Origin of the sequence: Enterococcus devriesei (assembly GCF_001885905.1) — a bacterium.
GTDB classification, from domain to species: Bacteria; Bacillota; Bacilli; order Lactobacillales; family Enterococcaceae; genus Enterococcus_A; species Enterococcus_A devriesei.
This window is the reverse complement of the sequence record NZ_JXKM01000007.1, coordinates 115343-173013: the sequence shown is the minus strand read 5'-3', so window position 1 is coordinate 173013 and position 57671 is coordinate 115343. Positions and strand designations below refer to the sequence as shown.

The following is a 57671-nucleotide window of genomic DNA, read 5'->3' as shown; positions in this document are numbered from 1 at the left end:
TTCAGCTGCACCGTTTGCGATAGCATTCGTCGCCTCAAAGGCTTTTGTTTCTGTTGTGTTCGCACCTAACGGAAATCCGATTACAGTACATACTGCAACTGGTTCGCCTTGTAATTCTTTAGCAGCTAATGCCACCCAAGTTGGATTGATACAAACAGAATAGAAACGATATTTTTTCGCTTCTTCGATAATTTTCATTACATCTGCTTTTGTTGCATCGGCTTTTAAGATCGTGTGGTCGATCATGCGATTGATTTCCATTATTATTCCCCACTTCTTTTTATTATAATATATTCTTTCTTGTTATAAAAAAGTTTTAAATACTTATTCAGTAATGACATCATGAATCAAAATCGGTTCTTCCGGTGTATCACCAATCGAAATATTTTGATAAAGTAAATTTTCAACCTCAGAGATTTCTTTTGAATTGGCATAAATAGTCAATAACGACTCTCCTTCAGCCACTTTATCCCCAATTTTTTTATGCAGTTTGATTCCTACTGCATGGTCGATGTCATCGTCTTTCGTTTTGCGTCCTGCGCCTAAAAGCATTGCTGCAATTCCGATTTCATTCGCCACTAGCTTGGTGACATAGCCAGAGGCCTTGGCTGGCAATTCAATTTCATACTTAGCCGTCAAAATTTTCTCAGTTTGATCAATGACTGACACATCGCCGCCTTGATCCTTAACCATTTCACGGAATTTTTCTAATGCTTTTCCTGAATGCAAAGCTTCTTCCAGCATTTTACGAGCATCCTCGAGTGTTTCTGCTTTTCCTGCTAGAACAACCATTTGACTTCCTAGGACATAACACATCTCGGTTAAATCCTTTGGTCCGTTGCCTTTTAGCGTATCGATTGCTTCGACGATTTCTAAACTGTTTCCGATTGCTTCGCCTAAAGGCTCGGACATATCTGAGATGACCGCCATCGTTTGGCGACCTGCTAATTTACCGATCCGTACCATCGTTTTGGCTAAACGTTTGGCATCCTCCAGATTTTTCATGAAGGCTCCTTCGCCAGTCGTCACATCTAAGACGATTGCATCTGCTCCCGCGGCAATTTTCTTACTCATGATCGAGCTGGCGATCAATGGGATTGAATCAACTGTCGCTGTCACATCCCGCAAGGCGTAAAGCTTCTTGTCAGCTGGCGCTAGATTGCCCGATTGACCAATCACCGCAACTTTGCTTTTGTTTACAATATCAATAAATTCTTGTTCAGATAATTCAATCTTAAACCCTGGGATCGATTCGAATTTGTCTAAGGTTCCACCAGTGAAACCTAAACCGCGACCAGACATTTTAGCTACCGGAACACCCACGCTGGCAACTAAGGGTGCTAAAACCAAAGTAGTCGTATCACCGACACCGCCGGTTGAATGCTTGTCAACTTTGATTCCCTCGATGGAAGACAAATCAATAATTTCACCTGAATTCGCCATCGCTAGCGTCAAATAAGAAATTTCCTCGTCGGTCATGTCTTGATAAAAAATTGCCATCAATAATGCGCTCATCTGATAATCAGGAATACTGTTATCTGTGTAGCCTTCAATAATGAACTCAATTTCTGCTTTTGACAGAGACTTGCCATCTCTCTTTTGCTCTATCAAATCTACCATTCTCATAGGTTTTCCTCCAAGCTTCAAAGTCATTATACAATAAAATAGCGAAAGGTAAACCACTTTAGTAAAACAGTTTACTTAACGAAGAAGCGCTTTCTGTTAGCGCTACCATTGTTACTATAACGGGTGACAAACTACTTGTCAACCCTGACCTAAAGTTTTTACACTCTCACGAATAATTAATTTGGTTTGGAAAATTTTATTCGGGATTCGCTGAGAAGGAAAATTGATTGCGTCAACTAAAAATTTTGCTGCGGAAAAACCAATTTCTGTACTAGGCTGAAAAACCGTCGTTAACGGTGGCACCATGTACTTGCTAACCTCTAGTCCATCAAAGCCAACTACGGAGATATCTTCAGGAATTCTCAAGCCCGCTTCATAGATCGCCTGATAACAGCCCAGCGCCATTTCATCTGTCCCGCAAAAAATCGCCGTGATTTTTTCATTTTTCAGCATTTCTTTCGTTGCGTGATACCCACCAGCCAATGTTAACTCGCCTGAGCAAATATAACTTTCATCAAAAGGCAAACCAGATTCAAAAATAACTTGACGGTACGCTTTAACCCGCTCCGTCAATTGATAATAGCCTTGACTTTCCTTCAACATGCCGATATGACGATGCCCTTGTTTCACCAACATCCGCAATACCTCTTGTGCACCCGCATATTCTTCCACCAATAATTGCCCCCAGTCGCGGTCATTCAAGCCGCGGTCGATTAAGACCATCGGATGTCGCCGATAAAAATCACTGCCTAGCTTGTGTTCATCTTCCAACTGGTAAGGTGTTGCTAATAAAATACCATCCACTGAGCGATGAGACAGTTCATTCAAATAACGTTTTTCCTGCTCTTGATCATGGCGGGAATTACATAAAATAATCATGTAACCTAACGGATTCAAATAACTTTCCACGCCTTCAATAACTTTCGAAAAGAAAAAATCGGTGACATCAGGAACAATCATACCAATCGTTTTGGAATGACGATTGATCAAATTTGCCGCAAAAAAATCTGGTTTGTATTGATGCTCTTCTACGATTGCCAAAACTTTCTTGCGAGTCTGTTCACTGAAACGGCTCCCCTTATTATTCAAAATCTGTGACACTGTCGTTACTGAAACACCGGCCATTTCAGCGATCTCTCTGATGGTGATCTTCATGGTGGACCTTCTCTCACTATTTTTTTTAAGTGTAGCAAAGGAAAAAATAGAAAGAAAGACTTTTTCATTAAAAGCCGAGACGACTTACTTGATTCATGAAAAAAAGAGCGTAGATTTAAGTCATAAGAGATGAAAAGGCAGGTGAGAAAAATGCTTGATGTTTTAGGCGCGCTTAATAATTTAGCTTGGACGACAGAACACCATTTTCTGCACATTAAGAACCAACATGATTTTCTCCGCATCTGGGCAATCCAATTTGAACTGGCCTACACGGATTTCCGTGTGATTCAAATGGCCTTGCAACTAGACGCGCAAACCGACTTGTTGCAACGTTTTACCAAAGCCTATGATGCGGTCTATCAATACGAGTATGCCTTTGTCAAAGATGGCTTGACTGGTTTTAATCAAGCGTTTGGTGATCAAATCGATCAATACGAGTTGGCTCAACAAAAGCTGTTAGCCATTTTGGCCGAATTAAAGCAGCAACAGCCTCAGTCAACGAAAGAAAATGATTTGATCTAAAAAGGAGCGAAGCAAGATGATCAATGATGTTGTGTATGATGAAAAAAATCAATTGACCTTAGATATTTATGAACCGGAGACGATCGAGGTGGCCATTATTTTAATTCACGGTGGCGGCTGGTTTCGCGGAGACAAGGCGAAAGAGCAGGCTTTAGCGGAACGTTTGACCACCGACGGCTTTCTGGTGGTGGCACCGAATTATCGTTTAGCTCCCGATCATCTTTTTCCAGCAGCCATGGAAGATTTATTAACGGTCTACGACTGGTTAGTTGCTAGTGACTATCCTGTAAAAGATAAAATCACCGCACTTGGCTCTTCTGCTGGCGGGAATTTAGCCATTGAATTGGCGCTGCAAAAAGGCATTCCTGCCGCTTCGTGGTCAGGGATCATCGACCTTTATCCCTGGGTCCAAGAACATCCCGAGGTTGTCGCCGCTATGAATCAAAAGCCCGATTTTGACAAACAAGCGAGTGGCAAAATCGATCAAGATGGTGCCAATGACGCCTTTTATAAATGGTTTATTTTAAATTACGTGAACCAAGACATGGATTTGCTAAAACAAGCCGATCCTTTGCAACGTGTTTCAAGTAAAAGTGGCCCACTTTTTATTGCCAACTCTTTGCATGAATTAGTGCCTTTATCCGGTGTCTATCATTTGCAAGCAGCCTTGGCCGAAGCGGGTGTTCCTAGTGAGAATAAATTGATCACTGGTACGGTGCATGGTGAAGGCTACGCAGATGTTGCCTATCAACCGACCCTTCAATTTTTGAAAAGTAATCTATCAGAAAGGCTTTCGCGAACTCGCTCAGCTTTTGAGCAATAAGACCAAACTATTTCTAAATTGCTTCTCAAATTTCGAAATAGTTTTGCTTATTGCCGATAAAGCTAGTTCGTGAAGCCGGACATGAATATGCCTGCTGTAAAGCGATTTTTTCATTTGAAAATTTTATACTTCTTCATAGTTTAAAAAACATCGTGGAGCTGATGCACTCCACGATGCTTTTTAAATTTCAGGATAATTTTTCAATACATAATTTTCAGCAGCTTGACTCCAAATCCCGTCTGTTTCTGCTAAGATTTTTCCAAGTTCTGAGTCTGCAGAAACGTCGGAAAGTTTGGTTAAGTCTGCTTGTTTGTGCGTATAAACTAATTTTTTCCCGCCGCCGATTTCTGGTTGGTTCAAGGTCGTTTCGGCAACTGCGTCAAGTCCTAAGACATGCGTCACCGCATTGGCGACTTTGACTTGTTTTTCTTCAATCAATTTAACTGCCTTACGCATATCTTCCGTATTCCCACCAGAAGTTCCGACAAAATGCGTAAAGGAATAATGCACATCATAGAAATTTACGTTTGCAGAGAATTCTTTGTCTTGCGGACCAGCGAAAAAGTTCAAACAGCCATCTGGATTCAGCATGTCTGCCGCATCGGTTACGACTGAAGCGACTGGGATCATCACAAAGATATCATCAAATCCGCCACCAACCGTTTCTTTCAATAGGCTAACTTGATCCTTTACACCGTCTACATTAACATAAGAAACTTCAATCCCGTTCTGACTTGGATATAATTTTTCAGCACGAGCTAATTTTTCAGCGTCACGATCGGTGATGACTAATTTTTTCGGTTTAATTGGACCGTGCAGTGCGTAATCGATCGCCAATAAACCCATCGGCCCCGTTCCGCCCATAATCAATAAATTGCCATCCGCTTTGATTCCCATTTTATGTTCATAGGAACCTTCTTTTAAATGATAATTCGCTTCAAACGCGCCAATCACACAAGAGAGTGGTTCAATCAGCGAACCTTCAAAATAGGTTTCACCCTTATAAGGAATCAAACAATCCTGATTCATGACATCCTCTGAGATCACAATATAGGTGGCATCTCCGCCTGTATACGGATAAGAATAACCGGGGCAGTCCGGACGATCTGGCAATTGCAGGTTGGCTTGCAACACGTAATGCTCGCCCTTTTTATATTTATGCGCCCATTTTCCGCCAACTTCTAAGATCTCGCCACAAAATTCATGGCCGATAATAATGGGATTGTCCGCTAAATCATTGGGCGCTTTTTTATGGTCCGCTCCTTGATTCGCCAACTTCCACGTTGACATACAAATACTGTCGGTGACTACCGAAGCCAAAATCTCATTTTCTTTAATTTCTGGCAATTCAAATTCCTCTAAGCGCAAATCTTTCTTACCATATAAACGCACTGCCTTTGTCTTCATTACAGTTCCCCCTAAAATTATTACTACTTTTTATGCAAGAATGCCTAACCAATAACCAACGATCCCAACCGCGAATAATACAAAGATCAAAACGATTGGACTTACTTTTTTCTTCAATAAATACATCATCAATAGCGTTAACCCTAATGCTGGCAAGCCTGGCACTAAATCATCTAAAACATTTTGGACAGTCGTAACAACTGTATTGCCATCTGTCCCCGGTGTTCTCGAAACGACTAGTGGAATATTGACCGTTGTCCATTTCGTTACTAGAACCCCCATGATGAACAAGCCTAGAATCGTCGCGCCTTCCGTCAGCTTTTGCAATAAGTTGCCTGACAGATCTTTGACGATATCCATCCCTTTGCTGAAGCCATAGGTCAAACCAAACCATTTCATCGCCAAACGAATCGCATTGAAAGCTACGAAGAATAAAATTGGTCCCATCACATTGCCCGATAAAGCCAGCGAAGCACCTAATGCTGCCGTAATCGGACGCAATGTTCCCCAAACTAAGGGGTCGCCGACACCAGCTAAAGGCCCCATCAAGCCGACCTTCAAGCTGTTAATCGTGCCATCATCAATGTCTGCACCACTTGCTCGCGCTTCTTCCATCGCCATCGTCACACCAATCACCGGACCACAAACAGCCGGAGTCGTATTGAAGAAGGTCAGATGACGCTTCAAGGCTTCAGCCTGTTCTTCTTTTGTTTTATACACACGACGGATTGTTGGAATCATATCCACACAGAAAGCTAAGGCATGAATCCGTTCATAGTTAAAGGACGCTTGTTGAAAATTCGAAAAAACAAAGGTCGTCATTAAATCTTTTTTCGTTAATTGTGATTGGGTATAAATATTTTTTTTCGTTTCGATCGTTGAAGTATTTTCCATTATTCCGCCCCCTAATCTTCTAGTTCATCATCAGCCAGCTCACCAGCTACGACTGCCGCCACGTGATTGCCTTGAGTTTCGTTTTTCTTCAAGAAATTTGGATTCAACTGTACGTAGATCAAAGCTGTAATCAGACCAATGATCCCGAAAGCCAACAAACTAAACTCTAAATAACCGCCCATCACAAAGCCTAGATAGAAGAATGGCATCAAGTACGCCACACTCATCATGTTCAAGACCATCGCGTACCCGACAACGACGATAAAGCCGCCTGCTACCGCTAACCCACCAGTAATCACATCTGGAATCATATCCAGCATCCGTGTCACCATCTCGGCACTGACGAAAGCCGCTACGACCGTCGCCGGAATCGCTACCCGCAAGGCTTGAATAAATAAAGCACTAAAATGCAGAAGGATAATTTTATTGAAGTTAGCTTTTTCCGCTTCTTTGTCTGCCGCATGCTGGAAGGCCACAGTGATCGTCCGTGCAATAACCGTCAAGACTTGTCCGGCTGCCGCAACGGGCAAAGCAATCGCGATCCCTGATTGAATATCCTGTTGACCAACCACAACTAAAATAGTTGAAATCACACTGGCTAAGGCCGAGTCCGGCGATTGGGCCGCACCGATATTCATCCAACCTAAAGCGATCAATTCCAAAGTTCCGCCTAAAATAATTCCCGTTTGCACATCGCCTAGAATCAAGCCTACCATCGTACAGGCGATCAACGGTCGATGGGTTTGAAATTCGTCCAACACACTGCCCATCCCACATACACATGAAAAAAGAAAAATAAGTACAATCTGTAATGCTGATAGTTCCATTTTTGTATCCTCCTACTATTTCTTATTCTGCAACGCTTATTCGTCCGTTTCTGATCGAAGCCCCACGACTCCTTTTTAGAATCCCGCTTCTTTTAGCTTTTCTTCAAAGTTTCCTTTCGGATCGGTTGCGATTACCCGTAGGTCCAGCTCCACTCCCGCCGCTTCTAGCTTACGGAACGCGTCAGCTTCGGTCTGATCAACTGAGACAGCTTTTGTGATTTGCGTACGACCAGTTTTGAATTGCATCCCACCAATATTGATTGAAGTGATTGGCACGTCCATTTGCACCATTTCTAACACTTCCATCGGATTCGTAAATAGATAGAAAACTGTTTCATCCGCATATTTCGGATTGTTGTAAACCTTCACGGCTTTTTCCGGATCAACGATATTGACTTTGATTCCCGGCGGCGCCGCCTGTTTCACTAATGTCTTACGAATCTCATCATTGGCGACCTCTTTGCTGACGACGATGATTCGTTTCGCTCCGGCTTCTTTGGCCCAAACGGTTGCGACTTGTCCATGGATTAAGCGATCATCCACCCGTGCTAAATTGATTTTCATCTTAAAAATCCTCCTCTTCTTCAATTACCGCTTGATTAAACGCTTTCACTGTATCGCAAGGAATGCTTGTAACATGATTCACAATATCTTCCAGACGACTGCCTTGTAACATGCTTGCTACCTCTAGGACGATTGGCAAGGACATGCCAGAAACAATTCCAATCTCACGTTCGGGATTTTTCATCGCCACCGCGCAGCTAGCATTATATGGTGTCCCGCAAAACAAATCCGTCAGCACCAAGTAAGAAGCATCTTCCTTCATCGCACCAAAAACTTTTTCTTGAATCGTATCCAAGCCTTCTTCTTTTAAAAATTCCACTGATTCAAAATCTGGCAACGCACCAAAGATCATTTCTGCGGAGTTTTTCATCTCGTGAGCCAGCTTTCCATGTGCTACTAAAATTACTTTGTTCATAAGTCCCTCCTTGTTTTCCTAGCGTTTCTTCCCGTACTATTTATATCTCTGCTGCTGGCTGATCTAAGCAACCAACAGCAGTAAAAATCTATCCTCGTGTTTTCCCGCCAGCTACATTCAACGTCACGCCATCAACATAGCTCGAACGATTGGAAACAAAGTACGCCACTAAATCTGCCACTTCACTTAATTTACCGTCACGACCCAATGGAATCGTCTTAGTATTTGTATAGCCTGCTCGCAGCTGTTCAACTGAGATCCCACGGGTATATGCCAACGCTTTTTCATATTCAGGTGTCCGCAATCCAGTTTCTTCCATGATCCCCGGTGCGATTCCTACGACCCGAACACCTTTTTTACCAAGTTCTTTCGCCCATGAACGCGTGAAGCTGTTAACCGCCGCTTTGGTCGCTGCATAAACACTTTGCCCTTCTGATCCTTCCAAGCCGCATTCTGAAGACATATTGATAATCACGCCGTAGCCTTGTTCCACCATGACACGTCCAACTGCTTGCCCCATCAGATAAACACCCTTTTGATTAATCGCGATCATCTTATTGAAAATCTGTTCATTGATTTGGAATTTGCCGCCTTCTGCCATTTCCTCATCTACTAATAACGCTGGGATATTCACCCCCGCATTATTTACGACTGCATCGATCGTTTGAAATTTTTCTACCGTCGCCGCGACTGTTTGTTCAACAGATTCGGGAGAAGTCACATCTGTTTGACTAAAAAATAAATTTTGATGGGTGAATGCTCCTTCACGTAAATCAGCATTTACGACATTGATCCCTAATTCACATAATTCTTGTACAATCGCCGCGCCGATCCCTGACGAACCTCCTGTGACAATGACTGTCTTACCTTCTACTTCTAACCAATTCATCGTTAACGCCCCTTTTAACATTTGTGATTTGTTTTTAACATTTGTTGTAACTTTATATTAACCGCGGAAGAAAACGTTGTCAATAACTTTTTGCAACTTTTTTAAAATCGAATCACAAAAGTGCAGAGCGCAAAAAAAAGAAGACAAGCACGATACTTGTCTTCAGATACCTATTTACTTAATAAATCTCTTTTTTAAACAAATTAAACCGAACGCTTCAACACTTCTTCTGCTGTTTCTTCAGTTGTGACTAAGACATTGATGTAGCGGCCCTTCAAAGCACTAGCAATAGCATCCGCTTTATCCACCGCTTCCGCCACACCGATCCGGTACGGCGTCCGTTTCAAATCAGCGATATCGATCCCGATCAAACGGTCATCCAACGTATTGTCGATATGCTCACCCTCGATATTATAAAAACGTGAGACCACGTCGCCGACAACTTTTTTCCCTTCTAAATAAGCCAACACGTCTTCGCCATAGAATTGCTTCCAACTCTCGCTAGCTTTCAAAGTTGGTGAGCCGATCCCTAAAATCGCAATATCGATCTTCCGCCAATAGTCAATCAGCTCTTGATTGAACTCATTTTCCATCAAGGCTTTTTTTAGCGCAACCGTTTCTGGGAAAGCCGGCGAATCGATCAATAAAGCCCGGCCATTTAATTTCTTCGATGCCTCATAGGTAATCGTATTGACGTGATAATCACTGATTAAACGACCAGATGGCCCACCGATCATCGGGACACATAAAATATTCTTCACATCATAATCAGTCAAGCCTTCAGGAATCGCCGACATGGTCTCTCCCCACGAAAAGCCAAAGATCATATTGTCCTTGATGATCTCGGTTAAATATTCACCGACTCCTTGAGCCAATAGCTTGTCCTTTTGGGTGCGGCTTAAATCAGCCCCAGCCTGAACAATGATCGCTTTTTTTAAATTAAATTTTTCCTGTAGCTCTTTTTCAATGCTGTAGGTTCCGGCTTTGTCATAATTGATAGAGATATTGACGATTCCTTCATTTCGCGAACGTTTCAACAATCTGCTGATGGTACTGCGGTGGATATTTAATTCCTTTGAAATCTGACTTTGATTCTTATCCTCTTGATAATACATTTCTGCAATTCGTACCAATAATTTATCTTCTTCTTTTTGCATACGTTTACTCCTTCATATCACATTTGTGAAAAACATGAGTCAATGTGATTATAGCTTGTCTCTGATCATTTCTGCAAGCCTTTTCCATTTTTTACTAACGACAATTGTATGATGAAAAAACTGCTCATCAGCCAAGCTTTCTTTTACAGTAAGCAGCCTGCTAAACGTTCATTTCGTAAAAAAATCCTGTAAGCACACTATAGCTGCTTACAGGATTTAGTTATTCCTTCACACTACGAATGATATAGTAACCTTTGTCTTTTGCCACGATCTCGGCATTGCCAAAGACTTCTTCCATTTTGCTTTTCGCGCTAGGAGCGCCTTGTTTCTTTTGGATCACAATGGTCAAGCTGCCACCAACTTTTAATAAGGGTTCCGCATCGCTTAAAATTTGATGGACAACTTTTTTTCCAGCTCGAATCGGTGGGTTGCTGATGATTGCCGCGTACTCTTTTTGATGCAAGGTCTCGTAAATATTCGACTGGTGGATATCCGCCTCGATGCCATTATGCTTCGCGTTTTTCTGTGCCAACTCCACCGCACGATTGTTCACATCGATCATTTCTACAGGACGCTGCGTTTGGTAAGCTAGCGCTAAACCGATTGGACCATACCCACAGCCAACATCTAACAAGGTGCCTGCTGGTAGATCAGCCGCTGTAAAATGCTCAATCAAGACGCGGGAACCATAGTCTACCGTATCACGAGAAAAGACGCCGCTATCGGTCACAAAGTGAAAATTCTTTCCGGCTAATTCAAACGACCATTGGTGTAAATCGTGGGCCGTCTCCGGATTTTCTGAATAATAATGATTTGCCATGCTCTTACCCTTCTGCTAATAATTTTTCTTTGATATCACGGGCGATCAACGCGCCTAAGAAATGATAGCCTTCCTCGGAAGGATGGATGCCATCAAATTTTTGGACGAATTCATTGGGTTTTGGATAAACGGTCATATGATGGTAGAGATCAATCACATTTACTCCAACTTTTTCAGCGATTTGTTTCGCTTTTTCAGCATAAAGCTGCTGCCGTTCATTATTCCCTGCGGTCATGATTTCGGTATTGATGTAGCCAGTAGTCAGTAAGATCACTTTTGACGCATCAAAAGATTCTAGCATTTCTTCGATATTGTCTCCGAAAACATCAACGGGATTTTTTTGTTTCAAGGAATCATTGGTTCCAAAAGAAATAACCACAAAGTCGCCTTCTGCTTCCACGGCTTCATTGATACGAGCTAAGCCATCCGACGAAGATTCACCGCGTTTGCCTAATTTTACTAACCTATAGCCGGGGAAATCCATCTCTGTTAATTCATCAATGATGTACGTAGCTAAAATATCGCTGGTCTCGCCATTCATCACACCAGTCAACAAGCTGTCGCCAAATAAAACGATTTTTTTCATAGTTCGCACTCCTTTTGTTTTTAATGTAAGTTAAAACAACTATTCTTTGATAAAACTTCTTCCTTATCATAGCATGAAACGATGAAATTAATCTGATAAATAGCGTGAAACAAATTCGTTCTCCATTGGTTGACTGGTGGTGTCTGTTTTCAAATCTAAGAAACAAATGAAACTCCTATCATTCCGATAGCTTTTAACTGTTTTTTTCGGCTAAAATGACGTATAACCTTTCTTATAGCTGAAATTATTCGGATTTATTCGTTAAGGAGCGCTATCTATCGCGTTTTTATGTTAGAATAAGCCCAGCTATTAACGGATGTCAGCGATCCATTCTATCCTGCAATTTTTTTGGGAATTCTTTCCTTTAAAAGCGTTTTGCTTGTAGGATCAGCTAGAATAAAAAGCTGAGCTGCGGCATCCATACCTTAAGATAAATAAGGAGACCGTTATGAACGAAAGAGGGAACTATTATCGGATCGCCCGGGATGATTGGCAAGATTTTTATACACCTGGGAATACGCCACTAACCCAAGCTGAGTTAGACAGTATCAAAAGTTTGAATGACCGTATCTCCATGAAAGACGTGGAGGACGTTTATGTACCTTTGTGTCACCTGATCCATTTGTATATGAAGGATTTTGAATCGCTGACACTAAGCAAAGGCCTATTTTTACATCGCTATGTAAAAATGCCGCCCTTTATTATCGGCATCGCCGGTAGTGTGGCGGTTGGCAAAAGCACCACTGCCCGTTTATTGCAGACCTTGTTGGACCGCTTGTTCAAACACCAAACCGTTCAACTGATCACCACCGATGGTTTCTTGTACCCTAACGCCGTGTTAGAAAAACGCGGCATTATGGACCGCAAAGGTTTTCCAGAAAGTTATGATATGGAAAAATTGATCGACGTCTTAAATGAAGTCAAATCTGGTAAAGAAAATATTCCCATCCCAAAATATTCCCATGATGTGTATGACATCGTTGACGGTGAATTCGAGACGATCGATTCTCCTGATATTTTAATTGTGGAAGGGATCAATACTTTGCAGTTGCCAGCCAACCAGCAAATCTACGTCAGCGACTTTTTCGATTTATCGATCTTTGTTGACGCGGAGCCTAAAATGATCGAACGCTGGTACTTGGAACGCTTCGAGTCCTTGCTGGATACAGCCTTTAAAAAACCAGAAAACTATTACTATCAATATGCCATTGGTGATCGCCAAACAGCACTAACGATGGCAGAAGATGTTTGGAAAAATGTCAACTTGAAGAATTTGGAAGAGTACATCTTGCCAACTCGTGGCCGAGCTGATATTATCTTGCACAAGGCAAAACATCACATCATTGATGAGATCTATTTGCGTAAATACTAGCTTATAAAGAAAGCTTGCTTTCTTTTATAATAAAACTTGAAAAGGGGTAATAATTGTGACCAACGTTTCTACCGAAATGACCAACGTAGAAAAAATTATCGTACTTGATTATGGTAGTCAGTATAACCAATTAATCACTCGTCGTATTCGTGAATTCGGTGTTTTTTCAGAGCTTATGAGCCACCGAATCACTGCTGAAGAAGTCAAAGCCATCAATCCTAAAGGAATCATCCTTTCCGGCGGACCAAACAGTGTGTATGATGAAGGAGCCTTCTCCATTGATCCTAAAATCTTTGAACTAGGTATTCCAATCTTAGGTATCTGTTATGGAATGCAGCTAATTACGTATAACTTAGGCGGAAAAGTTGAACCAGCTAAAAACCGTGAATACGGACAAGCAACCTTAGAAATCGTTTCTGATGATGCCGTGCTATTTGCCGGTACACCAAAAGAACAAACCGTTTTGATGAGCCACGGTGATTTAGTCACACAAGTGCCTGAAGGCTTCGAAAAAGTCGGCACCAGCAAAGATTGCCCAATCGCAGCGATCCAAAACAAAAACAGCAACATCTATGGTATCCAATTCCACGCAGAAGTTCGCCATTCAGAATACGGCAACGAATTGCTACGTCACTTTGCCATTGACGTTTGTCAATGTAAAGGCGACTGGACGATGGATAACTTCATCGATATGCAAGTCGCAAGAATCCGTGAACAAGTCGGCGACAAAAAAGTCTTACTTGGCCTATCCGGCGGTGTGGATTCATCAGTCGTAGGTGTGCTTTTACAAAAAGCCATTGGTGACCAATTAACTTCGATCTTCGTGGACCATGGCCTATTACGTAAAGACGAAGGCCAACAAGTAATGGACGCATTAGGCGGAAAATTTGGCCTAAACATCATCAAAGTCGACGCTCGCGACCGTTTCTTAACTAAATTAGCCGGCGTTTCTGACCCAGAGAAAAAACGCAAAATCATCGGAAACGAATTCGTTTACTTATTCGATGACGAAGCAACCAAACTGGCTGGTAAAGAAGGCATTTCTTTCTTAGCCCAAGGTACCTTATATACTGACGTAATCGAGTCAGGAACTGAAACTGCTCAAACCATCAAATCTCACCATAACGTGGGTGGCTTACCGGAAGATATGCAGTTCGAATTAATCGAACCACTAAATACCTTATTCAAAGACGAAGTTCGCGAGCTAGGAACACAACTTGGCATGCCTGACTCTATCGTCTGGCGCCAACCATTCCCAGGACCAGGTCTAGGAATTCGTGTCATTGGTGAAATCACTGAAGAAAAACTAGAGATCGTCCGTGAATCAGACGCGATCTTGCGCGAAGAAATCGCCAACGCCGGTCTTGACCGCGACATCTGGCAATACTTCACTGTCCTACCCGGCATTCGTTCCGTCGGCGTGATGGGCGATGGCCGTACTTACGACTACACAGTCGGTATTCGTGCCGTTACCTCAATCGATGGCATGACTGCTGACTTTGCTCGTATCCCGTGGGATGTCTTGCAAAAGATCTCCGTTCGGATCGTCAATGAGGTCGCTCATGTCAATCGGATCGTGTATGATATTACATCTAAGCCACCAGCAACAGTGGAGTGGGAGTAGTTGTAGGAGAGCCAGAAATCCTTGTTTATCAAGGGTTTCTGGCTCTTCTTATTTTTTTACTGCACTTTTATTGCACTTTTTTCATTTCTTTGTTTCGCAAGTAGTCTACAGTAAATTGATTCTTTGGTGAAGTATCATAATTTTGTTTTGCTTCTTTAAAGGAAATGGCTCCATTTAATTTGTTAGCTACCTCAAAATTACTGTTAGGATAAAGATGTCCATACGTTCCTAAAGTCGTCTCAATATCTTCATGTCCTAAACGGTCTTTAATGATGAGTGGGTTTTCTCCCATACTGATTAACAAGGAAGCATGCGAATGCCGTAAACCATGAATTCTGATTCGATGAATACTAGCCAGCTTAGCATAGCGTTCAATAGCATGTGCTAGCGTATGTTTTTGGGTAGGAATACCGTTATAGCTCATTACAAAGTCTGTCTGAATTAGATTTTGTTGTGCTTTCTTCCATTCGGATAGATAATTTAGAGTACATTCATCTAATACAATATGACGAACACTCGCCTTTGTTTTTGGTTCAACAAATCTATAATCCGATTGATTCTTGTAATAAAGTGTTTTGTTGATGGTTAGTACTCCAGAGTCAAAATCAATATCTTCCCATTGAATGGCAGTAGCTTCACCAATTCGCATTCCAGTCATAAATAAAAACCACAGAGAGATAAATAAAAAGTGTTGATAGTAATCTTCTTTATAAATTAGAGAGATTACTTTTTCAAATTCTTCTTTTGTCCAAAATTCAATTTTAGACTTTTGCTTTTTCACATTGCCAATAATCTTAGATGGATTTGTGGTGGTTATCCCAAGGACAATTGCTCGATCCATAGCAACTGAAAATAGTCCTTGAACAGCTCTCACATAAGAAGACTTACATTTCTTTGATAATTTTAGTTGCCAATTTTGCACATCAATAGGCTCAATATCGGAAACAGCCATTTTATCAAAATAAGAGAAATGTTTCTTAATAGTTGGTAAGCGATTTTCATATGTTCTGAGCTTTACCTGTGTCTTATACCATGGAAGAAAAATTTCAAAGATATAATGATTAAACGTCATTTTATCCTTATTCTCACTTAATTCTTCTGGTTTCATCAGTAGTAGTTTTGAATATTCTTCTCTTGCTTCTTTTTTAGTAGTGAATCCACTACGATATTTTTGAATTTTTTTTCCTTTAGAATCATAACCTAGATTTGCACGAAAATAATAGGTTCCATTCTTTGCTTTTTTTATTGGGTCTTTAACCATAGTTTTTACTCCTTACTGTGCAAAAACTACTCAGACCTGTTTTCATTTGAAAACCGAATTCCTAGAATTTCTTCAACAGCTTCACGAGGGACTCTATCTAACTTTCGAGATTGATAGTAGGTATGCCCTTTTGTAATCATCAATTCTTTTGCTTTTTTTATGATGTCTGCTGAAAAAGAAGTTCCATATCCTAGCTCAACTAAATCTTTTTTTGTGACCGTTATCATTATTACTCCTTTCCCATTATAGGCTAGGAAAACTCCAATATTCACCTATAATTATATCAAATATTTTTATGATAATACATTGACAAGAGAAGAATATCCCAGCAATCGAACAGCTCTAGCAAAGCTCACGGGCATTTCACCCCTGCATGATTTTCATGTAGCCGTACCCATTGTCTGCGACGCTACTAACGCTCGGACTGTGGCTATACGGGAGTATCATTATCACGATAAGAAAGTCATGGCAACAATCCTGCTAAAGATTGTTTACGAAGTTTTAACATGAATCGCTCGCTATCTTCATAGATCATGGCGTGTTAGTTCGTTGGCTCTTTTCTTATCGAAACGTATTCGATTGGCTTTATTCAATTGTCAAAGAACGTTTGGCTTGTTAGCCTATCAAAACATACTGAACATACAGTAGGCTTTGATGGAATAACAAACCTCCCAAATCGGGAAGCGTGGAACGGTTCAACACGCTTCCACGAAAAAATGAGATTATTTAATTTCGAACGCTAAAATCTTGGTGATGAGTTTTGTTTCCATTCTGCCACGTAGGGTTTCATCAATAACCATATGAGAATTGCCATATTCGTCTGTCATGCGACGCAAAGAACGTTTTGAGGTATACCCTCGATAATGTTTAACAATCTGATTAATTGCTTCCACGTCGCCATCTGTCGCCTTTACAATGAGGGGGAAGGGAACCCTTGGATAGGCTGTTTTCATTCTTTACACTCCTTCATGAATTCTTTAATCATGGCTAGTCCACTTATTCGATGACGATAAACTGTTGAACGATTTACATTTAGTAATTCTGCAATTTCCACATCACTCATATCCATAAAATAATGAAGTAAAATGATGTTCCGCTTGTTCTCTGGAAGGTGGCGTAAGGCTTCGCTTAACAAATCACTTTCAACATTGATTCTTAATCCATACAATGTGAATAGTTGAAAATCAGTGACATACGTATCAACCGTAGAAAAAGAGGTGACAAGGTAGTTATCTATTTCAGAAAATGAAACTTCTTTTTTGGACAGTCTGCTTAGATGTTTGAAATAATCTTTCCGTTCATCTTCAATGGCTTGTTTGCAGATATAGTCAAACTGATTTTCTATGGTTTCTTGAAAAGAAGATGGTTTCATGTTTTTCACCCCCTTTCTGTCGTGAAAGGGAGTGGCATGTACTTCTTTATCTCCCTTCATACTAAGTCCCGACACGAAAGGGGGATTTGTTGCATAAGTGAAGAAAAATCTTAAAAGATATTCACGAAGTAGCCAAAAAAACACATAAACAGATTGTTTTCTCTGTTCATGTGCTTCAATTGTTCTGTCTATACGATTTGTAAAACCACATTGATGGTCATATTTATCTAGTGTAGGTGGGTAAGTTTTTTTGATAAGAACCTAATTAAGAGAATTAGATAGTGACGTATCTTTTTCATGGCGACTGTGACCTCCATTCAGTCGCCAATTTTATCTACTTTTTAGCAGCATAACTAAATTTTATATAGTTGTATGGGTAAATAAAATCAGCGACCTTTCTATTTGAGATTGGATTTATCACATTCATAAGCATAATAGCGCTCTTAAAAGAACTCACAAACTACATAACACGTTTTTCTATACCTGTTTCCACTTGGATAGGAACAGTAAAATGTATAGAGGTGGTTTATTATGCGTAAAAAAGAAGATAAATACGATTTTAGAGCCGTTGGTCTAGCGATTAAAGAGGCTCGAATAAAACGTGGTCTCACCCGTGAACAAGTAGGAACAATCATTGAAATTGACCCACGTTATTTAACAAATATAGAAAATAAAGGGCAACACCCAAGTACACAGGTGCTTTATGATCTTGTATCATTACTCCATGTGTCTATTGATGAATTTTTCTTACCTACAGATAATTTGATAAAAAGCACTCGAAGGCTACAGATAGAAAAATACATGGATAGCTTTACAGACAAAGAACTATCCTTAATGGAAGCACTAGCAAAAGGTATCAATGAAGCAAGAAATATTGAAGGCTAGTCAGTAAAATTCAGATAAACAAAAAGAGCCGATAAGATGAGAGTTTCATTTCTCAAATTATCGGCTCTGCGTCTTGGCGTCTGGCTCTTTGATTGTTATTATATTCATTTTTTGAACATTAATTAAAGTTTCGTTCTTACATTTGGGGCAGTATAAAGGGAAATTTTTAAGTATAGTATCCACTCGTATTCGTAGTCTTGTTTTATTTCCACAAATAGGACACAATATCCACTTGTAGTTTATAATAACAATCTCCTCCTTTCCACTTTAATTCAAATCTATATTAAAGAATATTTCATCTTATTTAATAAGAAACCATATTTATATAACAACATAAAACGCACTAAGTTATTTTATTGAACATATATCTTACTTTATCTATCCGACTATTTAGACGACGGGTCTGGCAAACAGGTTCGCCAGTGGTAACCTGATATCCTTTTAGCTCTGCTAAACAAACACTAAGCCCATTTGTAAAAAAAGTTAAATCATTGCGATAATCTTGAATACATCGAGCAGGAATTTCTCCAATAATAATGACCTCATTATTTTTCAGTTGAGTATTTACGATATTTGCACAATATTTGGGAGCATCGTTATATGCCCGTGAAAGATATTCCTGTGGTGCATAAACTTTAAAACTAAGATATGGCTCTAACAATTCTGTTCCAGCTTTTCTAAAGGCTTGCTCCAGTACAATAGGAGTAAGCATCCGAAAATCTGCTGGAGTACTAACAGGGCTATAGTATAAACCGTACTTAAAACAGATTTTACAATCCGTCACATTCCAACCATATAATCCTTGTTCGCAACCATAGCGTATCCCTTCCATAACTGCATTTTGAAATGATTGATTTAAGTATCCAAGAGAAACCGAGCTCTCATACTGCATTCCACTTCCCAACGGAAGCGGTGATACAGATAAACCAATGGAAGCCCAGAAAGGATTTGGCGGCACTTCGATGTGAATGGTATATTCTGCATTTTTTAACGGTCTCTCCATATAAATGACTGTAGGCTCTTTTAGTTCTATCTCCACATGATACTTTTCTTGCAACAGTGCACTAATCACTTCCATTTGTACTTTCCCTAAGAAAGAAAGTATAATTTCATGTGTCGTAGAATCCACGTAATATCGTAGAAGCGGATCACTATCTGAGATTTCCAAAAGGGCATCAAGCAACATTTCTCTCTGTTCAGGTTTACTCGGTTCAACAGTTGTTTGTAGTAGAGGGTGCGGATTTTCAATCTTTTTTCTCTGTGGCAATAGTTTTGTATCTCCAAGAACACTATTTAACTTCAAAAACTCATTTTGCAAAATAACAATTTCTCCAGAATAAGCTCTATCAATCTTACATAATTCACCATTTATTGAAGTATACATTTCTGTAACTTTTATTTTTTCTTTTTCTGATACTCTAACCGAATCTCGTAAATGTAGTACTCCACTATAAAGGCGTATATATGCAAGACGTTGTCTTTTTTTTGTATATTCAATTTTGAAAACATTTCCGCAAAGTTCAGACGGACCTCGATGTGTTGATGAATAAAATTTATTAGTAATAACTTCTATAAGGTTATCAATCCCTATATTACTTTTTGCACTTCCATGATAAAGAGGGAACAGAGAACAATTCTGAAATCTTATGCTTTCCTCTTGTTCGAGTTCCAATGCTTCTAATGATTTACCGGACATATATTTCTCTAAAAGGTCATCGTTTCCCTCTATTACCGTATCCCATTGTTCAGATTCGGTAAAGTTCGTCACACACATATTAGGATACAGTTCTACCTTCTGTTTGATTACAATTTCGGCAGAAAGTTTCTCTTTAATATCCTGATAAACCGTTGATAAATCAATTCCATTTTGGTCAATCTTATTGATAAAAAAGATTGTGGGAATCCCCATTTTCCTAAGTGCATGAAATAATATACGAGTTTGTGCTTGTACGCCATCTTTTGCAGAAATCAGTAGAATTGCCCCATCTAAAACTGATAATGAACGATATACTTCTGCTAAGAAATCCATATGTCCTGGCGTGTCTATGATGTTCACCTTCGTATTTTCCCACTGAAAAGAGGTTATTCCTGTCTGAATTGTAATTCCTCTCTGACGTTCTAAAAGCGTATTATCCGTCCTCGTTGTACCTTTGTCCACGCTTCCTAATTCTGTAATCGCTCCACTGTTATATAATAAGCTTTCTGTTAAGGTAGTTTTTCCTGCATCAACATGAGCTAAAACTCCAATATTAATAATTTTCATGTGATTTTCCTCCATTCAAAAACCCAAAAGGGCATAAAAATCCCAGTGATAAATACTTTTATCACTGGGATTTTTATGCATAACCATAGGTATACAAAGCATACAGATATTCTCTGGATACTTTAGAATCACATGATAAAGGTATTCTTAAACTGGGTACAAAAAACTAAGCCCTCCTAAAAAAGGACATCTAATTATTTGTTCCCGCTATCAAATTGACAGTTTATTTAAGAATACCTTGCCGCATATTTATTAACTCCTTTTAAATAGTCACTTAAATAATAGCACGTAAGAGCATATTTGTAAAGGAATCTCCAATTTTTTATCAAAAAGAGTACATGATTACAAAGTATCTGTAATCATGTACCAATATTTGTTATTTTACAATCTTCCAATTATCTTGTTTTTCTAATATCAACTCAAATTGCGAGATTTGGGTTGCCTTTGTTTCTTGATCTAAATATTTCACAGCGACATTCACGATTACTTGGTTATCTTTTCTGGTAAAGATAGGATTCACCAATTCCTCGAAAACATATTCCTTGTTAATCATAGGTAACACATGATTACTTACATAGTAAGTCAATTCTTTTTCTGTGGCGGTAGGATAGAGCTGGAAGAACGTTTCTAAAAAGCTAGTGATTTCGTCCATCGTTTCTGTATCTACTGTATGGTCACTTTCTAGCTGTTTGGGTTGGTAGTCCGATTTTTGAGGTTTCTTACTCATTGTCGGATTTTTGATAATAACCATATTATCTGATTCATCTATATGGACAACCACATGAAAGCTAGACGATATAGTTTCCTTGTCTTTGTCTTCGGTAATAACTTGTTCAACAGAAAACAGTACCTCAAAGGTGTTCTCATTCACTTGAGAAACCTGCCACACCTGTATATCGTTCACACTAGAACTAGTAGGAATATCCTTACGAATCATTTCTTCATTTAATACCTGCAATTCTTCCGTCAAATAATGGGTCAATTTTTCATTTCGTTTATCAATGGCTTCTTGGGATTGTTGCCACGAAAAGTAGTCTTTCGCAAAGGATTTCACAAAACTTTCTACTTGGTTGGTATCGACAATCTGCTGTTTAATGATTTCTGTTTCACGGACAGTATGAGTGTCAATGGCAGTAAAATTTTTATAGATTCCAAATCCGACACTACCAATCAATAAAACCCATAAAACAAAGGTTAATTTCTTATGCGTGCCAACTTTAATCATCGGAACTTTTCTTTGCTTGCTCGGTTTTTTAGATTTCTTTGGTTTCTCCTTCTTTTCTTTTCGCTCGATTTTTATAATCATTTGATTCATTCCTTTCTTAGTTATGAATAACACGTCTAGCCCCAATCAGATGGTCTTGCCAATAACGACTGCTTAAGTCGCCATAACCGATTGGGTCGCCTGCATGATAAAAGCGATTTCCCTCTAAATATATCGCCACATGAGTCACATATGTGCCTGCATTATAGGTTGAATGAAAGAAGATAAGGTCGCCTGCTTGGGCTTCTTCCATAGAGATTTCTTGCGTAGCGTCATACTGATCTTGGGCGACACGAGGGAGAGAAATGCCAGCTTTGTCATACACCCATTGTATTAAGCCACTACAATCAAAAGAGGTGGTAGGCGACGCCCCTCCAAAGACATAGGGAAACCCTTCGTATTTCAAGGCTTCGTCCATAATGACTTGCACGGTTTCATCATCAAATTCTGTTGGGGAAGTGTCGGTTAGGTATTGTGAAACCAACTGAACATAAAACTGATTTCCATAGTTATATCGCCAACCACCATTCACAGGTATGGCTATGGGATTGGGATAGTCTGCTTTTTGACCACCCGACTTCTCTTTAGAAAACTGTTCGGCTAATTCATAGGTATATTTTTTCCCATGACTCCTCACATAATTTAAAAAGCCACCGCCATAATTATAAGATTGGATAACAGAATCTATATCCACTCCTTGTTGTTCTGCACTGGTTAATAATTCACTGAAATATTTAACCCCTTGTTTGATGGACTCTTCGGTACTCAAACTGTTGGGCGGTAAACCCAAAGATTCGGAACTTTGCATAACATCTTCTGCTGTACCGCCCGATTCCACTTGCATAATGGCTAAGATATAAGAAACATAGTCTTCAATCCCATATTCCTTACCATATTTTTCAATCAACGGACGGTGTGCCAACACTTCTGGTGAAACGGTCACACCGCCTTGTGAAATAGAAGAATCCTTGTTGTTTTCGCCACTGTCCGTATCATCTGCAAAGAAAATGACTAGGAATAATAAGAGAAAAAAGAAGAGAGAGAAGACCACACTACAAATCACTGTTATTTTTAGCTTCATGTTTGTTGTCCTCGCTTATCCGTTCTTTTATTTAGCTTCCTCTGATTGAATTGCTTCGGTGGTGTCTTTTGTTTTTGCTCTTTTTTCAATGGTCGCTGATGATTTTCACGTTTAGTGTTTTGTGACAAAACAGGCGTGACGGTTTGCTGACGCTTGCGAACATGCTGCTGGTTATTCTGAACAGGAGATGATGGGTTTTCTTTTCGTCTTTTTTCTTTTGCTTTATCCAGCTCCAAACGCTTTTGAGCAATGTTCTTTCGTTTTTGCTCCTGCTGGTTCATACGCTGTTGTTTGCGTTGAGCTTTGGTATCTGCCATAGATTGTTTAAAGTCTGTTACATTATGAGTGACATTCTCTTTTCCTTGATGAAGGGCATATTTGACATGGGTTGGTGTCGCCTGTATCTGTTGTTTAGCCTGCTTTCTTTTATTGACTAGACGATTTTTCGTGTCCAATACATGGGCTGTCTTTTCACCTAATCGTTGCCCGATACCGCCTTGTTGCTTTTTCACATTGGAAAGTGCTGTTTCTTTCTTTGGTGTAGTCCGTTCATTTTGACGAGTATGGTTAGCTTTATTGGTTTGATTCTGCTTTGTTGTCATTGTCTTTTGCTTCGTTGACCCTGCTTTTCCACGAAAAATCTTACTCATACTGCGTTGAAATCTTCTGGTTTGTCGATTCATCATTTGACGAGGTCTGCGAAACACTTGTCTGCCCATGTTTTGAGAGTCGTTGCTTTGTAAAGAGAATAGGCTCATTAAATCGCCCAGTTTAAAATAAATCCCTGCAAAGGTCACAATTTGTAAAAACATAATCATGAAAAAGGGAGAACTTGCTGACAGCGAATAAAGCATAGTGGAAATACTAAAGGCAACGGTAATAATCAAGGTAATACCAGCCCTTGTCATAATCACATTAAATAACTTGGTAATGGCATGCCTGCCCATGCCATCAAAACTCGGCAACATACTTAATAGGAAACTGATTGGCAAAAACATAGCGAAAATAATAAATAGCACTTGCGAAAAAATCATGATTCCTGTTAGAAGGAAAACAAAAATCGAGATACCAATATTGAATACAAACAAAAAGAAGACCGTTCCTAATCGGGAAATGGTCTTCGGGAGTGTTAAATAGGTATTGTCATGATCTTCAATTTCTTCAATCACTACATTTTCTCTATCTTCACCATTGTTTGTATCTGGACTGGTAGCCAATAACTTTTCCACACGGTCTTCACCTAAGGTTTCTATATCGGTTGAGCCATATTGAAGTAATAACCACGGTTGCTTGACTTGAACAGAAAATAGGCTATCACGTATCATATCCACACTGTCTTTGCCTTGACTATCCGTATCGGGAAGGACAATCTTTGTCCCAATATCTAAACTGGCAGTGCTCACATCTTTGGAAAAATCATTGATTTTCGCAATATAATCGGGAGCATACGCAATAAAGGAAGCTGATAGAATAAACACCACCACAAAATTTAACACAGCTCGTATAGCTTTGGTCGTTTCTCGTTTCACCAGTCCTGTATAGGCAACGTAGATTCCAACAATCAGAATAAAAAGAAGAAGGAAGCCGACATAAAAACCCGAACTGGAAAAGCCATTCGGTGTAATCCCTGCAATGGTCTGCATGTTCTCACCAATCGCTTGAGACGTTTGACTAATGAAATCCAAGGCGTAGGCTTCTTTGACCAAATAGCCTGTGGCGTTGGAAAGATAAAGAGAAATCGTCCAAATGAAATTGGTAATGGCATACAGTCCATACATCACTGATTGCCCTATGCCGTCACTCCAATTCCACGGCAGCCAGCCCCAGCTATTGTCCACATAATAATCAAGCTGATAATGATTTAAACCATACTTGGAATACTCGTTGCTTGTATCAATGGTTTCATCAACTAAGCCTGTTGCTTGTACTGCATTGCCCAGCGTGCCTAATAAAAGTAAAATAACGCCCACACAAAGGAGCGTTATCCAACTATAGTGAAGAAATTTCTTTTGTTTTTGTGTCATTTTTCCCCCTCATTTCGCACAGGCGGTCTGGTATCAAAGGCATGAAGCAACTCTTCAAAAATCGGGTGAAACTGCATAACCCCTACACGACCATAGATGTCTGAAACTAAACATTGTCCATTTTCTAATTCACGTAAGCGTTTCTGATTGTTTTCATCTTCCTTGTCCACGCCAAAAAATTCTAAGGTCTTTTTGATTTCCACTAGGTCAGTGGAACGAAAGGCGAATTTCAAGCCAATATTATTCTTCATCTTTTCATCTAGTAAATCGTCGGCGTTTTGAGTAACGAAATAGACCCCTGCATTCATGGCACGCCCTGCCCGAACTAAACGCATAGATAGAGCTTTTCCTTGTGCCACTTGTAAAAAACTCCAAGCTTCATCAAGGTCAACAATTTTAAAAATGGAACGGTCAGAGTGGATAAAGTCTAAAGCAAAGGTACTAATGACAATCAGCATTGCCACACTTAATAATTCCATGGTGGTGTATTCTTCAAAAGAGCTATTGGAATCGGGTAAGACCAAATCTGCCACTTGAATAATATTGAGTTGTTTTTCCAAGCTAATGGATTGGGTGACATTGCCATCACTGAATAACAGATGGGCAAAATCATAATCGACAAAGCTTTCGATATGGTCAGCAATACTATTGCTGATGGGTGTATCTTCTTTTCGCAATTCATCAATCACCAATAACAACCCTCGTTGTTCGCTTTGAGTGACACTCCGAATCGCTTTACGCAGGACAGGAAACTTCTCGCTATCTCGGCTGGAAATGCCTGTTAAGAACGTGAGAATATCAATGGCTAGGCTTTCTGAATCTTTCGGGAGTTTTAAGATCACATAAGGGTCAAGTAACCCTTTATTGTCGTTCTCACTCGTGAGATTAACGATATTGATTTCATGGGCAATATCAGGTAAGGTTTCTTTCCATTTGCCACGTTCAGCTTTTGGGTCTACAATGATTGCCTGTCCGCCAAAGAGTACCGAATAATAGACCAGCATATTGTTAGAGAATGATTTTCCGCCACCTAATGAACCAATAAAAGCAGACGCTAACGCATTCGTCACAGAGCCTTTAATTCCTTGACTTGCAAGGCTGGGTTGGAGATAAATATTTCTGCCTGTATCGAGATTGTAACCGACGTAAATACCAGAATTTTCACCAAGCATTTGTGTAGCTCCGAAACCAAGACCAGCCAAAAAATCCGACGTGACATATTGAATATAGTCATTGATATATCGCTTGCTTGAGGGAATAAATTCATTATGCAAGCCTAGCATATCGCCAAAAGGTCGTACTAATTTGATAGACAAATCATCATAAAAATCTTTTACTTCATCACAACGTTGTTTCAACTCGTCCAGATTTTTTGCCGATACCCGTACCACATAGCTTAGTTTGTACATGGATTCTTTGGTTTGGTCTAGGTTGGTTTCTAATTCGTCGACAGATTCTAAAGCGTCCACCACATTGGTACTGGTTTCATTGTCGCTTTCCCATGCGTGACTATCCAAGTCTTTCAATTCTTTCTTTTTGTTGCGAACGGTAGACAGAGCTTTTTTATTAGCAACAATTTCAACATTCATGCTGGTATCAATCGGGAAAGTGAACTGTTGTTGCTGGTAATAAAAAATCTCACTATTGGGGAAATCCAATTCGCCGACGATACTGTTAATCGTAAAATACGCCACATAAGTGGTAGTATCTTCCTGTTCCATCCGTAAGTAGCGTTGCTTTTCTTCGATTAAACAGCGAGTGGGTTTAATAATATCGTATTTCTTTACCAACACTTTTTTATCTTCATATCGTTTGGGTAAATGGTAGTCGTAGTCATCAAAAGGAATCCCTGTTTGACCGTAAAGGTGGGCAATGATATACCCAAAATCATCTTTCCCCAATGGGCGAATGTGAAAGCGTCTGGATAATTTACTTTCTAATAACTGTTCCATTTTAGAAAAGCGTTCGATTTCTGACATAGGCATAGAAACAAAATCGCCCATCAACTTGTGATTCACGCCATGAAAGAATTCCGCAAATGCTTTTTGAATGTCTTTGCCAATATTTTTGACCGATACTTCCTGTTCATTCAGCAAGAGTTTAAAACCAATAAAAAAGCGATAGTCCACTTGATTGTCACCAATCATAGAAACTAACGCTTCGGTCTGTTCATCTATTTTTTCGTAAGCTATCTCTTTTAATCGTCCAGTGATTTCTTTTTTCGATTGTTCCTGTGTCGCTCGAATACTTGATTCGGTTGCTAGTTGCAGGGCATGAATCTTACCATCACGATTTTGGGCAATCAATTGACGGAAATTATCATGAACTTGAACTTTTTCATCGGAACTTAAAAAACTGTAATTATAGGGAATTAATTCATAATAAGCAAATACTTCGCCATCATGATTAAATACGAGATTATCTTCGATATATTTAATGGGGTGTGCCATTTAATTGTTCACTCCTTACAATCGTGATTGATTCATTCATTTTTTCTTTATTTAATCGTATTTGTTTGCCAGCATAGGTTATTTTAGGGCGTAGAGCATAGGTAATAATAGATTTTAAAAATCCATAGGGTTTCTTCCCGTCAAAGGTTTTTTGACACATGAACCAAGTGAGGACAACGGGAATCCCTAAGTATTTGAGTAGTGCTCCGTCAATCAAGGAAAGTGGTGGTAAACTGCCAAAGATTATAACGACAAACAAAGAAACGATAAACCATGTCATTTGTGTAAAGGTTATGGGAAAAGGGAGTTGTAAATCATTAATTGCATAAATCACTTTTTCTACTGACCAAATACTGGTGTAACTTCTTATTTTTTTCATGTCTTCACGTCCTTTCCGTAAAAATAGAAAAAGAGCAATCAAAATAGGTGATTGCTCTATAAAATAATAATTATTTTGTGACTTTTAATTGTTGAAAAATAGTTATTCTGAGTAAATCATCTAAAAGACAGCAGGTATGAAGTAATACCCAATTTAATCTACTGTATTCTGTATAGTCAAAATGAAAGTGTTTCATAAATTTTTGAGCGAATTTTTCTGCTTTTTCGTTAAAACCTTTGAAATCACCATGTCCGATTTTATTTCTCATTTGTCTTAATAATTTTGCTACTTCACTCGAAACCTCTCCATATTTCTTATCAAGATAAGGTATTAGTAATTTGTCAATTTCATTTGTATTCTGATTTGGTTTTAATAATACAAGTTCTAACAAAGTAAAAGTCTTTAAATAATGATTTTGATTATAACTATTATCACTATATATCCCGTTCATAATATAATCTAATTTGTAATAATCGTTTTCCGATTTTAGTATAGAATCAATTCGGTTGCCCATTTTTTTAAGTTCCGTAATGTAGTCGTCTGTAGTCCTGCACCCTTTAAAGTTTGAATCAATTCTAAAACTTAGATTTGATAATATCCTAGTATGCTCTTTAGGATTCATATTACTTGTATAAATGCAGTTCATATGAATACCATTTTGTATATCATGATTTACAAAGTTACTAAAATACATCACTTTTTCAGCGTAATCCTCTTCACAAAAACGACCATCAAAGCAATTGCTTGTCCAATCAAAAAAAGGCATATCCTGATATTCATAGTCAAAGAATAGACATATCATATTATCAACAAGGCATTGAAGACATGACTCAATAGAATCTAAATTATATTTTGTATAGTCTTCAACATTGGCGTGAACGATTTCTTTCAAATAAGATATAGAATATTCTGTTTGAAATGTTTTACCATACCTTTTCAAATTATCTGCCATGTCAACTTTTTGTTGTCGAATTTCTTGTAACATGTCTTCTATAATGCTTTCCTTCCAGTCATCAGAAACATTAGATATATATAGTTTCAATTTATCTGACAATTTTATTTTTGTTATTTTCCCATAAACATCTATTATTACCAATTGAACAATCCTCCTTAATTCAGAACGTATAAAATTATTATAGCAGTATTGCTAGTTTAGAGTAATCCATGTTAATTAGAATACTCAAATACTCCATGAGAGGTGATAAGATAATTTCCCTCTATTTCCATATCACGTCCCAAAGCTTGATAATCAATATAATTTTGTAAATTAGAAGGTACTTCACCAAGTTGTCCTGTTTCTTCCACATAATAACGGGCGACATCTTCCATAGAATCACATTCACTATAACAATGAATATTCTCTTTGTTTTCCAGTAATTCTTCCAAGCTACTAAACCACATGCCTTGAATTTCTTTGAGTTCATTATAAATAGGTGTACCTTCGATTTCTTGAATGGCTTCACATAGACGGTTGATTTCACTAATTGGCGTGTATTCGTCCACATCAAAAGGAAGCTCAAAATCATGTATGGCGTATTCTTCGTAGTTCTCATTTAAACCGATTCTTTCTGCCATTTCTTCCTCATCAATTGGTGGAGTAAACCATGATCCAACTAATTCACCTTCATTATACCGTCCCAAATTTGCCACATAGACTTTCAATTCCAATTCTTATCACATCCTTTTTATAAAATATAGTCAAAAAAAAAGTAGCAATCAGTTAATGACGCTACTTATCAAGGTATCCGCTAATATAATCTGTAACTGTACTTGAAATACCTATTATTAGTTTTGCTTCTCTCTTTCCAATAATATTTGTATTAGGATGTGCAAGTGAATGCCTATTTCTTGCTTCATTAAGAGAGCTAATCATTCCATTTGATGACCTTATCGTTGTCTTCACTATATCAGCAAGTTCAGTAGGTTGAATTTCTTTTTCAATTAATTGTTGTATCCTACTATATAATTTAGATAGATTTTCGTCTCTAGGAACTGTAATTTCATATTTTTTTAGTATTTCAATTAAATATCCATGAAAAGCAGTGTGAACTCTGTCAAAGGCACGTTGATATTCACCATTACTCATGAAAGACTCAGCGTCTTCAATAGCTTGTGAAATCACATCACTAATTTTCAACTGACTAAAGTTAATTACTTCGTAATTCTCTGGAAGTGGTACTAAAATAGTATCCACTAATACATTATCACCTTGTTTATCATATATGGAGCTTGCTGTCTGGGTAAGCAAATCTTTATGACTTTCAAAAAAGTCTAAATCATCAAAAGGAGCTCTTATTTTAAGATAGGTGCAAAGCGTATTCCAATCCCTTTTGTATCCTTTATAATAAGTAAACTCGTTAGTCTCATCTAAAGTTACCTCTGATATTTTCATTTTAGAAACAATCTCGTTACCTCCTTCATAATAATTTGAAGAGCTCTTTCTTTCTAATGTTTTAATTAAAAGAGATTTAAATTGATCATTTGTAAACATATTCATGGATCCTTTCATAACAAAATATATACTTCCTATTTTATCATGAAAAATATCTGTTAAGCACCAATGATTCGGTTAAATAAGTTTAATAACACATCTTTCACGCCAGCTGCATTGAACACAAGTCCGACGGCGATTAAAGCAATAATCAAAAAGCCAATAAGTTTTGAAAATTCTCGTTTAAAACCTAAAAACAGTCCAATGACGACAATCGCTAACAATACCAATGACTGTGCATTATCCAAGAACCAGTTGTACAAATTCTGCCCAAAATTCATGTGATTGTCCTCCTTTCCTTAAGATATTTTTCTCGATAGTAGATATAGCTTTTTACACGCTTTAATAATTGAAAAGGAGTTAAATGCTCTCCATAAACAGTTATTCGACTGGTATAATTCTTATAAAAGCTCACTTTGTAAAAATCATAGGTATAGATGGTATCACCAGCTTGCCGTTTTCCCTCAATAATGAGAGACGTATATTTCCCTGTATTTTGTATATACGCTTGAAACCCTAACTTCTTTAATTCTTCTGTTAAGAGGCTCATGTAATCAAATCCTCCATGCCTAGATGTTGTTGTTCAATTAATTTCTCATGTTTTTCTGTCAGTTTGGCTTCATGAATCATGGTGGAAATAATGGTTGTACCGTTGAGAATATCTAAAATGCTTGCGACTTTTAATGTAGGGGCGACTTGATGATGTAACCAGTTCAATGTTCGTTCAAAAGAATAAGGTTCTGGCTGTATGGTTAGGCGTAATGCTCCACGATTTTTGCCGATAAACCATTCCCAGCGTTCATTGGTTTGCCAATCACTCCGTCGCTTGGTTTCGTCCTTATCGGCAAAGCGAATATAACGATTGATAATCTCAAACGCTGTTTTTTCTGCATTTTGATGTTCCAACAAATCTTTCATGGCTTGAGTGGCTCTGTCGTTTTTCAAACGAATTTCAAAGCGATTCTTTATTTCTGCGTCTTCTAAGGCAATATCATTTTTCACGTATTGCTCATAATCTTTCTCATATATACAGAAATAGACTTCGCTTTTTAATGAGCCAATATAAAGGGTGTTTCCCATGTCTGGTTTTTCATCACGGTGAACCAATTCACCACTGCGATAATTTTTAAAGCTCCGAAAGACGGAAATACATTCTTCCTGTTTACATTTCTTTGCCAATTCTGGAATATTCAAAATCCCTGTTTTATCGTTGATGGCTAAATCCAAGCGTTTGAAAATACCTTTATGTTCCATGCAATCTTGAAAGAAACCATACCAGCTCCGATGTTGAGCCAATAGAAAGTTTTCAAATTGCCGACAGCCTTTTCCTTTCAGTTCTAATAAAACCCCTTTACTTACATCATGAGAGACTAGGACAACAATATCACCGAAACGATAGTGTTCGGGATAAGAATAATAGCCAAAGTCTTCGTGTAGCATATAATCCATATTCAAGCGTAAAACCTCACCGATAATTTGAGACACATCATTGGTAGGGAATCGAATCCGTACATAGTCGAATAACATCTCCAATGGGTTATCGGGATTGAAGCGTTCCAAAGCGTTCAGTAAATCTTCTTTCACCTGTTGAGTAGGGACTGCCTTGCCTGTTTCAATATCCGATAGGTAAGGTCTGGTAATATGAGAAGCAACCGCCAGTTTATTTTGAGAAACGCCATAAGCCAGTCGCTTTTCTTTCAATTCCTTAATCCAAATTTTTTCGTTTTCCATTCGCAAACCTCCAATCTAAAAAAGATGTAAACTATGACCCTTGAGTTTACATCTTTCCTATTTTCCGCAATTCCTTGTACCATCAACATTGGTTGATGAGAATTGCCTGTTTTCAGTTGTATTTGTGCCCCCCTGTTAGGTAGAGGGGGCTAAAGGATTGGCGTGGCTAACGCCACACCAATCAAAGCAAGTCTGAACCTGTACCTTTCACTTCGTGCGGTACAGGCTCAGATTGCTTTTTTTGAATGACTTTTCCTATTTCTCCTAAGAAATCATACCTTTTTGGTACAAGGGGTGTATAAAACTCACTAATCACACTTTTTCCTGTATCCACATAACCTCTTCCCTTGATGGGTTTTAAGAAAAATTGTTTTTGTGTATCGCTTCCAAACATCATACCGAAGCCCATTTCAGACATACGACCCAAAGCCACACGGAAGTTAAAGTTATCTCGAATACCATCACTAAAATATTTTGCGTCTGGACGCTGACAGGCAAGAATTAAAAAGAAGCCTGCTTGTCGTCCGAGCATAACAATTTGTTTGAGTTTATTCATAACTTGTGCACTATCACGACCTAACATATCCATCATCGCCACATATTCATCAAAAATCAGGAAGTTCGCAGGTAGACCAAGATACGCATAATTTTCTCCTGTTTTGTAGTTCGGGTGTTGCTTCATGGTTTCACTACGGGCAATCATATCGTCGTAAAATTGACTAATACATGCCAGCATATCGTCTTTACGGTAATAGACATTATCTATGACCGCTCCTAAGTCTGCCAAATCAGCATTTTTAGGGTCGAGAATATAAAGCTTCGCATTTGTATGCAGGAGAGATTCAATCAATGTGAGAATAAAATAGGATTTTCCACTACCCGTGCCCCCAGCAATTAACATGTGAGGGAGAGAATCAAACTCCCAATAGACCGATTCCATCAATTTGACACGTCCATCTTGAGCTACCACATCTTCAATGCCAATTCGATTGCCAATGGTGTCATAAAGTAGAACATACTCTACATAAGAATCTTTCAACGTTTTTTCCACTAATTCACAATACAAGCCTGTTTCTAGTTTGTTTTCTAAGTGCAAGAGCTGATCTTGATATTTCCCTAAAGTGATTTCTACATGAATATGGATCAGTCCATCTTTCATTCGGTAATACATTTTAGGAAAATGGCGGATTCGTTGTTTGGTTTTCTTGCTGGATAAGTCTTTAAAGAATCCCTCTGATTGAGTTTCTTCGGCTTCATACCAATGGTTTTCTAAAATCATACGAGCTAACTTTTGACGGTGCTCTAACTGTTTTATAGAATCTATGCGATAGTGATAATAGAGCCAGCTGATGAGTCCGCATACAAAAAAAGCAGTGAGAATACTGCTCCAAAAGTATGGCGTATGCAGTTGATAGAAAAATGTATCTAACTGAACTGTTTGCCAATTCACCGATTGTAACGTTCTCCAATGAAAAGGGAGTAGAACGACTAGAAAAACTATCAGCAATGAAATCAGCACAAAATGATAGACCAAGTCCTTATCGTTGGCTTTGATTCGCTTTCCTCTGTCATGAAGCAATGGCATAAAAATCCTCCTTTCCATCTATCAAAATAATTGTGTATTGTAGATACGAGCCTGTTTATCAAAAGTTGGTTGAGAAATGGCTTCATATTTCCGATAAGCGATTCGCTTTTCAAAGCGTAAATCTTTTTCTTTCGGATAATAATGACGTCGATAGAGCGTGTGTCCTAACAGTTTTTTCGCTTCTTTTGTCAACGGATAGAGATAGCGAAACATGCGTCCATTGATTTTCTCAATCCCTTTGTATTCGCAAAATGCCTGGGAAAGCCAATGCTTTTTCTCTACCTGTTCAAAACGAGCATTTTCCTCTAATAAAAGGCGAGCACTTCGAGGGTGTATCTTTTCCCATGACTGTTTATCACGATAGACACTTGTCTTGAAATACCCGCAGTAAAAGAAGTTGGACGCTTGATAGACATAGCCACATTTTCCCTCAATTCCATCTGCCAATGTATATAAAAAATGACAGTCCGTATGTTCTTTCAACCACTTAATTAGAGCTGAAAGAGCTTGACTGCCAAAATAATTGGTTTGATTCATTTCTGGAAGAAAACACATCTTTCCAATTTCTAAATAATCTGTGGTTTGAAGGGAACTGTCGGGAAAGAGTTTGCGTATGGTTTGTAGGGGTTGCGTACCCCAGCCTAATTCCACAACGCCTAATAATTTTTCTTCTGAAAAAATCCCTAGAAAGTATTTACACAATCTAGGGAGTATCTTTGAATAATGGTATTGCCGAATAAAAGAAATGGCTTCATCTTTCGGAATTTCTTTCAAAATCAATGGTGTGTTTGTCATAAGCAACACCTATTTTTCACTTTCGGACGCTTCTTTTTTATATTTCTGATGAGGTTTTGTCTGTCCTTTTAATACAAGATCGTCTGCTTTCACGTACCAATCAACGTCTGCCCCTCGAAAAGTAGCCGTCGCTACGGTATCTGCCACAGGATTGATTAATTCCACTTCTGCGTTGTAGTCAAATTCTTTCAAAGGAACAGAAGCGGGGATACTGACTTGTATCATGCGTCCTTGTCCTTTTGATTTTAAGTCATAGGTACGTTCTTTAATTTCTTCGGAAACCGAACCATCTTCATTTTGAATACGAACCTCACGACGTAAAGCGGAAAATTTCAATGTGCCAAATGTCTGGTCTTTTTCAATCACAATACCTTCTGCTAATCTCATATTTTTTCACCTTTCCTTTCTTAAGCTTTCACCATATCGTCTGCGTGCATAATGTAATTGGTAAATCCTCTATTGCCAATTTTATAACCTTCTGCGGTAATACGTGGGTTGATGAGTCTGACTTTTTCGTCGGATTCAAAATGTTTCTCGCCAGCTTCGGAGGGAAGAATGACAACAATATCATCTGCTCGTTGAATCGTTGAGTATAAATTGTAGCTACGAGAGAGAATAGTTGGTCTGCCATTGACTCGACGTTGTTCAATATTCCCTTCACCAGCATATTCTAATTGACCAAATGTTTTTTCCATATTGGGAATGACATATTTTAATTCCATAAGTGTATCGTTCCTTTCTCACATAAAATATTTTTGGCTTACTTTATTCATTTAAAAATTTGTTAGTATCACAACCTTTCAAAGCATAAAAAATAGACGCTCATTATGAACGTCTATCATTTAAATGAATATTGAGTTTAGAATTCCATTTCGAATTTAATCAGGTCTGCTTAGGTGCAAATACTGCACTTTTATTGCACTTTTTATTTTTTTAAATATAATTTATTCGATTTTATACGTTTCCAAAATCCTTGATATTACAGCATTTTCGCTTATATGCCATACCCTTAAAACAGAGTGGGAATAGCATATTAAATTAAGTTGAAGTGTTGCCGCTAATTTAATAACTTTTTTCTGTTGAAAAAATTACTTTCACTAAGATAAAATAACCCCACCATTTTTTGGTGGGGTTATTTTATGAATTCACTTCATTGCATGTAAGGATGAGCAAGCCCATTTATCTTTTGCTTGATCTCCTCGCGACATTTCCGTCTATCTTTCACTTTAATTCATTGATACAGATCACTTTGAACGGGAGGAGAGGCTGGAGATGTATTAAAAAAAATTACTCGACATCAACACACGCATCAATGAGGTAGCAATATACGTTGACTTTGACCGTTTAGCATCAAGTCCTCAATGTGGCTTTGCTTCTATACGGAAAGGCAATCTCTTAACGTCAAAACTGCAATGAGTAAAGATTACGTTGATCAAATCTATTGCTGAAGAAGTTTAGAGTGCATAAGACAACTAACTTTTCACTAGATTAATCTGCTAAATTTGATCCATTTTAGGAGGCTCGATATAAAATCCATAGTGGCTTTTATGCCGCAACTTTGTTAAACAAAGTTGCGGCTACTAAGCGAGTATATATTATCAATTTAAAGTAACTCTACTCCTCGAACAGTTAACAGCCGATCAATCTAACCGTGTTTTCCCGCCCGCTTTAGCAATAATTTGTCGACTACCATCAACTAATAACGAGATATCAGTCATTGAAGGATTGATAACGAAACTACTGTCTGCTGAAAAAATCAAGCGTTGAAACGCTGCTAGATAATCAACGATCTCAATATTTGTTGCAAACCAAATTTCTTGTTTACCAGATACTTTTTGACAAAAGCTGGTAAAAAGTTCCCAATTATTATTTTCAACGAATTCATAACTATGACCCCAAACATAAAATAGATCTAACACACTGGGACGATTTCGCGCAAGGAAAGCATCGGTCTTTTCTAACAAACCATCTTGATGATGACAAGTAGCAGACCATTCTAATAGGTCTCGAGGCAAGTCGTACCGCTGAGTATGCATCGTTGTTCTTGCATACTCAATACCGCATACAGTCAGTATTTTTTTTACCTCCTCATTAAACACGCCCATCGGATAGGCGAATCCGCGGATAGGATAATCTACTAATTTTTCTAGTCCTTCGCGATTCTTTAAGATTTCAGCGATCATTTCATGCTTCGGCAAACGCGTCAAAGTTTCATGGTCATAAGTATGGCAAGCAACTTCATGGCCTTGATAAAGTTCTCCCACTTCTTCAGCAGGAAGGTAATCTAAATGCTTTCCTTTTTTTCCAAGTGTTCCATAGGAAATATTAAATGTCCCTTTAAGCCCATATTTATTCATAATCGTAATCATTTCCCGGTCAGATACTTTGCCGTCATCATAGCTTAAAGTGACTGCTTTCGTCCGTCCTTCTGGAAACGTTAAATTAATTGGTTTCATTTTTTCACCTAACACTTTCTTTGTTCAAATGCGACTAAAGCGTATTCGTTTGGAATATAACGGATTTTCGTATGCTCAAATAATTTGCCCTTATCTGTGTACACGACATTTTCTAGTTCACCAACACAATTATTATTTCCTAAATCTAAAAGTTCGAAATCATTAGTAGTCGCTGTCTCAGTTTTCAGCACCGTTTTTGATGCAGCGATTTTAAAATCAAGTTGTTGTTCTATGTAATCATAGATTGACTGTTCAGCGATTTCTGCAGTCAGGTCGATCACGATACTCTTCTTAAAATAGCTGGAGTCATACATCATAGCTTTTCCGTTGATAACTCGGACTCGCTCAACATGATAAACTCTTTCCCCCACTGGAAAAGAAATTATCGCAGACAAAGTTTCACTAACAGTCAATTCTTCAAAACGATTGACTCTTGTTTGTGTTTCAACATTTTTAACTGAAGAAAGTGCCTTCAATCCTTGAAAATTTCCAACTCTGAAAAACATTTGATCGATCTTAGTGCTTTCTAAAATCACCACGCCTCTTCCCTTCACGCTATAAACAAGGCCTTCATCATTCAATACTTGAATCGCTCTGCGAATTGTATTTCTACTAGTTCCAAAACGTTCTGTCAGCGACATCTCTGTCGGCAGAATCATCGTATCATTATAAATTCCTTCTATGATTTCTGCCTTCAACACTGTATAGATCGTTTCAAATTTATTCATAGACACTTACTCAACCTCCACTTCTTTTTTAGTATAACACCAATATGACGAATAAGTTTAAACATATCTTTATTATTTGTTTAAACATATAATTGACAATATGTTTAAACAAATATATAATTTGGACAACCGGTTAATACAAAAAAGGAGAAGAGAAAAATGGCTTATGAAACTTTTGCAACTGATCTTATTGAAAAAGTTGGCGGAAAAGGCAATATCAACAATGTCATTCATTGTATTACTCGTTTGAGATTTTACTTAAACGACGAATCGAAAGCGGATACAAAAGAGATCGAAAAAATGACAGGCGTGATTAGTGTCGTTAAAGCACAAGGTCAATATCAAGTTGTTGTTGGAAATAAAGTTGGCGATATGTACCAAGCAGTCACCGCCGAACTGGGTTTGAATAATACAAGTTCCAAAAAAATAGTTGTAGAACCTACGAAAGAATCATCTGAAGGCTTTGGACACAAACTTCAACATGGTATTAATGAATTTATCGGAATCATTACTGGATCAATGATTCCAGTTATTGGTATTTTAGCAGGCGCTGGTATTGTGAAAGGATTACTAGCAGCTTTCGTCACTTTTGGTTGGATGACAGATGCTTCTCAAATGTATATGTTAGTTAATACTATTGCAGATGGTATCTTCCATTTCTTGCCAGTTATTTTAGGATTCACCGCTGCACAAAAATTGAACTCGAATCCGATCGTTATCGCTGTTGTCGGAGGCATTCTGATTCATCCAGCTATTGTTGAGATCGCTTCCGGAAAAACTCCTTATGTCTCACTTCTAGGAATCCATTTTCCTGTTATGAACTACGTTGCTTCTGTTTTCCCAATTCTAGTAGCTGCATGGATGGGAAGATATATCGAAAAAGCATTGAAAAAAATGATTCCTTCTGTAGTAAGCTCGATTGTATCTCCAATCGTTGAAATCCTTATTCTAAGTTTCTTGGTATTATTGATTGTTGGTCCAGTAATTACATTTATCAGTGATGGCCTTGCTGCTGGAATCACAGGAATCTTTGATTTCAACGCCATCATTGGCGGCGCTGTTTATTGTGCACTCTTCCCAATTTTGGTAGTTTTTGGTATGCATTGGCCACTGATCCCAATCATTGTCAATGACTTAACGGTTAATGGTTATAGCATGATGAATGCTTTTTCATCAGTTTTGATGATGGGGATCGCAGGTGCAGCTTTTGCAGTCGCTATAAAAACTAAGAAAAAAAATCTTAAACAGCTTGGATTCGCTGCAACAATTTCTCAAATCTGTGGTGTTGGTGAACCAGCTATTTATGGGATTTTATTAAAATACAAACGAGTATTTTATATTGTTACTTTTGCGAATATCATCGGTGGTGCACTTGCTGGAGCTCTGCACTTAGTCAACTTTGGTTTCGCTGGTGCGGTCGTTGGTTTTGCTTCATTCATCAATCCTAAAACTGGGATTGACTCGAACTTCTATAGCTACTTAGTCACACATATCGGAACGTTCGTTTTATCTTTCGGCTTAACTTGGTTGTTTGGTTATAATGATCAAATGAAGTCTACTGATGAAGAAGTATAAAACAATCATCAAATAGCTGCAGCTAAATAAAGACAAAAAAAAACAGTTTTAAAACAAATAAGACTCTGAGACTTCCACTGCTTTTTGCAGCTGTCCCAGAGTCTTTTTAAATTCAGGGAATCCTTACGTTTTTGGCTAAAATAGTAAAGCATAAGGTACTTCGGACTTGATTTGATTACTTCTAATAAAGTCTGCTTACAGATTCAAATCGCTTTTTGGTATAGATTTCAATTAAATTTTTTCTTGAAGTACAAAAGATGCTGATCACTCACTGAACTAAATTAATTTGCTTGTTAACACCTTAACCTTCTAGTAAGCAGGTAAAGGTATAGGCTCTATAAAATCAAATAAGAGCCAAGACATACATCGCCCTAGCTCCTATTCTAATCTCTTCGCTTATTCCCCAGCAAAAACATTGCCCCATTCGGCACGTTTGCTTAAAAATTCCTCCGCTAAAGCTTGTGCACCACTCAATGTGTGGTTGGCTGCCCAGCCGCATTGAACAGGATTGCTGGCGGGTACTTCAGTAGCGACTAACACGTCTTTCATCGTCGCTTCTAAAACATCCATGATTTCTTCTCGGTCTTCATGGTTTAATACGGTTAAATAAAAACCTGTTTGGCAGCCCATCGGTGACCAGTCCACGATGTAATCCGCATGATTACGAATCAATTCGGCGGTCAAATGCTCCAATGAGTGCAAAGCAGCCATTTCCATATGATCTTGGTTTGGCTGTTTTAAGCGTACATCGTATTTCACGATCACATCGCCATTTGGTCCGATTTTTTTATCGGCTACTCGAATATACGGCGCCTCAACTTTCGTGTGGTCTAAATTAAAACTTTCAACGTTCATTTTCATCTTATTCTGCCTCCATTATTTTTTCTGCACTGACGATCCAAACAAAGCGATTCATTTGCTGATAAGTTGTTTGGAAGCCATTGTCGCTAAAATACGCTTCTACTTCCGGGATCAACGGGTAATACTCCCGTTCTAAATCAGCCGCCAAATTTTCAAGCCCCGCTGATTTCACCGCTGCTAGAATTTTATCATAACTTGCTTGAGATAAAAACATCGTGTCCCCAAAGATGATTTTCCCGCCAATCGGCAGCAGCTGATTGTATTGCTTGATCACTTGTTCTTTTTCAGCGGCGGTCAGATGATGAAAAACCAAGTTTGAGACGATCGTATCAATCGACGCTAAAGGCTTTTCAAAATGCTCCATGTCTCCTGGCAAGAAAGTAACATCTTTCAGCAATGTTTTTTCCCTTGCGATTGCCCGCATTTCCGGTGAAGGCTCTACCGGGTAGACTTGCTTTCCAGCAGCAACGAGCTTTTCGGTCAGATTCCCTGTGCCACTGCCAAATTCTAAGATACTTGATCCTGCAGCAGCGGTAATTACAGAGAGGCTTTCCCAATAATTCAGAAAAACTGCTTGATATTCTGGATTTCCGCCATTGATCTCGTCGTCATAGTCAGCCGCCCAGTTTTCAAAAATCGGCATAAATTCTAATCCCATCTTATGTTTCCTTCTTTCTTAATTTATATTTTTTCAGCTTAATAGTCTTCTCGTGAGTAAATAGCTTTGGATAAATAGCGATCTCCAGCATCAGGAAAAAGGGTGACTACCTGACTGCCAGCAGGTAATTTTGCCGCTTCTGCCAATGCCGCTACCAAAGCAGCACCAGAAGAGCTTCCCACTAGTAACCCATGCTGTTTCGCTAATTGCCGAGTCATTGCAAAAGCGGCGGTGTCACTGATAGTTGCAAAAGCAGTGATCGGCAGCTCCGCGAAAAAAGGCGGGACGAACTCGACGCCAATGCCTTCAACTTCATGACTATGACTTGGCCCGCCATTTAAGATCGATCCTTCAGGTTCCACTCCAATCAAACGAATCGCGGGATTTTGTTCCAATAAATAGCGGGCCACACCGCTAAAGGTACCGCCGCTGCCGATTCCCGCGACAAAACTGGTAATCTCCGCACCTAAATCCGCAACCAATTCTGGCGCCAATGAGTGATAATAGGCGGCTGGATTGGCTGGATTTTCAAATTGCAGCGGCAAATAACTATCATCAAGCTCCTGATGAAGTCTTTTCGCTTCGAGAATCGCTCCTTGAATCCCCTCTTCCGTTGGTGTGTGGATGATTTTAGCACCTAAGGCTTGCATCAACGCTTGCTTTTCTAAACTAAATTTTTCCGGTACAACAAAAATAGTCGAAAGCCCGGCTGCTAGGGCCGCCAGCGCTAGTCCGATCCCCGTATTCCCAGCGGTCGGTTCAATAATGGTAGTATTTTGCGTGATTTTCTTTTGAGCGAAACCTTCTGCTAACAAATAGCTGCCTAAACGGTCTTTGATACTCCCTCCCGGGTTCAAATATTCCAGCTTGGCGTAGACAGCGGAAGCTTCAGGGATTTCCTTGAATTCTTGGTGAGTAAATTTTAGTAGCGGCGTATTTCCGATCGCTGCTTGAATAGAACGAATAATCATTAGCTGAACTCCTTTAGTCAATTTTTAGAAAACAAAAAAGGCGCTGACTATTAATCAGCACCTTTTCACTCGTTTAAAACCAAATATTCCCATTAAGGGTACCTCTGGCAATCAACAATAAGTAAAATTTGGGCGGTTAACAGGCATGACAAAGTGGTATGCTGCTTTTTAGCACCATACAACAACAGCAAGATTCAAATACAACGGATTTGCTGAATGTCATGTCTAACCCTCCAAAAAAATATCGAACAATTTCAATGTTTTAAAAAAACTATCATAGATCCTCGGTCAAAGTCAAAGAAAACACTCATCAAATTGTTAATTTATCTGACTAAATGACTCGAAAACTGGCTTTCAAAAGGTTTTTTCTTTGCAGATTTGTTTAACTTTAAGTATAACTAAGGAAAGAGAAACTCGTAAAAATTGCGAGAAAGGAAGAACAAAAATGTACTCACTAGTCCCTGAAAATATGTTTGAGGTCGATCAAAAATTAAATTATTTCCTTGAAAAAGGCGAAACGATCACGGAAGAAGAAGTGATTCGTCAAGCGGTACTTGATAATGCCCAGCAAATTCTCGACGGCGATCTTGAAGGGCCTTATTGGAAGGTGAAATGGCAGCCGGAAGATCAAACGTTGGCATTTTTTGATATCATGAACAAAGAAGTCGGCACGGTCGACAGCTTGTCCGGTTCGTTTAGCGCCGATTTTCGTAAAAGTGCGCCGAATGTGATTCGCCATCTAGCAGAAACAATCCAAAAGATTGTTAATAATAATTAGCATTTTAATAGAATTTAGACTCATGAATGGCTAGGCAGTTCATGAGTCTATTTGTTCAATGCCGTGATATTTATGATCAGACGAGGTGAAAGAATGGGAATGCAAATCAGTTTCTTTGTAAAGGATCAGTCAGCGGACTGCTACTTTGAAAAGATCCAAGCGAGCTTTTTCGAAGAAGAAAAAGTAATTGAACAAGCTTATCCGAAAGAAGGCTTTGATGCTGTCCTTGACGAAGCGTTGTTGGCGGTTTTACGTAATGTCTTCGATACGTTGGAAAAAGTCGGTGACACAGAGGACTATTTACAATTTTTAGATTTCAAAATTAAGAATGTTTATAATTCGGCCTTTGTCAGTAAACATTTTCTGCTCTACCAAAATACTGAAGTGGAAGAGCTGATGGCCCATGTCTTAACCGAAATCGCCGATCCGTTGGCTGAGGGCTATTTTGAATCCCTGATCGATTATTTAGAAACAACTATTGATGATGAAGTATTTGTTGACTTCCGACTAAATGGCGAAGAATTATTACTGGAGGTTCAAAGCCAAGGCCGAAAAGTCAGCTTAGTTGAACCTTTGAAACAGTTGATGATCGATTATGATGAATCCTTTGAACGAGTAGCGACCGAAATTTTGGAAAGCTTTGTTTAAGACTGAAGTAGCTTCTCCGAGAACAATTATTCGCTTTTAAAAATAGAACGTAGTAGAATCTATTTAACTTATTAATAGTAAGTATATTAAGAGATTTAAGGAGGTTCTTTAGCATGAAAAAAATTGGCTTTTTAAGTTTTGGTCATTGGATGGATCAAGGTTCACTCGTTAAAACTGCCCAAGACGCTTATTTGCAATCTATCGACTTGGCAGTCGAAGCAGAAAAAATTGGTATCGACGGTGCGTATTACCGCGTGCATCATTTCGCCGATCAAATTGGTTCTCCTTTCCCATTGCTATCAGCAATCGGTGCCAAAACCAGCAAGATTGAAATTGGTACTGGCTTAATCGATATGCGTTATGAAAATCCTTATATGATGGCTGAAAATGCTGGATTAACGGATATTATTACCCAAGGACGAGTGGAATTAGGCGTGGGCCGTGGTTCACCTGAACAAGTCCTAGATGGCTGGAAATATTTTGGCTATGACTATAGCGAAGACGAGATCAAAGATATTACCCGTGAGCGGACGCTTGAATTTTTGAAATTACTTGAAGGCGAACGTTTTGCTGAGCAAAATCCACAACCAATGTTCCCCCAAGCGCCTGGAAAATTACGACTTGAACCTTATTCAGAAGGTTTGCGTCAACGGATTTGGTGGGGTGCTGGCTCGACTCAAACAGCGATCTGGGCTGCTCAACACGGAATGAATTTACAATCATCAACGTTGGTGAACTATGAAACCAATGAACCTTTCCATGTACAACAAGCCAAACAATTACGGGCTTACAAAGAAGCATGGAAAGAAGCGGGACTTGATTTTGAACCGCGGACATTAGTCACTCGTTCGATCCAACCCATTACGACAGATATTGATCGTCAATTATTCGGTCACCAAGACGAAGACGCAAATTACGATCAAGTCGGCTTCCTTGCTTATCATCAAAACCCAACGATCTTCGGGAAAACCTTTGCCGGCGAACCTGATAAAATCGTCAAAGATTTAGCTGAGGATGAAGCGATTAAAGAAGCAGATACCGTGCTTGTGACGATTCCGAATACCTTAGGCGTCGAATACAATATGCATTTACTAGAAACGATCGTGAAAGATATTGCTCCTGACTTAGGTTGGAGATAATAGAGTCATTAAGCTAGCCTGTTTTTCAGGCTAGCTTTTTTTCCCAAACAAATTTTTTTCGATTCGACCCACATAGGGTTATACTTTTAGTGTAACTACTATTAGGAGGTTTTTATTTATGGAACAGTTGAAGTTGAACAACGGACAAACGATTCCTCAATTAGGATTAGGCGTGTTTAAAGTTGAAGATGCTAACGACTTAAAACAAGCTGTCGACGCCGCTTTAAAAAATGGCTACCGTCACTTTGATACCGCAACGATCTACCATAATGAGGCATGGCTTGGTGAGGCATTGGCTGAAAGCGACGTAAAACGTGAAGATCTGTTCATCACCTCAAAAGTGTGGAATAGCAATACGACCTATGATGAAACAATCGCCGCTTTCCATGAGTCCTTGAAAAAATTACAAACTGATTACTTGGATCTCTATTTGATTCATTGGCCAAGTGAAGGCTACAACGAAAAATGGCGGGCAATGGAAAGCCTTTATAACGATGGCTTGATCAAATCCATCGGGGTCTCAAACTTTGAAAAACCCCATATGGAAAAATTATTGACGACTGCGAAAGTAAAACCAGCCGTTGACCAACTTGAGACGCATCCTTACTTCCAACAAAAAGAAATGAATGACTACTTGAAGAGCTTGGACATCGCCCATGAAGCTTGGGGCCCGCTTGGACAGGGCAAAAGCAATGTTTTAGAAGATCCTGTTTTGAAGAAGATCGCTGAAGCCCACAATAAAAGTGTGGCACAAGTCATCTTACATTGGCATTTGCAACGAGATATCATCGTAATTCCAAAATCTGTTCATGCGAACCGGATCGCGCAAAACATCGATGTCTTTGATTTCACTTTAACCGATGAAGAAATGTCACTAATCGCTTCGATCGATAAAAATCAACGTGGCTCCGGTGACCCTAACGACGAAGAAATGTTGAAAAACTCATTGAGTAGAAAATAACTAGAAATACACAAGAAACGCGGCCTCGGCCGCGTTTTTTTTATACAGTTCGTTTCCAGCAGTTATCATACTTAATAGGATTTCTTGTTAAACAATGGATAAAACTGTGATTTGTCGCCGGCAGCTGAACGATACACGCCATTCAAACCTGCACGATTAGCGATCGTGCCTAATTCAATAATCAACGACTCTTCCTCTCGATCAAACCGAATCCTATTATCAAATCCGACACGATATATATAATTTACTAAGCGATTGATTAGTGGCTCCGGATTTTTTTCCGTTTCCAGTGTTTGGTAAACCTGCAATAATACTTCATTGATTTCAACTAGTTTCGGTTGCGGATTCGCTCGCTGAATCAGACGATTGTACAAATCGTGAATCAGCTCTTGGGCTCGTCTTTGTGGATCGCTTTTGATTGTTTCTTCCCTTTTCATAGCCAAACCTCCCCCTTTTACAGCCCTATTCTACGCCAAAGAAGCAAGAAATAAAATAGAAATCGTCAGTTGTTCAAATTCATTCGATTAAGGCTGAAGGACTGCACTTAATTTCATTTTTAAACCAAACGATTGCAATTTATTTCACAAATTTCCGTTATTTCTGAATTATTTTGTACTTAATGTCATGACAGCGTTTCGATATACTACAAAACGTAGAAAGAAAGGCGGAAAGTAAATGAAAAAAATTGTAGCCATCACCTCTTGTCCAGTTGGAATCGCTCACACGTACATGGCGGCGGAAAACTTAGAAAAAGCTGGAAAAGAACTTGGTGTAGAAGTCAAAGTAGAAACCCACGGATCAATCGGTGTGGAAAATGAATTGACTGCTAAAGATATTCAAGAAGCGGAAGGAGTCATTATCGCAGCCGATACCAAAGTCGATAAATCTCGTTTCGGTGGAAAGCCGTTAGTGACTGTTGGTGTCCAAGAAGGCATCCATCAATCGACTAAGTTAGTCGAAGACATTTTAACCGGCAAAGCGCCGATCGCAGAAGGCGCGAGTATCGCAGGGGCTTCAGACGGCGGAAGCGAATCAGAAAGCTTCGGGAAAAAAATCTACAAGAGCTTGATGAATGGTGTTTCTTACATGGTTCCTTTCGTTGTGACGGGCGGACTATTGATCGCGATTTCATTAACACTTGGCGGAACCGCCACACCTTCTGGGATTCAGATTCCCGAAGGAACGATTTGGGCAACCATGAACAGCATCGGCGGGATCGCGATGGGCTTAATGGTCCCAGTCCTTTCAGCCTTTATTGCACAAAGTATCGCTGATCGTCCAGGACTGGTTCCGGGTTTTGTTGGCGGAATGTTGGCAGCGAACGGCGCGTTGTACGGCAGTGATGCCAATGCCGGTTTCTTAGGTGGGATTATTACTGGTTTCTTAGCCGGTTTGATTGCGGTTGGAATCAAAAAGCTGCCTGTACCAAAAGCCTTGCAATCGATCATGCCGATCATTGTGATTCCGATCTTGGCTTCATTAGCTGTCGGCTTTATCTTTATTTATGTTGTCGGTGAACCAGTTGCGTTATTATTTAGCTCATTGACTCACTTCTTAGCCGGGATGCAAGGCAGCAGTGAAATTGTTTTAGCAATGATTTTAGGCGCAATGATCGCCTTCGATATGGGTGGACCTTTCAACAAAGTGGCTTTCCTATTCGGCTCTGGCTTGATCGCGGAAGGTAATTATTCAATCATGGGACCAATCGCAGTCGCTATCTGTGTACCGCCATTGGCACTTGGTTTGGCTTCATTGATTTTAAAAACGAAATTCACTAAAGCAGAACGTGAAGCAGGAAAAGCATCATTAGCAATGGGCTTGTTCGGTATCACAGAAGGTGCAATTCCTTTTGCCTCAACTGATCCATTGCGGGTCATTCCAAGTATCGTCGCTGGCGCGATGACTGGTAGTGTGGTTGCGATGCTTTCTGGCGTAACGGACCACGTTGCTCATGGCGGACCGATCGTGGCTGTCTTAGGTGCAGTTGATCACGTGGCGATGTTCTTTGTCGCTGTAGCTGCTGGGATTGCGGTGACGGTCTTCATGCTGAAAGTTTTGAAACCAACTTTAGAAGCCACTGCTGTTGTGGCAACCCCGCACGGCGCAATGACGATTACAGATGAAAAAGAAGAACAACCGGTTGAAGCGCAAGCGACAACAGAAACTTTCGACTCAATTACTGATATTATCTCTGATGAAACGATTGCTTTAGACACAGCCAAAACAACCCAAGCGGGTGTGATCGACGACTTGATCCAACGTTTAGTAAAGGACAAAGCAATCACGAACGTGGAAGAATTTAAACAAGCCATCTATGCTCGTGAAAGTGAAAGCACCACCGGCATCGGCATGGGTATCGCGATTCCTCATGGAAAATCGGCCTCAGTCGTGAAACCAACCTTAGCTTTTGCTAGAAGCCAAGCGGGAATTGACTGGCATTCATTAGATGGTGAAGCAGCCAAATTGATCTTCATGATCGCTGTTCCAGAAAACAGCCGCGGCGATATGCACTTGAAGATTCTGCAACGCCTTTCTCGCAAATTGATGGATGACGACTTCCGTCAAGCACTACTGGAAGCGCCAGATAAACAGGCCATTAATCAATTACTAAGCGAAATGTAACATAAGATGAAAAAACGACTGTGATGAGACATAATAGATATGTTTTCACAGTCGTTTTTTTATTCAACATAAATGTATTTAGAAAGGAGCCGCCTTGTATGAATCAGCGTCAAAAGTCGCTTATTTATCAATTAATCGAAAGCAATAGTTATATCACCACAAAAGCGCTAGCAGATTCCTTCAACGTTTCCGAACGAACGATCCATAGTGATCTAAATAAAATCGAAGCCTTTTTAACGGAGACGCAGCTGCCCTTAGCGATTCAGCGAAAAAAAGGAACCGGTATTTTATTGTCTGGACTGCCTCATGAAAAGGAACTGCTGAAACAATCGCTGAATGATCCATCAGCATTAGACACCGACAACGATCAGCTTCAGCGGATGCTGGTTTTTCATTTATTAGTCGCGAAGGATGGAATCAGCCTCGACGAATTAGCGGAAAAGTTATTCGTCAGCCGCCGAACGATTCAAAAAGAACTAACGACCCTTGAAGCCTTCTTTAGACAACACCACCTGCAATTGGTTTCTAAAACACGACTAGGGACCTTCGTCACTGGCGATGAAACGAAAAAAAGACAAGTACTGGTTAAAATCTTACGGGATATGCAAAAAGCCGATCCTAAAAGTACGTCATTGACAGAATTTTTCGCTCAAGACACCGTAAAAGTGATTCAGTCTACTTTGCGAGACGTGATCTTAGAAAATCAACTGGAACCACCAGCGGAGCTATCCAGTATCGAAGTCCATATTTATTTCATGCTAGAACGGATGAAACAAGGACAAAAAGTTACACTCAGCGAGGATGAAAATCGCGCCGTCAATCATACCCAAGCCCAAACGATCAGCAGCCAAGTTCTTGCAAAATTAGCTACCGTTTACCCAATTGAATTCTCACCGGATGAGATCAATTATTTAGCCCTGCGGATCGCGAATCTTTTTTCAGTGTCACAAGCTGCTGACCGCTTCGAAAACGAATCCCAAGAACTTGCCGCTCACTTGATTGATCAGGTCCAACAATTTTTGGATTATTCGTTAGCAGACGATCAGCTACTGGCCCAAAATCTTATTTCCCACTTGTCTTCGACTTATTTTCGCTTGAACTATGGTTTAGCAATTTCAAATCCGCTGACGGAAAATGTCTTCAGTACTTATACGCAATTATTTTTAGTTTTACAGCTTATTTTAGAAGACTATTTTGAAGCGGAAGCTTTTTATGTCCCACAGGATGAAATCGCTTATTTAACGATCCACTTCCAAGCGGCGATCGAACGGCATCAGCACAAAAAAACGCGGAACTACCAAACGATTTTAGTCAGTGAATACTCCCGCGGCATGGCGACCTTTTTAGAGGCTCGACTGAATCGCGAACTGCCGGAGCTGACGATCCTCGATCTGATCGAGTACAGTCCCGAAATGCGCTTTGAGGATTTGCCAGCGGTGGATTTTATTTTAACGACTCTGCCTGTTCAACATGATGAACTTCCTGTGATTGAGATCTCACCCATGATCACAGAAACAGATTTGGCGCAGGTAAACAAATATATGTTGGAGCATATTCCAAATAAGCGCATCAAGTCCTTTGATTTGTCAGTCTTTACAAATCCATTTTTGATTTTTCCTAAATTAGCGCTGACGGACCCAACAGAGATTTTAAGCTTTATGAGTACTATCTTAGTAGAAAACGATTATGTTTGTCCGGAGTTTGTGGCCTCGGTGCTTGAACGAGATCAACATTCCAGCACGCGGGTAGCGGCTTTTGTCACGCTGCCCCACGGCAATCCAATGTATGTAAAGGCCTCCACTATTTCGATTGCGACGATGCAGCAGCCTGTCACTTGGCACGGCGAACAAATTCGTTGTGTCTTCTTATTAGCCATTAAAAAAGAAGACTTAAAAAACGCCGAATTCAAAAAACTCTTTTCCGTTATTCGCTACTTAGAAAAGCAGCCGGAGCGCCTGCATCAACTTCTTGAAACCGATCAACCATTAGAAATCTTGACCCTCTTATCTAGTTATGAATAGAAAAGAGGTTGGGACAGAAGCTACTTCTTGACCACCGTTTATCCGTAAATAGGAGCTGGGATTGTATTAATATCCCAGCTCCTATTAGCTTTCTTTTTTTAATACACCAGTTTCACTTGATCATTCATGATCTCATTCGTACGTCGGATAAAATACTCCCGTGACAAATCTTGGCCTTGATTAACGTGGATCGCATGCTGCTGAGCCAAATCATCCGTATAATCTTTCAAAGCGTAAGTCTGATAGGTTTGATAGTCACTTCCGATATAAGTGATCATCGGCCAAAACTCCGCGTCAGCAATGTTAACCTGCTGCGTTTCTTTATCGTACTCCAACGACCAGCGGGCCATGCCACCAAGCATTCGATCAGCTTCAGCTTGAGAAGAAATAAAATTCCCTAACGAGTACATGACTAAAGTTTGATTTCCCGCTGCACCAGTTAGATAATCCATTGGCTGGATCACGTGAGGATGTCCCCCCACAACGACATCCACCCCCGCATCGCTTAATAATTGCGCCAACTGCCGCTGTTCGTCGTTCGGACTGAATTGATACTCCTCGCCCCAATGCATACTAACCACTTGGACATCGCTTTGCTGATTCAGTTGTTCCATATCTTTTTTAATCTGCTCTGGATCAATCAAATTGACTAAATATTCTTTGCCAGCCGGCAACTCTAACCCATTTAAACCAAAGGTATAGGACATCAAACCAACCTTCACTCCCTTGACCTCCTTCACCTGCATCCGAGGTGCATCAGGCGATTTTTGCGAACCGGTCACTGTCATGTCCGGATATTTTTCCAAATGTTCCAGTTGTTTGACGATTCCTGCTTCCCCTCGATCAAAGGTGTGATTACTAGCAGCTGATATCCAATTGAAATCCGCGCGATGCAATGAATCTAACACTTGCGTAGGACCATTGAATAACGGATAACCTGATAAGCCTAATTCCTCACCGGCACAAATCGTCTCCAGATTGATATAAGCAATATCTCGATCTTGATTCAAATATTTCGTAGGCTGATACAGCTCATCAAAACGATACGTACCATCCGAATTTCTCAAATGATCATAAATAAAATCATGAATTAGATTATCTCCCACGGCTGAAAAGTTTATTTTTACTGTCGGATCTGCTTTGGTTTCTGAGACTGATGTTGAAGATTCCTGAGACTCCTTAGCTGGCTCATTGCTGCTGCAGCCGCTTAGAAATAATAAAACAAGCAAACTGACTCTCCAAATTTTTTTCACAATATCCCCCTTGATTTAGACCTAATGTTCCTTTTCTCTCAAAATTCATTTTACGTGTTTTCACGTGATAGCGATACCATTATTTTCATTCCATTTAACCTGAATCCATTAAAGACAAAATCAATTTATTTTAAGAGATTGATAATCATTTTCATTTAGCATAAAATTAGCTGTAAGTACTTATTTTTTTATTCCATTTAAAGGTGGTCATGTATGTGAAGAAAATCATTTATTTTACGCTTGGTGCAATGACTTTTGCGCTAGGAACGCTAGGAATCTTTTTACCTTTTTTACCAACAACGGTCTTTTATTTACTGACAGCGTTCTTTTGGCTGCGCAGTTCAGATAAATATTACAATAAATTTATTCACTCCTCCTTTTATCAGCGTGCGGTAGAGGAACCCATCGTCAAAAAGAAAATCACTAACGCCGGAATGGTCAAAATGTTTTTGATGATCTTAGTCGTCTTTATGATCCCCGGACTTTTGGTGGATAACACACCGATGCGGATTTGTTTAGTGATTGTCTATCTCGCTCACGTGGTTGGCTTGACGTGGTATTTACGAGGCAAACGGGCGTCTGTAAAGGCAGGGGAACCCAATGATTGATCGCCGCCTATTCGCGATCGCCAAAAAGGAAACGCTATTCTTACAAGTGGTGATCCGTTGTATTAGCCTTGCACTATCGCTTTTTATTTGGCGTAGCTTAGCGTTGCTATTAAGTACCGTTTTAGCCGGTGGAGCTGTAAAGGAGTTGCTTTTCGGACAGATCTTGTTGGCGCTCTTAGGTAAATTAAGCTTGATTCGTTTATCTGCCCATTTGACCGACCGGGCTTCCACCGAATTGCGCATCGCTTTGCGAACCAAAGTAATGGAAAAAGCGTTTCGTTTAGGAAACTCTACTCGTCAGCTTCCCGCTACAACCTTGGCACAATATGCGGGTGATGGTATCGAACAGCTAGAAATGTATTATGCCCATTTTTTACCGCAGCTTTTTTATTGTCTGTTAGCTTCATTGCTTTTATTCCTTTATTTAGTCCAGCTGGCATGGCAGCCAGCGGTAGCGATGCTGATCTGTGTTCCCTTCATTCCTCTGACTATTATAGCGGTGATGAAGATCGCCAAACGAATTTTAGGAAAATACTGGGATCACTACACAAATCTAGGAACACGATTCCACGAGAGTCTCAGTGCGTTAAGCGTCTTGAAAGCTTACGACCAAGACGCGGCAAAACAACAAGAATTAGCGGAAGATGCACAAAAATTTCGTAAAGCTACTATGAGCCTATTGTCGATGCAGCTAAATTCCATTACGATCATGGATATTTTTTCTTATAGCGGTGCCGCCTTAGGAATCGGACTGGCTTTGATCGCTTTTCAGCAACAGCAATTATCTGTTTATGGCACCTTGCTTTTTATTTTAGTCGGCGCTGAATTTTTCTTACCGATGCGACAATTAGGTTCGCTATTCCATGTCGCCATGAACGGTATCAGCTCTTGCAGCAAAATTTTTGATTATTTAGCCTTGCCAGAAAAGACTGCCGGGACGATCACGACTTGGCCAGAACCCTTGAACACGATCACCGTCGAGAAGCTAGATTTCACTTACGCCAAACAACCCACACCGTCCTTAACGGATATTTCTTTACAGCTAACTAGAGGAAGTTTTACTGCCTTTGTTGGAAAATCCGGCTCTGGCAAAAGCACCTTGGCCCAATTACTTTTGAATCAACTGGACGATTATCAAGGAATCATCCAATGGAACAACACAGATTTAAAAAACCTCAGCAACACGGTATTATTTCAAAAAGGACGATTAGTGAATACAAAAGATTTTCTTTACGCTGCGAGTCTTCGGGAAAATTTATTGTTAGCCAATCCGCAGTTAACAGACAGGGAGCTGTGGGAATTGTTAGAGCAAGTAAAATTAGCGGCTTTTGTTCGACAACTACCTCAGCAATTAGATACGCTGCTTGCAGAAAATGGTCAAAATTTATCTGGCGGACAACGCCAGCGCTTGATTTTAGCTCGCGCCTTGGCGACTTCGGCTGATTTTTATATTTTCGATGAGATTACTTCAGGTGTGGATATTGAGAGTGAAGAAATTATTTTACACACCTTAAAAAACTTGGCCAAAAACGCCATCGTAATTTTCGTCTCCCATCGTTTATATAATGTTTTAGACGCCGATCAGATCTATGTCTTCAAAGATGGAAGAATCGTTGAAGCCGGCACGCCGCAAAAACTGAAGCAAACGTCGGCTTACTTCAACGCCTACTTCACCGAAGAAAATCGGCAATTGGAAGGAGGAAGCCTTCATGAAAGATAATACCTTGAAAGATCGTACCTTGATTCGTTGGCTGCTGACCTTTGCCAAGCCTTTCAAAGGTAAGATGACTTTAGCGATTTTTTTAGGGATCATCAGCAACCTCGCCGTCGTGGCGATCCCTGTCATCAGTACCTTGACCTTGCTGCGTTTGATTGCAGGCACAGCGGTCAATCTAAGCCTGATCCTTGGCTTATTGATTGCCTGTGGCATCTTGCGGGGCGTTGCTCGTTATTTGGAACAATATCAAAACCATGACATTGCCTTTCGTCTTTTGGCCCATATTCGGGAAGAAATTTTCGCCGCCTTACGGAAGATTGGTCCGGCTCGTTTAACCGGAAAAAACAGCGGCGACTTGATTACGTCGATTTCAACCGATGTCGAAGCTTTAGAAGTTTTTTTCGCTCATACGATTTCGCCCGTCTTTATCGCGATCGGAACGATGCTTGTGACCTTTCTTTTTCTTGCCAGCTATGACTTGGGACTTGCTTTTCTGTTATTGATGGGACAGCTTTTGATTGGCGCCATCATTCCCTTCATCAGCTACCGCAGAAATCAACAAATCGGTGACGACTATAAAACAGCCTTTGTCGCAGTCAGTCAGACGATCATGGAAAACGCCAATAGCATTAAAGACATTGCCCAATTCCAGTTAGAAAAAACACGACTGACAAAACTAAACACGGATAGTCGAGTATTAAATCAACAAAACCGGCGCCGTATTTTCCAAGGCAATACGCTGCAGCTTTTCAGCGAAGCAGTGGTGATTGGAACGACGTTGATCGTCTTTTATTTTGGCAATAAGCACGGTCTTCCAACAAATACGATCATTCTTTCCGTTGTTTTAAGCTTGAGTTCTTTTGGTCCGGTCTTAGCCTTAGGCAATCTAGGCAATGCGCTATTGACGACTTTTTCTAGCGGTCGGCGCCTGTATCAACTAGTTCATGAAGAACCCTTTGTGACGTTTGATAAAAATAGCCAAACAATCACGGAAATGGAACAGCTGACGGCAGAACAACTGTCCTTTTCTTATCCTAATCAGCAGAAAAAAGTGCTGGATCAAATTTCTCTGGCACTAAAAAAAGGCCAAAGCATTGGCATCAGCGGGAAAAGCGGCAGCGGCAAAAGTACGCTATTGAAATTACTGATGCGCTATTGGGACCCTGCCAGCGGGAAAATCACCGTTAACAATCAGGAGCTTTCACAACTTTCCGAAGGAGCGCTCCATCAATTAGAAGGGGTCATGGAACAATCGACCTTTCTCTTTGAAGACACGATCGCCAATAATATTTCTTTGAAGCGAGAAAGCGTCTCCCAAGCAGCCATCGAAGAAGCCGCCAAAGCCGCGGCGATTCATGATTGGATCATTTCATTGCCAGAAGGCTATCAAACGGAGCTTAGCAAACTGGCCCGCGGTATTTCTGATGGCGAACGGCAACGAATCGGACTTGCCCGCTTACTGGTCTATGATGCGCCGTTGATTCTGCTAGACGAACCGACTAGCAACCTTGACTATGTCAATGAGCAAGCTATCCTAGCCGCCTTCAAAGAACGATTGCAGGACAAAACCATGATCCTCGTTTCTCATCGCAACAGTACCTTGAAGATTGCAGAAAAACGACTGCATTTAGAACAAGGAAAATTAAGTAAGTAATCCCCTGAAGCCATAAAAAAGTTCAAGATCTTTCTAGCAAAAAGATCTTGAACTTTTTCTATTTTTTACTATTAATTTTGAGCCTTCACAATCATTTTTAAGCCTTCATAAAATTCTGTTGCTAGGTGCAAAGAATGTCCCTCAACGATTTCGTCAACTACCTGCTCGGGCCAATACACAGCCAACTTAGCTTCAAAACCATCTTTCAATGGCTTGAACTGGTGGTACGGAATGTTTACATCCGTTACATTATCAGTTAAGCGTGCCAATCCAGTCATTGAAATAGGGTAGGTATCATCCTTATCTGCTAAAATAGTTGCACTTAGCTGACCTTCTTGAATAATCGCAACATGGACTAGTGTAGGGGTGCCATACATTCCGAAAGGTTCGATACCAGTGATATCCTTTTCATTCACGATAGTTTGAAAATGTTCAGGATGGGCAGATAGGCCAACTTTTTCATCTTTTTGCATTGCACCCATGATCTTCATGAATTCTTCTAGAGAAACACCTTCAACCTTCATGTGGCAATAAGATCGCCGCATCGGTTTGTTTTGTGAAAAGACAAGCTCTTTCCACATTTCGTCTGATTTCGCAAAAGAGTCTTGATACATCTTTTGAATTTCCTGTCCGGTATGCGCCATTCGATTTTCAACAGAAACCTTCCAGGCCTGTTCTTTCGTCAAATAATCAATGTCATCATCAGATAATATAGTTTCCCCATTTTTGATTGTCATTCCATGAGTTTTCATTTGGTGTAAGACATGAAGATTCCGCTGATAAGCCAGTTCCTCGATATGTGGGCCTTCCCAATTCGTTCCGTTCACATTAAAGATTACGCTAATAGTATTCATAAATTTCCCTCTCAAACTTTACAGTAATTTAGTTGTTAATCTTTATTTCTAGTAACAAATCGTTTTTTGAATTTACAACGGCTTTATTCTTCTTGTTGTTTTTTTATACGATTCAATGCCACATCCATCACCTTTTTTTGAAAAAAGTTAGGATGTTGCTGTGCCGCAATATGCAGCCCATTATTGAACTCAACCATCAAATGCCACTTATGACCTTCCGCAATTTCTTTTGGGGCATTTTCTGGTAAGAAGACTCCTAATTTTACTTTCATTCCATTGTCTGTTTTAGATAATTGATGCATCCCTAACATCTTTGTATCACTATGATCATTTGCTAAATAGGTCTTTCCCGCCATTACCAGATCGACATCTTGCGCAGGTCGTACTGGATAATCCGCTTTACTCCCCGGTTTCAAATCTAAATAAGAAGGATCTTTGTACATTCCGAACGTCTCCACAATAATTTGTTCCCCTTTACTATTGGCATCGAAATAATAGTGTTCAGGATGGATCGTCGAAGGTAAATAAAGATTGTTTTCTTTCATTAGGTGCTGGTTGAACATCATAAATTGCTCTAACGTAATATTTTCTGTTTCTACTTCTACATAAGCTGTTTGCATATTCACACCCGCTTCGGAAGAACCAGCGATTTCATGCCACATAGCATCTCCTCGTTCAATTTCGGAAGCAAAAAGTTCTAACGTTCGTTCTTTTCCTAGCGCTTCACGCGTTTGAGCTAAGGCAATTTTCGCCTGATCTAATGGGAGCTGAAGTAACTCGTTAAGGGAGACTTCTTGCTCATCCAAATGGATTGGAATATTTTTTTTATCAAAAATATGAAAGACCTGGTGATAGCGACTAAGCTCCATCTCTAGTATTTCTTTTTCTGGAACAATCCGACCATCTACTTTAAAGCTAATTTTATAATCACTCATCTGGGAAACCTCCACTTTCATTTGTTGGCTTTATACTACTGGGAGAATAAGCGAATATCTACAACTAAGATTTCTTCTTTGTAGATTAATACAACAGTGTGTAGAATAGATTTGTTAGGAGGAAGATAATGGGAGACTTACGTTTTGAACGAACCGATGAAATGCTGCAAATATATTTTATGAAATTGCTTGCCGAAATGCCTTTTGAACAGATTTCTGTCTCTAAGCTAGCGAAAGCGAGCAAGATTGATCGCACGACTTTTTATGCTCATTATGAAAATACTTACCAACTGGCCGAGCAATTAATTGATCAACACATTGATTTCATTGAGCGTGTGCTAAAAGAAAGCAGCGCACAACAACAGTATGATTCCCGGTTCGACAGCTACGATTATTTTAATGCTGAACTCATGAGCTACTTACTAAAGAATCGCCTTGAAATCCAACACTTACGACAATTGAATTTTGGGCTTAACAGCTTTAATGTAAAGCTTCGCGACCTATTCGCTACAGCGTATTCACGCGTTTTCCATCTGGCGAAAGAAGAATTTAGTCAATATATTCTAACTACTTTAGCAATGAGTAATTTTGATTTCATTTTAGAAAAGCAGCGCGTCCCATAAAAAAAAGAAATCAAAGAAGGTCTGTCAAAAATGGCGTCCTATTTTTCATAATAAGCTCTGCTGAAGCAATCGCTGTGTTTCATAGCAATAAGTCGAATAATTGGAAAATAGCTTCTCATATTTTTTGAGATTATTTGGCTTATTTCCGAAGAGGCTACGCCTGGAACGCCGTTTATTCGAAAANTCTGCTGAAGCAATCGCTGTGTTTCATAGCAATAAGTCGAATAATTGGAAAATAGCTTCTCATATTTTTTGAGATTATTTGGCTTATTTCCGAAGAGGCTACGCCTGGAACGCCGTTTATTCGAAAAAAGGAGGTGCGACAAGACTTTTGTCACACCTCCTTT

General features: G+C 39.5%; 58 protein-coding genes and 1 pseudogene (1 of these 59 cut by a window edge). 16 read left to right on the top strand and 43 right to left on the bottom strand.

Annotated elements, in window-relative coordinates:
* From deoC to RV00_RS11290, 3 genes are all read right to left on the bottom strand, one after another.
* On the bottom strand, positions 1-261 hold the 5' portion of the coding sequence (deoC, locus tag RV00_RS11300) for a deoxyribose-phosphate aldolase (RefSeq protein ID WP_071862694.1). The gene continues 402 nt to the left of window position 1, outside the view; only the first 261 of its 663 coding nucleotides appear in the window; it begins with the start codon at positions 259-261; its stop codon lies beyond the left edge, outside the window.
* 63 nt (positions 262-324) lie between these two features.
* A complete protein-coding gene (locus RV00_RS11295) occupies positions 325-1626 on the bottom strand; it encodes a pyrimidine-nucleoside phosphorylase (RefSeq protein WP_071862693.1) in 1302 nt (433 codons plus the stop codon).
* 138 nt (positions 1627-1764) lie between these two features.
* The gene (locus RV00_RS11290) at positions 1765-2781 is read right to left on the bottom strand and encodes a LacI family DNA-binding transcriptional regulator (protein ID WP_071862692.1); all 1017 of its coding nucleotides are present in this window, start codon (positions 2779-2781) and stop codon (positions 1765-1767) included.
* 150 nt (positions 2782-2931) lie between these two features.
* Between RV00_RS11290 and RV00_RS11285 the strand changes: the two genes are divergently transcribed.
* On the top strand, positions 2932-3303 hold the full coding sequence (locus RV00_RS11285) for a hypothetical protein (protein WP_071862691.1): 372 nt from the start codon (positions 2932-2934) through the stop codon (positions 3301-3303).
* A gap of 16 nt (positions 3304-3319) precedes the next feature.
* Positions 3320-4126 carry an alpha/beta hydrolase gene (locus RV00_RS11280; protein ID WP_071862690.1) on the top strand — a complete coding sequence of 269 codons (807 nt, stop codon included), beginning with the start codon at positions 3320-3322 and terminating at the stop codon, positions 4124-4126.
* Positions 4127-4306: 180 nt separating this feature from the next.
* On the opposite strand, the gene RV00_RS11275 is transcribed toward RV00_RS11280, so the two are convergent.
* The 9 genes from RV00_RS11275 to RV00_RS11235 form a co-directional block, all read right to left on the bottom strand.
* Positions 4307-5533 carry a zinc-binding dehydrogenase gene (locus RV00_RS11275; RefSeq protein WP_071862689.1) on the bottom strand — a complete coding sequence of 409 codons (1227 nt, stop codon included), beginning with the start codon at positions 5531-5533 and terminating at the stop codon, positions 4307-4309.
* 30 nt (positions 5534-5563) lie between these two features.
* The gene (locus tag RV00_RS11270; RefSeq protein WP_071862688.1) at positions 5564-6427 is read right to left on the bottom strand and encodes a PTS system mannose/fructose/sorbose family transporter subunit IID; all 864 of its coding nucleotides are present in this window, start codon (positions 6425-6427) and stop codon (positions 5564-5566) included.
* An 11-nt stretch (positions 6428-6438) separates the two neighbouring features.
* On the bottom strand, positions 6439-7254 hold the full coding sequence (locus tag RV00_RS11265) for a PTS mannose/fructose/sorbose transporter subunit IIC (protein WP_071862687.1): 816 nt from the start codon (positions 7252-7254) through the stop codon (positions 6439-6441).
* A gap of 75 nt (positions 7255-7329) precedes the next feature.
* Positions 7330-7818 (bottom strand): mannose/fructose/sorbose PTS transporter subunit IIB, encoded by a 489-nt coding sequence (locus RV00_RS11260; protein WP_071862686.1) that lies wholly within the window; start codon positions 7816-7818, stop codon positions 7330-7332.
* A 1-nt stretch (position 7819) separates the two neighbouring features.
* Positions 7820-8233 (bottom strand): PTS sugar transporter subunit IIA, encoded by a 414-nt coding sequence (locus RV00_RS11255; RefSeq protein WP_071862685.1) that lies wholly within the window; start codon positions 8231-8233, stop codon positions 7820-7822.
* A gap of 88 nt (positions 8234-8321) precedes the next feature.
* Positions 8322-9122 carry an SDR family oxidoreductase gene (locus RV00_RS11250; RefSeq protein WP_071862684.1) on the bottom strand — a complete coding sequence of 267 codons (801 nt, stop codon included), beginning with the start codon at positions 9120-9122 and terminating at the stop codon, positions 8322-8324.
* Between the two features lie 203 nt (positions 9123-9325).
* Complete coding sequence (locus RV00_RS11245) at positions 9326-10279, bottom strand: sugar-binding transcriptional regulator (RefSeq protein ID WP_071862683.1); 954 nt, start codon at positions 10277-10279, stop codon at positions 9326-9328.
* A gap of 220 nt (positions 10280-10499) precedes the next feature.
* Positions 10500-11099: a class I SAM-dependent methyltransferase gene (locus tag RV00_RS11240; protein WP_071862682.1), complete on the bottom strand. Its 600-nt coding sequence runs from the start codon at positions 11097-11099 to the stop codon at positions 10500-10502.
* A gap of 4 nt (positions 11100-11103) precedes the next feature.
* On the bottom strand, positions 11104-11685 hold the full coding sequence (locus RV00_RS11235) for an SGNH/GDSL hydrolase family protein (protein WP_071862681.1): 582 nt from the start codon (positions 11683-11685) through the stop codon (positions 11104-11106).
* A gap of 448 nt (positions 11686-12133) precedes the next feature.
* On the opposite strand from RV00_RS11235, the gene coaA reads away from it, so the two are divergent.
* A complete protein-coding gene (gene coaA, locus RV00_RS11230; RefSeq protein WP_071862680.1) occupies positions 12134-13057 on the top strand; it encodes a type I pantothenate kinase in 924 nt (307 codons plus the stop codon).
* 55 nt (positions 13058-13112) lie between these two features.
* Positions 13113-14681, top strand: coding sequence for a glutamine-hydrolyzing GMP synthase (guaA, locus tag RV00_RS11225; RefSeq protein ID WP_071862679.1), 1569 nt, complete (start codon positions 13113-13115; stop codon positions 14679-14681).
* Between the two features lie 67 nt (positions 14682-14748).
* Here guaA and RV00_RS11220 read toward each other — a convergent pair whose 3' ends face one another.
* The 4 genes from RV00_RS11220 to RV00_RS11200 all read right to left on the bottom strand — a co-directional run bounded on the left by RV00_RS11220 (position 14749) and on the right by RV00_RS11200 (position 17314).
* Positions 14749-15942, bottom strand: coding sequence for a site-specific integrase (locus tag RV00_RS11220; protein ID WP_000237798.1), 1194 nt, complete (start codon positions 15940-15942; stop codon positions 14749-14751).
* Between the two features lie 26 nt (positions 15943-15968).
* Positions 15969-16169: a DUF3173 domain-containing protein gene (locus RV00_RS11215; protein ID WP_000633909.1), complete on the bottom strand. Its 201-nt coding sequence runs from the start codon at positions 16167-16169 to the stop codon at positions 15969-15971.
* A gap of 495 nt (positions 16170-16664) precedes the next feature.
* The gene (locus tag RV00_RS11205) at positions 16665-16895 is read right to left on the bottom strand and encodes a helix-turn-helix domain-containing protein (RefSeq protein ID WP_000845144.1); all 231 of its coding nucleotides are present in this window, start codon (positions 16893-16895) and stop codon (positions 16665-16667) included.
* Positions 16892-17314, bottom strand: coding sequence for an RNA polymerase sigma factor (locus RV00_RS11200; protein ID WP_000804878.1), 423 nt, complete (start codon positions 17312-17314; stop codon positions 16892-16894). Before RV00_RS11200 ends, RV00_RS11205 begins: the two co-directional genes overlap by 4 nt.
* Positions 17315-17845: 531 nt before the next feature.
* Between RV00_RS11200 and RV00_RS11195 the strand changes: the two genes are divergently transcribed.
* Positions 17846-18199 (top strand): helix-turn-helix transcriptional regulator, encoded by a 354-nt coding sequence (locus tag RV00_RS11195; protein WP_001227349.1) that lies wholly within the window; start codon positions 17846-17848, stop codon positions 18197-18199.
* Positions 18200-18256: 57 nt separating this feature from the next.
* On the opposite strand, the gene RV00_RS11190 is transcribed toward RV00_RS11195, so the two are convergent.
* The 20 genes and pseudogenes from RV00_RS11190 to RV00_RS11095 form a co-directional block, all read right to left on the bottom strand.
* On the bottom strand, positions 18257-18424 hold the full coding sequence (locus RV00_RS11190; RefSeq protein ID WP_001803271.1) for a cysteine-rich KTR domain-containing protein: 168 nt from the start codon (positions 18422-18424) through the stop codon (positions 18257-18259).
* A gap of 118 nt (positions 18425-18542) precedes the next feature.
* Positions 18543-20462 carry a tetracycline resistance ribosomal protection protein Tet(M) gene (gene tet(M) / locus RV00_RS11185; protein WP_000691737.1) on the bottom strand — a complete coding sequence of 640 codons (1920 nt, stop codon included), beginning with the start codon at positions 20460-20462 and terminating at the stop codon, positions 18543-18545.
* 15 nt (positions 20463-20477) lie between these two features.
* Positions 20478-20525 (bottom strand): annotated as a pseudogene (locus tag RV00_RS16890) (hypothetical protein); the annotation flags it as partial.
* A 313-nt stretch (positions 20526-20838) separates the two neighbouring features.
* Positions 20839-21768, bottom strand: coding sequence for a conjugal transfer protein (locus RV00_RS11175; RefSeq protein ID WP_000584387.1), 930 nt, complete (start codon positions 21766-21768; stop codon positions 20839-20841).
* 16 nt (positions 21769-21784) lie between these two features.
* On the bottom strand, positions 21785-22807 hold the full coding sequence (locus tag RV00_RS11170) for a bifunctional lytic transglycosylase/C40 family peptidase (RefSeq protein ID WP_000768374.1): 1023 nt from the start codon (positions 22805-22807) through the stop codon (positions 21785-21787).
* A complete protein-coding gene (locus RV00_RS11165; protein ID WP_000192390.1) occupies positions 22804-24831 on the bottom strand; it encodes a CD3337/EF1877 family mobilome membrane protein in 2028 nt (675 codons plus the stop codon). Before RV00_RS11165 ends, RV00_RS11170 begins: the two co-directional genes overlap by 4 nt.
* Positions 24828-27281, bottom strand: a complete 2454-nt coding sequence (gene tcpF, locus RV00_RS11160; protein WP_000941001.1) for a conjugal transfer ATPase TcpF — start codon at positions 27279-27281, stop codon at positions 24828-24830. The genes RV00_RS11165 and tcpF overlap by 4 nt, the downstream gene beginning before the upstream one ends.
* Positions 27265-27660, bottom strand: coding sequence for a conjugal transfer protein (locus RV00_RS11155; RefSeq protein WP_000723886.1), 396 nt, complete (start codon positions 27658-27660; stop codon positions 27265-27267). The genes tcpF and RV00_RS11155 overlap by 17 nt, the downstream gene beginning before the upstream one ends.
* 70 nt (positions 27661-27730) lie before the next feature.
* Positions 27731-28756, bottom strand: a complete 1026-nt coding sequence (locus RV00_RS11150; RefSeq protein WP_000234705.1) for a hypothetical protein — start codon at positions 28754-28756, stop codon at positions 27731-27733.
* Positions 28757-28827: 71 nt separating this feature from the next.
* Entirely contained in the window at positions 28828-29328 is a 501-nt protein-coding gene (locus RV00_RS11145) for an antirestriction protein ArdA (protein WP_000421245.1), read from the bottom strand.
* A 61-nt stretch (positions 29329-29389) separates the two neighbouring features.
* A complete protein-coding gene (locus RV00_RS11140) occupies positions 29390-30151 on the bottom strand; it encodes an abortive infection family protein (protein ID WP_000494842.1) in 762 nt (253 codons plus the stop codon).
* 59 nt (positions 30152-30210) lie between these two features.
* The gene (locus RV00_RS11135) at positions 30211-30432 is read right to left on the bottom strand and encodes a hypothetical protein (RefSeq protein ID WP_001009054.1); all 222 of its coding nucleotides are present in this window, start codon (positions 30430-30432) and stop codon (positions 30211-30213) included.
* Positions 30429-30701, bottom strand: coding sequence for a hypothetical protein (locus tag RV00_RS11130; protein WP_000055367.1), 273 nt, complete (start codon positions 30699-30701; stop codon positions 30429-30431). The genes RV00_RS11135 and RV00_RS11130 overlap by 4 nt, the downstream gene beginning before the upstream one ends.
* Positions 30698-31882 (bottom strand): MobT family relaxase, encoded by a 1185-nt coding sequence (mobT, locus tag RV00_RS11125; RefSeq protein WP_000426691.1) that lies wholly within the window; start codon positions 31880-31882, stop codon positions 30698-30700. Before mobT ends, RV00_RS11130 begins: the two co-directional genes overlap by 4 nt.
* A gap of 181 nt (positions 31883-32063) precedes the next feature.
* Positions 32064-33467, bottom strand: coding sequence for an FtsK/SpoIIIE domain-containing protein (locus RV00_RS11120; protein WP_001130247.1), 1404 nt, complete (start codon positions 33465-33467; stop codon positions 32064-32066).
* A 21-nt stretch (positions 33468-33488) separates the two neighbouring features.
* A complete protein-coding gene (locus tag RV00_RS11115; protein ID WP_000185760.1) occupies positions 33489-34262 on the bottom strand; it encodes a Mom family adenine methylcarbamoylation protein in 774 nt (257 codons plus the stop codon).
* Between the two features lie 9 nt (positions 34263-34271).
* Positions 34272-34649, bottom strand: coding sequence for a YdcP family protein (locus tag RV00_RS11110; RefSeq protein WP_001234189.1), 378 nt, complete (start codon positions 34647-34649; stop codon positions 34272-34274).
* Between the two features lie 20 nt (positions 34650-34669).
* On the bottom strand, positions 34670-34984 hold the full coding sequence (locus tag RV00_RS11105) for a YdcP family protein (RefSeq protein ID WP_000421280.1): 315 nt from the start codon (positions 34982-34984) through the stop codon (positions 34670-34672).
* Positions 34985-35902: 918 nt separating this feature from the next.
* Entirely contained in the window at positions 35903-36718 is an 816-nt protein-coding gene (locus tag RV00_RS11100; RefSeq protein WP_071862678.1) for a polysaccharide deacetylase family protein, read from the bottom strand.
* Positions 36719-36726: 8 nt separating this feature from the next.
* Positions 36727-37446, bottom strand: a complete 720-nt coding sequence (locus tag RV00_RS11095; protein WP_071862714.1) for a GntR family transcriptional regulator — start codon at positions 37444-37446, stop codon at positions 36727-36729.
* A gap of 159 nt (positions 37447-37605) precedes the next feature.
* On the opposite strand from RV00_RS11095, the gene RV00_RS11090 reads away from it, so the two are divergent.
* A complete protein-coding gene (locus RV00_RS11090; RefSeq protein WP_071862677.1) occupies positions 37606-39021 on the top strand; it encodes a PTS transporter subunit EIIC in 1416 nt (471 codons plus the stop codon).
* Positions 39022-39417: 396 nt separating this feature from the next.
* Here RV00_RS11090 and RV00_RS11085 read toward each other — a convergent pair whose 3' ends face one another.
* From RV00_RS11085 to RV00_RS11075, 3 genes are read right to left on the bottom strand one after another with little or no spacing between them, the layout of a single operon-like run.
* The gene (locus RV00_RS11085; RefSeq protein ID WP_071862676.1) at positions 39418-39882 is read right to left on the bottom strand and encodes an S-ribosylhomocysteine lyase; all 465 of its coding nucleotides are present in this window, start codon (positions 39880-39882) and stop codon (positions 39418-39420) included.
* A gap of 1 nt (position 39883) precedes the next feature.
* On the bottom strand, positions 39884-40540 hold the full coding sequence (locus tag RV00_RS11080) for a class I SAM-dependent methyltransferase (protein ID WP_071862675.1): 657 nt from the start codon (positions 40538-40540) through the stop codon (positions 39884-39886).
* A 38-nt stretch (positions 40541-40578) separates the two neighbouring features.
* Entirely contained in the window at positions 40579-41511 is a 933-nt protein-coding gene (locus RV00_RS11075; protein ID WP_071862674.1) for a PLP-dependent cysteine synthase family protein, read from the bottom strand.
* Between the two features lie 445 nt (positions 41512-41956).
* On the opposite strand from RV00_RS11075, the gene RV00_RS11070 reads away from it, so the two are divergent.
* From RV00_RS11070 to RV00_RS11055, 4 genes are all read left to right on the top strand, one after another.
* Complete coding sequence (locus tag RV00_RS11070) at positions 41957-42289, top strand: hypothetical protein (RefSeq protein WP_071862673.1); 333 nt, start codon at positions 41957-41959, stop codon at positions 42287-42289.
* Between the two features lie 93 nt (positions 42290-42382).
* Entirely contained in the window at positions 42383-42937 is a 555-nt protein-coding gene (locus tag RV00_RS11065) for a hypothetical protein (RefSeq protein ID WP_071862672.1), read from the top strand.
* Between the two features lie 113 nt (positions 42938-43050).
* Entirely contained in the window at positions 43051-44076 is a 1026-nt protein-coding gene (locus RV00_RS11060; RefSeq protein ID WP_071862671.1) for an LLM class flavin-dependent oxidoreductase, read from the top strand.
* A 118-nt stretch (positions 44077-44194) separates the two neighbouring features.
* Positions 44195-45037: an aldo/keto reductase gene (locus tag RV00_RS11055; protein ID WP_071862670.1), complete on the top strand. Its 843-nt coding sequence runs from the start codon at positions 44195-44197 to the stop codon at positions 45035-45037.
* 71 nt (positions 45038-45108) lie between these two features.
* On the opposite strand, the gene RV00_RS11050 is transcribed toward RV00_RS11055, so the two are convergent.
* Positions 45109-45474, bottom strand: coding sequence for a bacteriocin immunity protein (locus RV00_RS11050; protein ID WP_071862669.1), 366 nt, complete (start codon positions 45472-45474; stop codon positions 45109-45111).
* Between the two features lie 238 nt (positions 45475-45712).
* Between RV00_RS11050 and RV00_RS11045 the strand changes: the two genes are divergently transcribed.
* Together RV00_RS11045 and RV00_RS11040 are read left to right on the top strand one after the other, a co-directional pair.
* Positions 45713-47659, top strand: a complete 1947-nt coding sequence (locus tag RV00_RS11045; RefSeq protein WP_071862668.1) for a PTS fructose transporter subunit IIABC — start codon at positions 45713-45715, stop codon at positions 47657-47659.
* Positions 47660-47757: 98 nt separating this feature from the next.
* Positions 47758-49680, top strand: a complete 1923-nt coding sequence (locus RV00_RS11040; RefSeq protein ID WP_071862667.1) for a BglG family transcription antiterminator — start codon at positions 47758-47760, stop codon at positions 49678-49680.
* A gap of 98 nt (positions 49681-49778) precedes the next feature.
* On the opposite strand, the gene RV00_RS11035 is transcribed toward RV00_RS11040, so the two are convergent.
* A complete protein-coding gene (locus tag RV00_RS11035; RefSeq protein ID WP_071862666.1) occupies positions 49779-50933 on the bottom strand; it encodes a CapA family protein in 1155 nt (384 codons plus the stop codon).
* 215 nt (positions 50934-51148) lie between these two features.
* Here RV00_RS11035 and RV00_RS11030 point away from each other — a divergent pair, with 215 nt between their 5' ends.
* Genes RV00_RS11030 through RV00_RS11020 form a run of 3 tightly spaced genes read left to right on the top strand, consistent with a single transcriptional unit; the run spans position 51149 to position 54912 of the window.
* Positions 51149-51541, top strand: a complete 393-nt coding sequence (locus tag RV00_RS11030; RefSeq protein WP_071862665.1) for a YbaN family protein — start codon at positions 51149-51151, stop codon at positions 51539-51541.
* Complete coding sequence (locus tag RV00_RS11025) at positions 51534-53261, top strand: ABC transporter ATP-binding protein/permease (RefSeq protein WP_071862664.1); 1728 nt, start codon at positions 51534-51536, stop codon at positions 53259-53261. The genes RV00_RS11030 and RV00_RS11025 overlap by 8 nt, the downstream gene beginning before the upstream one ends.
* Complete coding sequence (locus tag RV00_RS11020; protein ID WP_249024098.1) at positions 53251-54912, top strand: amino acid ABC transporter ATP-binding/permease protein; 1662 nt, start codon at positions 53251-53253, stop codon at positions 54910-54912. The genes RV00_RS11025 and RV00_RS11020 overlap by 11 nt, the downstream gene beginning before the upstream one ends.
* Before the next feature lie 71 nt (positions 54913-54983).
* On the opposite strand, the gene RV00_RS11015 is transcribed toward RV00_RS11020, so the two are convergent.
* Both RV00_RS11015 and RV00_RS11010 read right to left on the bottom strand, forming a co-directional pair.
* The gene (locus RV00_RS11015; protein WP_071862663.1) at positions 54984-55766 is read right to left on the bottom strand and encodes a hypothetical protein; all 783 of its coding nucleotides are present in this window, start codon (positions 55764-55766) and stop codon (positions 54984-54986) included.
* Between the two features lie 83 nt (positions 55767-55849).
* Positions 55850-56701, bottom strand: coding sequence for a hypothetical protein (locus RV00_RS11010; protein WP_071862662.1), 852 nt, complete (start codon positions 56699-56701; stop codon positions 55850-55852).
* A 128-nt stretch (positions 56702-56829) separates the two neighbouring features.
* Between RV00_RS11010 and RV00_RS11005 the strand changes: the two genes are divergently transcribed.
* Positions 56830-57324, top strand: coding sequence for a TetR/AcrR family transcriptional regulator (locus RV00_RS11005; RefSeq protein WP_071862661.1), 495 nt, complete (start codon positions 56830-56832; stop codon positions 57322-57324).
* Positions 57325-57671 lie beyond the last annotated feature (347 nt).

Bases quoted from the DNA above. Each gene is read 5' to 3' on its own strand.
- coaA (WP_071862680.1), top strand. From the start codon at position 12,134: ATGAACGAAAGAGGGAACTATTATCGGATCGCCCGGGATGATTGGCAA.
- RV00_RS11170 (WP_000768374.1), bottom strand. From the start codon at position 22,807: ATGAAGCTAAAAATAACAGTGATTTGTAGTGTGGTCTTCTCTCTCTTC.
- RV00_RS11130 (WP_000055367.1), bottom strand. From the start codon at position 30,701: ATGAGCCTCTTAACAGAAGAATTAAAGAAGTTAGGGTTTCAAGCGTAT.
- RV00_RS11135 (WP_001009054.1), bottom strand. From the start codon at position 30,432: ATGAATTTTGGGCAGAATTTGTACAACTGGTTCTTGGATAATGCACAG.
- RV00_RS11270 (WP_071862688.1), bottom strand. From the start codon at position 6,427: ATGGAAAATACTTCAACGATCGAAACGAAAAAAAATATTTATACCCAA.
- RV00_RS11285 (WP_071862691.1), top strand. From the start codon at position 2,932: ATGCTTGATGTTTTAGGCGCGCTTAATAATTTAGCTTGGACGACAGAA.
- RV00_RS11020 (WP_249024098.1), top strand. From the start codon at position 53,251: ATGAAAGATAATACCTTGAAAGATCGTACCTTGATTCGTTGGCTGCTG.
- RV00_RS11015 (WP_071862663.1), bottom strand. From the start codon at position 55,766: ATGAATACTATTAGCGTAATCTTTAATGTGAACGGAACGAATTGGGAA.
- RV00_RS11155 (WP_000723886.1), bottom strand. From the start codon at position 27,660: ATGAAAAAAATAAGAAGTTACACCAGTATTTGGTCAGTAGAAAAAGTG.
- RV00_RS11010 (WP_071862662.1), bottom strand. From the start codon at position 56,701: ATGAGTGATTATAAAATTAGCTTTAAAGTAGATGGTCGGATTGTTCCA.
- RV00_RS11065 (WP_071862672.1), top strand. From the start codon at position 42,383: ATGGGAATGCAAATCAGTTTCTTTGTAAAGGATCAGTCAGCGGACTGC.
- RV00_RS11275 (WP_071862689.1), bottom strand. From the start codon at position 5,533: ATGAAGACAAAGGCAGTGCGTTTATATGGTAAGAAAGATTTGCGCTTA.
- RV00_RS11095 (WP_071862714.1), bottom strand. From the start codon at position 37,446: ATGAATAAATTTGAAACGATCTATACAGTGTTGAAGGCAGAAATCATA.
- RV00_RS11040 (WP_071862667.1), top strand. From the start codon at position 47,758: ATGAATCAGCGTCAAAAGTCGCTTATTTATCAATTAATCGAAAGCAAT.
- RV00_RS11195 (WP_001227349.1), top strand. From the start codon at position 17,846: ATGCGTAAAAAAGAAGATAAATACGATTTTAGAGCCGTTGGTCTAGCG.
- RV00_RS11085 (WP_071862676.1), bottom strand. From the start codon at position 39,882: ATGAAAATGAACGTTGAAAGTTTTAATTTAGACCACACGAAAGTTGAG.
- RV00_RS11240 (WP_071862682.1), bottom strand. From the start codon at position 11,099: ATGGCAAATCATTATTATTCAGAAAATCCGGAGACGGCCCACGATTTA.
- RV00_RS11005 (WP_071862661.1), top strand. From the start codon at position 56,830: ATGGGAGACTTACGTTTTGAACGAACCGATGAAATGCTGCAAATATAT.
- RV00_RS11265 (WP_071862687.1), bottom strand. From the start codon at position 7,254: ATGGAACTATCAGCATTACAGATTGTACTTATTTTTCTTTTTTCATGT.
- RV00_RS11070 (WP_071862673.1), top strand. From the start codon at position 41,957: ATGTACTCACTAGTCCCTGAAAATATGTTTGAGGTCGATCAAAAATTA.
- RV00_RS11165 (WP_000192390.1), bottom strand. From the start codon at position 24,831: ATGACACAAAAACAAAAGAAATTTCTTCACTATAGTTGGATAACGCTC.
- RV00_RS11215 (WP_000633909.1), bottom strand. From the start codon at position 16,169: ATGATAACGGTCACAAAAAAAGATTTAGTTGAGCTAGGATATGGAACT.
- RV00_RS11290 (WP_071862692.1), bottom strand. From the start codon at position 2,781: ATGAAGATCACCATCAGAGAGATCGCTGAAATGGCCGGTGTTTCAGTA.
- RV00_RS11280 (WP_071862690.1), top strand. From the start codon at position 3,320: ATGATCAATGATGTTGTGTATGATGAAAAAAATCAATTGACCTTAGAT.
- RV00_RS11080 (WP_071862675.1), bottom strand. From the start codon at position 40,540: ATGGGATTAGAATTTATGCCGATTTTTGAAAACTGGGCGGCTGACTAT.
- RV00_RS11075 (WP_071862674.1), bottom strand. From the start codon at position 41,511: ATGATTATTCGTTCTATTCAAGCAGCGATCGGAAATACGCCGCTACTA.
- RV00_RS11060 (WP_071862671.1), top strand. From the start codon at position 43,051: ATGAAAAAAATTGGCTTTTTAAGTTTTGGTCATTGGATGGATCAAGGT.
- RV00_RS11115 (WP_000185760.1), bottom strand. From the start codon at position 34,262: ATGACAAACACACCATTGATTTTGAAAGAAATTCCGAAAGATGAAGCC.
- RV00_RS11055 (WP_071862670.1), top strand. From the start codon at position 44,195: ATGGAACAGTTGAAGTTGAACAACGGACAAACGATTCCTCAATTAGGA.
- RV00_RS11025 (WP_071862664.1), top strand. From the start codon at position 51,534: ATGATTGATCGCCGCCTATTCGCGATCGCCAAAAAGGAAACGCTATTC.
- RV00_RS11295 (WP_071862693.1), bottom strand. From the start codon at position 1,626: ATGAGAATGGTAGATTTGATAGAGCAAAAGAGAGATGGCAAGTCTCTG.
- RV00_RS11250 (WP_071862684.1), bottom strand. From the start codon at position 9,122: ATGAATTGGTTAGAAGTAGAAGGTAAGACAGTCATTGTCACAGGAGGT.
- RV00_RS11260 (WP_071862686.1), bottom strand. From the start codon at position 7,818: ATGAAAATCAATTTAGCACGGGTGGATGATCGCTTAATCCATGGACAA.
- RV00_RS11050 (WP_071862669.1), bottom strand. From the start codon at position 45,474: ATGAAAAGGGAAGAAACAATCAAAAGCGATCCACAAAGACGAGCCCAA.
- RV00_RS11200 (WP_000804878.1), bottom strand. From the start codon at position 17,314: ATGAAACCATCTTCTTTTCAAGAAACCATAGAAAATCAGTTTGACTAT.
- RV00_RS11255 (WP_071862685.1), bottom strand. From the start codon at position 8,233: ATGAACAAAGTAATTTTAGTAGCACATGGAAAGCTGGCTCACGAGATG.
- RV00_RS11110 (WP_001234189.1), bottom strand. From the start codon at position 34,649: ATGAGATTAGCAGAAGGTATTGTGATTGAAAAAGACCAGACATTTGGC.
- RV00_RS11140 (WP_000494842.1), bottom strand. From the start codon at position 30,151: ATGTTTACAAATGATCAATTTAAATCTCTTTTAATTAAAACATTAGAA.
- tcpF (WP_000941001.1), bottom strand. From the start codon at position 27,281: ATGGCACACCCCATTAAATATATCGAAGATAATCTCGTATTTAATCAT.
- RV00_RS11100 (WP_071862678.1), bottom strand. From the start codon at position 36,718: ATGAAACCAATTAATTTAACGTTTCCAGAAGGACGGACGAAAGCAGTC.
- RV00_RS11105 (WP_000421280.1), bottom strand. From the start codon at position 34,984: ATGGAATTAAAATATGTCATTCCCAATATGGAAAAAACATTTGGTCAA.
- RV00_RS11245 (WP_071862683.1), bottom strand. From the start codon at position 10,279: ATGCAAAAAGAAGAAGATAAATTATTGGTACGAATTGCAGAAATGTAT.
- RV00_RS11120 (WP_001130247.1), bottom strand. From the start codon at position 33,467: ATGCCATTGCTTCATGACAGAGGAAAGCGAATCAAAGCCAACGATAAG.
- RV00_RS11045 (WP_071862668.1), top strand. From the start codon at position 45,713: ATGAAAAAAATTGTAGCCATCACCTCTTGTCCAGTTGGAATCGCTCAC.
- mobT (WP_000426691.1), bottom strand. From the start codon at position 31,882: ATGGAAAACGAAAAAATTTGGATTAAGGAATTGAAAGAAAAGCGACTG.
- RV00_RS11220 (WP_000237798.1), bottom strand. From the start codon at position 15,942: ATGGTTAAAGACCCAATAAAAAAAGCAAAGAATGGAACCTATTATTTT.
- RV00_RS11235 (WP_071862681.1), bottom strand. From the start codon at position 11,685: ATGAAAAAAATCGTTTTATTTGGCGACAGCTTGTTGACTGGTGTGATG.
- RV00_RS11090 (WP_071862677.1), top strand. From the start codon at position 37,606: ATGGCTTATGAAACTTTTGCAACTGATCTTATTGAAAAAGTTGGCGGA.
- RV00_RS11205 (WP_000845144.1), bottom strand. From the start codon at position 16,895: ATGAAAACAGCCTATCCAAGGGTTCCCTTCCCCCTCATTGTAAAGGCG.
- RV00_RS11175 (WP_000584387.1), bottom strand. From the start codon at position 21,768: ATGATTATAAAAATCGAGCGAAAAGAAAAGAAGGAGAAACCAAAGAAA.